Source organism: Halovulum sp. GXIMD14794, assembly GCF_054457455.1.
In genome coordinates this window covers 1-55,112 of record NZ_JBTLNF010000012.1, presented here as the reverse complement: position 1 = coordinate 55,112, position 55,112 = coordinate 1, and the positions used below count along the sequence as shown (strand labels likewise).

Genomic DNA, 55,112 nt, shown 5'->3' with positions numbered 1-55,112 from the left:
CAGAGGACGAGCCGCGGGACATCATCAAGGCCAAGTTCAGCGCCGTTCTCGAAGGCAACTGACCTCTCACACACACGACGTTCGTGACATTGGCTGCCGCGGCATCTGCCGCGGCGGCGCGACTTCGCACGCTCTCACCAAAATGGAAGGGGTAGGCTATTGCGCGATAGCTGGAAAATATTCTCGGTGTTCTGCCTTGTCGGCGCGCTGCTGCTGGTAGTCCTGCCCCAGGTCTGGATCATCCTGTCGGCGTTCAAGCAGGAAGGCGGGGCGTTCACCCTGCGTCTGACCGGCGGCGAGATGCAGGTCGAGACCGCCGACCTGGAGCGTTTCTCGATCGAGGAGGATACTGGCGGGCGAGTCGTCCTGGGACGGGCGGACGGCTTTGGCCTGGTATTCGAGCGCATCGAGCCGGGCCTGACGTTGGTATCCGCAACCGATCCGCTGATCCTGACCGAGACCGCGCAGGGGACCCGGTTCCGCTTCAACGCAGGCCCGGCCGAATTCAGCGTCGAGCAATCGGTGCCGATGAACATCTTCGGCGACCAAAGCCCGCCGGTGTTCGAGACCGAGCAGCGCGGCGATGCCATCGCGCTGCGTCACGAGCCCAGGGGCTTCATGCGGTTTCGCGATCATGTGGAGACGTTCACCTTAGCCAATTTCAAGGAATTCCTGGGCCGCTCGACCTATCTCGAGGCGGTCAAGAACAGCCTGATCGTTACGGTCGTCTCGACCTTCCTGGCCAGCGTGGTCGCGATTCCGCTGGCGTGGCTGGTGTCGCGATACCGGTTCCGGGGCCGCGCTATCGTCGTCGCACTCATCACGATGGCCTCGGTCTCGCCGCCGTTCCTGGGGGCCTATGTCTGGCGGATGCTGTTTGGGTCGACTGGCCTCCTGACCACCGCGCTGGGGCTGGACTGGTCGATCGTCGGCATCCACGGGGTGATCTGGGTGATCATGTGGCTGGTCTATCCGATGATCTTCCTGATGAGCCTCGACAGCTTTACAGGGGTCGATCCGACCCTGCGTGAAAGCGCCATGAGCCTTGGTGCCCCGCCGCGCCGGTCGTTCTGGGGGATCGAGATCCCAACTTGCCTACCGGGCATCGTGACCGGGCTTTACATGGCGTCGATGCAGGCGTTCTCGGACTTCGGGACACCGTTCATCATCTCGCTCGATCTCGTGATCCTGCCCAAGCTGGTCTACTCGGAGTTCCTGAACGAGACCGGCGGCAATGTCTCGATCGCCTCGACCGGCTCGCTGATCATGCTGACGATCGCGATGATGTTCCTGGGCGTGCAGCGGCTGATCCTGGCCGGGAAGAGCTTCGCCTCGGTCACGTCGCGCAAGCAGGTGCTCCAGGTTCCGGGGCGCGGCATGGCCGCCGTGATCTACGGCTTCGCCGCCACGGTCATCGGGATCGCGTTCACCCCCCATGTGGTCATCGTTATCACCTCGTTCCTGGAATGGCGGGTCGGCGCGGTGACGGCGGTTCCGACGCTGCAGAACTATGTCGAGCTGTTCACCAACCAGTTCGGCGCCGTGTTCGTCAGCCTTTCGGCCGCCACCACCGCCACGTTCCTGTGCCTGACGCTGGGCCTGTCGATCGCCTATGTGATCGTCCGCAAGAGCACCCGGTTCGTCACGCCGCTGCTGAACGGCGTGATCATGATCCCCTACATCATTCCGGGCACGGTCTTTGCCATCGGCTTCATTCTGGCCTTCAACCAGCCTCCGATCCTGCTGACCGGTACATGGTTCATTCTGGTGCTGAGCTATTTCACCCGGATGCTGCCGTTTACGGTCAAGACCGGCGAGTCGGCGCTCTACCAGATCCACCCGGCGATGGAGGACGCGGCGCTTTCGCTGGGGGCCAGGCCGACGCAGGCGTTCCGGCATGTCGTCGCGCCGATGATGCTGTCCGGCGCTGTGACGGGGATGACGCTGGTCTTCCTGCGCTCGGTCACGGAACTGAGCTCGACCATCCTGCTCTATCGCCCGCCGTGGACGCCGATGTCGGCGGTCATTTTCCAGAACACGGTCTCGCCGGGGGCCAACTTCGGTTACGCGGCGGCCATGTCGGTACTGATGATGGTGATCCTCTACGTGCCGCTGACCCTCATCACCCTGAAAAGAAAGGCCATGGAACAATGAGCCAGCAGACTGCCATGCGCGGGATCGACGTCGAGACTGATCAGTTGCAGATCAATTTCAGCGACTTCGTGGCGCTGCGACCGACAGACCTGGCCATAAAGCGGGGTGAGCTGTTCACGCTGCTGGGGCCGTCGGGCTGCGGAAAGACCACGCTGCTGCGCTGCCTCGCGGGCTTCCTGAAGCCGAGCAACGGACGGGTCCTGTTCGACGGGCAAGACGTCAGCCGGGTCGATCCGTGGAACCGCGGCATCGGGTTCGTGTTCCAGAACTACGCGCTGTGGCCGACGAAAACCATCGCACGGAACGTCGCCTACGGACTTGAGATGCGCGGGTTCGGCAAGGCCGAGATCGCCCGCAAGGTCGAGGACGCACTGGCGCTGGTCGACCTGACGCGTGCTGCGCAGCAATACCCCGGCGAGCTGTCGGGCGGTATGCAGCAGCGGGCGGCACTGGCCCGTGCGATCATCATCGACCCGCCCCTGCTGTTGTTCGACGAGCCGTTGTCGAACCTCGATGCCAAGCTGCGGGTGAAGCTGCGGCGCGACATTCGGGACCTCGTGACGCGGCTGGGCCTGACGGCGATCTACGTGACCCATGACCAGGAAGAGGCCCTGGATATCTCGGACCGTATCGCGGTCATGCGGCAGGGACGCGTGATGCAGGTTGGCTCGCCGCGCGAGATCTATGCCAGCCCGCAATCCGCCTTCGTCGCCGATTTCGTCGGCAAGGCGAGCTTTCTGGAGGGCCGCGCCAGCGGGCCGGATACGTTCCGCCTGACCGACGGCACCACGATCCGGGGCGTGTTCAAGCCGCACAGCACGCCAGAAAACGGCCGCGTCCTGTTCGCGCGCCCCGAGGATTTCGGCGTCGTGGGCGCCGGGCAGGGGGATGTCGACGGTATCGTCGAGGAAGTCTCCTACCTGGGTCATGTCACGCGCTACCGCGTCGGCATCGCCGGCCAGTCCATCCTCGTCGAAACCCGTGACGCGATCGAGCCGGGCGCAACCGTCGGACTGCGACTGCCGCCGATGCAGATGTTCGACGCGATGCCCGAGACCAAACCTGAGGAAGAAGAGAATTGACCGTAACTGACCACCTGCCGCTGATCGTCGAAACCGCCCGTGAGGCTGGCCGTCTTGCGATGCGCCATTTCCACACCGCCGACACGATGGAGGTTGCGTTCAAGGGGCAGGCCGACCTGCTGTGCGCCGCGGACGAAGAGGTCGAGGCGCTGATCCGCAACCGCCTGCTGGCTGCCGGGGACGATATCGCCTTTCTCGGCGAGGAAACCGGACGCTCGGGTCCAAGCGACGCGGCGCTGCAATGGGTCGTCGATCCGATCGACGGCACCACGAACTTCCTGTCGGGCCTGCCGTTCGCCATTTCCATCGCGCTTGCGCGGGGCACCGATGTGCTGGCCGGTGCGGTCTACTCTCCAGTCAACGACGAGATGTTCACCGCGGCGAAAGGCCGGGGCGCGCATCTGAACGGCGTGCCGATTTCGATCCGAAACCAGCCCGATCCGGCGCGTTTCGTTGTCGGCACCGGACTGCCTCTGGACCAGTACGCACACTCCGCCAACGCCTACGAGCGGCTGCACACCATCCGCGAGCAGGTCGCTGCCATCCGCATCCTGGGCAGTTGCGCGCTCTCGCTGGCCCATGTCGCTTGCGGGCGGCTGGACGGCTATTTCGAAGGGCCCACCGGGTTTCTCGACTGCGCGGCCGGGCTGATCCTGCTGGAAGAGGCTGGCGGCACCGTCACGGATTTCTGGGGTGCACCGGAGCATACCAGCAATGTCACCTTCGTGGCGGGCGCCGCGTCGTGCCAAAGCTTTCTGACAAGCGTGACCCGAACCGCCGAAAGGACCCGGCCATGACGATCAGGCTCGGAATTTCCCCCATCGGCTGGACCAATGACGCAATCGCCGATCTGGGCCAGGACATCGCTCTGGAAACCTGCCTTTCTGACGCCGCGCGTGCGGGGTTCAACGGCGTCGAGATCGGCCGCAAGTTCCCCGAGGACCCGGCAGAGCTGCGCTTGGCGGTATCGGCGCATGGGCTGGCGCCGGTGACGCGGTGGTATTCGGGCTATCTCAGCGAGCGGGATCTGGCCGAGGAATGGCCGGGCGCGAAGGCGGCCGCAGAGGTCCTGATCGGGCTAGGGTGCCGCGTCATCGTTTATGGCGAATGCGGCGCGGGCCCCGAGGGCGGCGCCAGCGCGCCCCTGTCGCGGCGGCCCGGCACCCTGGGCCTGGCCACCTATGCGGACCGGTTGACCGCGCTTGCCGACCGGCTGGCCGGGATCGGGATCACGCTGGTCTACCATCACCACATGATGCAGCCGGTCGAGACCGCGGCGCAGATCGACGCCCTGATGGAGGCGACCGGCCCTTCGGTCCGGTTGCTGCTGGACACCGGCCACCTGGCGCTTGCGGGCGACGACTATGTGCCAGTCATGGCGCGCTGGTGGGACCGGATCGGTCATATCCACCTGAAGGACGTGCGCCGCCCGGTTCTCGATGTGCTGGACCGCACCGCGTCCAGTTTCGACGACGGCGTGCGCCTTGGCATGTTCACCGTCCCCGGCGGCGGTGACCTGGATTTCGCGCCGGTATTCGAGATGGTCGCCGCGCGCGGTTACAGCGGCTGGATCGTGGTCGAGGCCGAGCAGGACCCGGAAATTGCCGCGCCCGCCCTGATGGCCCGCACCGCCTATGACCACGTCGAGGCGCTTGCGCGCCGGAACGACATCCCAGTGGAAAGAAACCCGAACCATGCGCGATAATACGAACCTCAAGATCAGCGTCATCGGCTGTGGAACAATGGGCGCAATCCATGCCCGCAACCTTGCTGCAGACCCGCGTGTCGGGCATGTGGCGCTGTTCGATGCCGACCTGGCGCGCGCCGAAGCGGTCGCCTCCGGGTTCGGGCCGCGCGATGCCGCCAGCTCCGTCGCGCAGGTGGACAGCGTCTTCGACGGCGACACGCCCGATGCCTTCGTCATCTGCAGCCCGGCCGCGCTGCACCTGGACCAGCTGGTGACTGCCTCGCGGACCGGGGCCTATGTCTTTTGCGAGAAGCCGGTGGCCTCGCGCTACGAGCAGATCGCTGCGAAGTTGGACAATCTGCGCCCGTACAACGACCGTATCCAGGTCGGCTTCAACCGGCGTTTCGATCCGCATATGGCCGACTTAAAGGCCCGCCTTGCCGCGCCCGAGACCGGCAAGATCGAGCAGTTGCAGGTCATCAGCCGGGATCACACCCCGCCCACGCTGGACCAGTTGCCGAACTCTGCCGGGCTGATCGCCGAGACGATGATCCACGATTTCGATACGGTCCGCTGGCTGCTGAGCGACGAGATCCGCGCCGTGTTCTGTAGCGGTGCGGCCCTGGTGAACCCGGCCTATGCCGATCTTGGGCATGTCGATACGACGACGACGATCCTGACCGGGCGAGGCGGCCAGCAGGTTGTCGTCCAGAACAGCTGGCGCGCGCCCAACGGCTATGACCAGCGGGTCGAGGCGCTGTGCGAGCATACCCGCCTGAACGTGGGCAATCCCCGCGCCAGCGCGGTCACGGCCGAGGACCGGTCGGGCGAGCTGTCGCAGCCGATCAAGGACGACTGGTCGACACGGTATGTCGACGCCTACCGGTCCGAGATGTCGCATTTTGTGGAGACGGTAGCCCGGCGGGCGGTGACCGGCCCGAACCTGCTGGACGGAATTGCCGCGTCCTACCTGGCCGAGCAGTGCGCCGCATCGCTGGCATCGGGCAAACAGGTCGAGTGCGAACCGCCGGCGTTGTGACCTAGGGCGAGATCTGGGCCGTGTCGATCTGATCGATCAACGTGCCCAGGCCCTGCCGGGAGGAGCGGCGTTATCCGGCCGTCCAAGTCGACGATGGAATACTCCGTAGCTTCGTTATCTCAGATCGCCCGCCATTCCGCGCCCACCGTGGTCGCCGCTTCCACTGCCATCAGCTTCGCGGCTAGGCCCATGCAGCGGAAGCCGATCCGCTAGGTCTCGTGCCTCGGGAGCGCGGTTCTCGTGGTGCCAGATTTATTCTTGCGGTCAGCTCCGCCCTCTCGCGCGAACCATTTGATGCGGGGGCAGAGCAGGTTCTTCAAAATGTCGCTTTGACATTGCGCGAGATCGACAGCGAACATTGCCCCGTCGTCGGCAGGCAAGTCTCTTTGCAAATTCGAAGTCTTCCAAGAGCCGTTGAAGACCGGCTCGCGGTGACCTGCGACTGAGCTTTCATCCAGTCGCGACTTGAGCCCGGTTGGCGTTTACGATCGCCGGCGCGGGTTGCGCAATCGCCCAACGCGCGGAGCTTTCATCTCGCGCAGCGGCGCGGGCCATTGCGATGGTCAGTGTCCGCGTGTGAGCCGAAGTTCCGGTACACGGTCTCGTTGAGCAGTTCATCCCGCACCCGACCGTTGAAACTCTCCACGAAGCCGTTCTTCACCGGCTTCCCCGGCGCGATGTAGTTCAATTCGATCTGGTGCTCGGAACATCACCCTAGGATAACGTTACTGGCCTGTTCGGTCCCATTGTCGCTGACAATCATGCCGGGTTGTTCGCGGCGCTCGATCAGGGCCGTCAGTTCACGCGCGACGCGTCGCCCTGATGTCGAGGTATCTGGGATCGCAGCCAACATGGCGTTCGGCATCCGCCTTCGGCTCCTTCGACAGCGCAGGGCCTCCGGAGGCGTGACCTCGGCAGTCTGGGCGCGGTAGTGCACCATGCGATGCTGTGCAACTCTTCGGGCCGATGGCCGGCGTGCCTGATGAAACGCTAGAACACCTAGGTGCGTAGAGCACGGCTCGCCCTAGATCGCACCACGTGCGAAGGTGATCAGCGCCCAGACGAGAACAACAACGCCGACCGCCCCTACGATCTCCGGCCACCAGCCGAACTCGTAAACCTCGTGATCTTCGTTATTCGTATCCATGGTGGCGTCCTTTCTATAGTCCGGGCAACCAAAGTGCGATCGCAGGGAAGGCCATCACAAGCGTCAAGCCGATGATCTGAAGGCCGATGAAGGGCAGCACAGCCAGGAAGATTTCCTGAAGTGTCACGTCCTTGGGGGCCACGCTCTTGAGGTAGAAACAGGCCGGCCCAAAGGGGGGCGAGAGCATGTAGATCTGGATATTCATGGCGAAGAGGATGCCAAACCAGACCGGATCATACCCAAGCTGCACAACCACGGGCGCAAATACTGGCACGGTGATGAAGACGATGGCAATCCACTCGAGGAAGGTTCCGAGGAAAAAGATGATCAGCATCATTACGACGATGACAATGATCGGCGGCATGTCGAGCCCGGTGAGAATGCCGCTGAGAAATCGGGTGCCGCCCAAGAGGTTGTAGATCCCCACGAGGCTGACGGCCCCGATGATCAGCCACAGGATGGAGCCGGTGGTCAGCGTCGTTGCCCAGAGCGCCTCACGCACCCCTTTCGTGGTCAACTCGCGCCTGGCCGCCGCCACGATGAGTGACCCAACTGCGCCGATGGCTGCGGATTCCGTGACTGTAGCGATGCCGGCGTAGATCGAGCCGAGAACGCCGAAGATCAGCAGGAAGGGCAGGATCAAGCCCTTTAGATAAGAGATCCGCTGGAAGAGCGGCAATTGGGCTTCGGGCGCGTCATAGGCGGGGCCGATCGCCGGGTTCATCTTTACGCGGAGCAGAACGTAGGCGATGTAGAGCGAAGCCAGAAGCACGCCGGGGCCAATGCCGGCGGTGAATAGGTCGCGTACCGATACGCCTGCCTCGGCGCCGTAGACGATAAGCACCACGCTGGGCGGGATAAGCGTGGCCAGCGAGCCAGAGGCACAGAGCACGCCGATCGAGAGCTTGCGGTCGTACCCAAGCCGGAACATCTGGGGCAGGGCGATCAGGCCCAACAGGACGATCTCGCCGCCTACGATGCCAGACATTGCCGCCAGCACCACGGCTACGAGGCAGGTCTGCACTGCAACGCCGCCGCGCATGCGTCCGCCCAGGACCGCCATCGAATTGAACAGCTCCTTAGCCACCCCTGATCGTTCCATGATATTCGCCATGAAGACGAAGAACGGCACCGCCACGAGGGTCTGCTTGTCCATCACCTTGGTGACGGCAGAGCTGACGAGAATGAAGCCGTTGCTTCCAAAGGCAAGGTAAGCGGTGGCGACGGAAATCAGCAGAGTTGAAGCGCCCAGTGGAACGCCGATCGCCATCAGGCCGAACAGCGCCGATACGATGCAGAGCGTGATCAGTTCGATGCCCATCATTCGACTCCCGTTTCGGCCGAGGCCGGCCGATTTGCCGAGGGCGTCAAAAGGTTGGCCAGAAGCTGAAGGAAGTAGAGCACCACCGAGACGACGAGCATGGTTTTCACATAGGTGGGGGTGTAGGGGTCAAAGGCGCTTCCGGTCGTCTGAGGGGCCTTGAGCACCTTTACCATTGGCCCCCAAATCATGACGAGCAGTCCGCCCACGCCGATCATCGACAGCACGATCGCGATTTTCTTCATCCGGTTCCAGAGTGCCTCGCCCACCAGAAGCTCCATGGTGGTGACGGTGATGTGACGGCGCTGCTGGGTGACTGCACCGACACAAAGCATCCACGCGGTAGCGACCAGGACCATGATCGTCTCGGATGTCCACGAGGTGGGCGCGCCGAAGACGTAGCGCATGAAGACTTCGTAAAGCGAGAGACCCACCGCAGCGAGGTAGAAGACCCCGCAGACCTTTCCGAGGAAGACAGAGATCTTCCCCATGATTTCAACATATGCCTTCACCGGCCCCTCCAGTTCGTGGGCAGGGGCAGCACGATGACTGCCCCTGCCGTTCTTGGTGTTATTCCAGCAGCCCGATCTGCTTCATGAAGGCGTAGTGAGCGTCGAGCGCCTTGCGGGCCTCGGGCGATTTCGCAGCGGTCTCCTCCCACGCCTCGGTGGCCAGAACGCGGAACTTGTCCCGCTCTTCCTGGCTCCAGTCGACCACGGTGATATCGCCGGCGGCCTTGTCTTCCTGAACCTGTTGCTTGTCCTGCAGGTCGAGTTGACGGCGCAAATCGTCATAGGCGGCGTAGAACCAGGTTTCGACTGCCAGCTGCTGATCTTCTGTCAGGCCGTCCCAGATGCCCTTGTTGATGACGAATTGGCGCATCGCCATCGAGTGGATGCCCGGATACAGGGGAAACTTCGCCACCTGGTGGAAGCCGCTTGTCGAGTTGTTGATGTAGGCTGAGGCATCGGCGGCATCGATCACGCCCTTTTCCAGCGAGGTGAAGACGTCGCTGATCGACATGGATACCGGCGCGGCACCTGCCTTCTGGAACACGGTAGCCGCGAGTCCCGAGGGCGAGCGGATCTTGACGCCTTCCAGGTCTTCGACCCCCCGGATTTCGACCTTGGACACCAGCGCTTCTTTCGAGACGGCACCGCAACCGACGACGTGCATGGCGCCCGGCAGCACAGACTCCCAAAGCTCCTGAAGCGCGTCGCGCCCGCCGCCATGGCGGCAGAAGGTCTGCACCTGCTCGGGCGAGTCGTAGCCGGCGATCAGGTCGCCCATAATGGCAAACGCCGGGTTGCGACCGGTGAAATAAGCTACTGAGTTCAGATCGCCACTTAGCACTCCGGCCATAACCGCTTCCGGGGTCTCGTTCCGATCGACGATCGCGTTGATTGGAAAGAACTCGACCGTAACCTCGCCGCCTGTCATGGCCGCAAGGCGCTTGCCCCATTCGTCCTCGAGGTAGCTGTATTCATAGGCACCGCTTTGCGCCGACGACTGGATCTTAAGAACTGTTTCGGAACTGGCCACCGTGGCAGCGACTGAAAATGCCGCCGCTGTCATGATCATCCGTTTCATCTTTCCTCCTCGCACCCACGGCTGGGCACTTTTCTGGGCCGGTTTATCGGCGTGTTCGCGCACTAAGGCACTTAGCTACGCATTGGTCAATGCGTACATTAAATTATTTGACGATGCACACATCAAGTGCAATTGTCGCCAGAATCGAGAAGGTTCAGACCGGATGGCAGAGGCCGCCAAGTCAACACGTGTGGAAACTGCCTACGCGCGGTTAAAGGACGAGATCCGGACAAACCGGATGCCGCCCGGCTTTCTTGCGCCTGAGCCCGAGATCGCGTTGCGGCTGGGTATGAGCCGGACACCGGTGCGCGAGGCCCTCATCCGTCTGGAGGCGGAGAGGCTGGTCGAGCTGATCCCCCGCCGTGGCGTACGGGTCTTGCCGATTCAGCCCGAGGACATGCGCGAAATCTACCAGATCCTCACCTCGTTGGAGCCCGACGCAGCCGCCCGCTACGCCGAAACCCGCCCCAGTGAGCGGGAGCTTGTACCACTCAAGCGGGCCACTGCCGATATGGAGGCCGCGTTGGAGAGCGAGGACCTCGACACCTGGGCCGAGGCAGACGATCGCTTTCACCATATCCTGCTCGATTTGCAGGGGAACCGACGGCTCGAGGACTTTGTCCGCTCGCTCTACGTCCAGGCGCATCGGGCGCGGGTTGTGACCATGCGGATGCGCGGCCCTCCCCATCAATCCACTCAGGAGCACCGCGAAATTCTGAATTTCCTGCGGGCAGGCGACGGAGACTCCGTGCGGCGGCTGTTCAAACAGCATCGCACGAGGTCCGCCGAAGAACTGCTGGCCATTCTGGAAAAATACAAGCTGGGCCAGCTTTAGGACAGAAGGGACTATCATGTCAGAGAGGTTGAGTATCGCCCTCATTCGGGGCGATGGAATAGGTGTAGACGTAGCAAATGCGGCGGTCACGGTGATCGATGCTGCGGTGGCAAAGGCGGGGCTGCCTGCGCTGACCTATAGGGAAATCACGGCCGGTGCCGGCTACTACAAGGAAACCGGGCGAGATATCGAGCCCGGGGGAGAGGCTCGCGCCGGGGAACTCGATGCGATCTTTCTTGGAGCCATCGGCCTGCCCTCGGTGCGCCACGATGACGGTACCGAAATTGCCCCGCACCTCCGCCTTCGCGACCGATATGGGCTCTACGCAGGTGTCCGCCCTGTCAAGGCCTATCCGAATGCCCCGCAGCGGCTGGCCGACCCACGCGCGGCAGGGATTGATATGGTCATCCTGCGGGAATCCACCGAAGGGTTGTTCTTCTCCGCCGCCACCCACGGCCGGCCAAACTTCTCCAGCGATGACGAAGTTCGCGACACGCTACGCATCACCCGCCCGACCACCGAGAAGCTGTTTCACTTCGGCTTTCGCTTGGCTGAAAAGCGCAAGGCCCGTGGCCGCCCAGGCAAGGTCACTTGCGTCGACAAGGCGAACGTCTTCAACTCCATGGCCTTCTTCCGAAAAATTTTCGATGAGGTCTCCCCAAAATACCCGGGCGTCGAGGCCACGCACAACTACGTCGACGCTCAGGCTTTGGATCTTATCCGCAAGCCTTGGGAGTTCGACGTGATGGTGATGGAGAACATGTTCGGTGACATCCTCTCCGATCTGGGCGGCGGCCTTGTCGGCGGGATGGGCATGGCGGCCTGTGCCGAGATAGGCGACGAGCAGGGGCTTTTCCAACCCGCACACGGTTCCGCGCCAGACATAATGGGTCAGGACAAAGCCAATCCACTAGCGGCCGTGCTCTCTGGCGCCCTGATGCTCGACTACCTCGCGGAACGCACCGGCATTCAACGCTGGGCAGAAGCTGCCGAGTTCGTTGAAGAGGCGGTTCAGAGCGGCTTCGAGGAAAACCGCCTCAGGCCGATGGAATTCGGTGGTGACATGGGTACCGTCGCGGTCACGAAGGAGTTGTTGGAACTTCTGGATTAGGGCGCGATCTTTGCGATCGGAACCGTATCCGACTACCTTACCAACGTGACCGATCTGTCCTGTACCTTCTCGAGCAGGGCTTATCGGTTGCTCGTGTGATGGCGACTGTCTGTGCCGAGCCACCCCCTGGAGCGGGGATAACCTGCTCCAATCCCCACCGCAATTTCCCAACGCCGCCTAGTAGGAGAGCGAATGTATGTCGTCACAGTGACCTTCGAGCCCCATGCTGGTCAGATGGAAGCGTTCTTGCCGCACATGTTGGAAAACGCCCGCCGATCTCTGGAAGATGAACCAGGGTGCCACAGATTTGACGTCTGCCTCTCCGAAGACCGCAATAGTGTATTCCTCTACGAGCTTTACACCGATCTCGCCGCCTTCATGGCGCACGTCGAGACCGCGCACTTCAAGTCCTTTGACGTCGCGGTAGCAGATTTGGTCCGGCACAAGACCGTCAGGATCTATGAGTTGGTTTAGGCTGGGAGTGGGATCCAACTATTCCAGTCGCGGAGAAATTCTCACTGCGGGCGAGCAAGGCGAGGACAGGTCACGTCCGGCGCACCGCTGCCCGGGCGTTTGCCTCTGGAGCGAGGAGCGTCCGGAGCCGACGCCGACGGGCGAACTTGTCGGTTGTGCCGCGACCTTCGGCGAACCCGGGGAGATACCGGATCCCCTCGAGACTCTACCGCCTGCTTGCCTCGGGTGTTCCGACAGAGCCTCTGGCTTCCCGGATCGCACTGGCGGCGGCAGCTCTTGGCCGAGGCTAGCGGGGAGCTCTGCTTCGCGGCGAGGCTTGTCGACGCGCGTGTCGAGATCTTCCTGACCTAAGTTCCCGCGGAGCCTTCGGGGGCAATGGTGGTGCCGCCGCACGGCCCAAGGCCCGCGGCCATACGCTCGGCCGCCTAGGCGATCCTTGCCCATGTACCCCCGGAGCTGCTCGCGGGCGCGCGAACCGCGTCCATCGGGCTGTTCCCGACAGGGCAGAGTGTGACAATTCTACTTTGCTGACGTGGGACACGCTCACCCTGATTGCCTGGCCCTCGAATGCAAGCCGGCCGGCAATCTGTTCGGGAGCCAGCCTTCCTTCAATTGCGCGATCACCGCCTCGCGCAAGTCGGACAGCCGCTCGAGCTTCCTGCGCCTGAGCCTCCGGTTCGAGGCCGCTTTCTGGGCGACTATTCCAAAATAGCCGTTCAGATATGGCAGCTCGTCGTCAATGAACCCATTGCGCTTGATCTCCCGGTAGATGCTCGACCGGTGCCGGCCAAGCTCTGCGGCGATCCGACAGATCGGCATCTTTGCGGCCAGCATGTCCTCAATCGCGCGCCGCTCACGCAAATCCAACTCGGTGTGGGCCATTTTTCTTCTCCTTGCTTTCCAGCAGGATAGGGGAACTGTCGCAACCCAGTTTAGAATGTGCCCCCGCGTACAGCGACACGCCGATAATAATGTTTATGTTAAAATAACCCTAGTATCCACGAGGCGTCGAACAGATCTACGCACTGGTTCCGCGCCGTTGGAATCCCCATAGCATCGGCGTGATTCCAGCATCCCCACTGAATACCACTGCGTAGTCAATCGAGGCAGACAGGTCCATCGCATCCATTGCCACCTTCGCGTACAGACAGCTCAGCGGTTTTCGGAACACCGAACCCGCCTCGAGGTCATTGTATTCTAGTTCGCGAACGACAAATCCATTGTAGCTCAGTAAATCGGCCCGGCGGCGCATGCTGTTGAAATCCGCCGACCGAGCAATTGGCACGAAGTATGTCGAATGCACCAGCCGCCCTCTCCCTGGAGAACTCGCTCAGCAACTTCCAGAAATCAACCTGCTGGTCGAGAGACCGCGCCGCACTCGACAGGCTGCGCCCGTCAATGAACATCGCGAGAGTTTCGTCCTTGTAAAACAACGTGATCTCCTGCTGAGGCGCGGCTGACATAATCCGGATCTAGAGCTGCCAGCCCCTGAATAAGGAGCTTCCCGAAAACTCCTTGCCTTCTCGGAAGGCATGCGCCTTTTGCAAATCAAGTAAATAGACGCGCACAAAATATATACTTACAATTCAGCTTCGAATACTAAATATATGAAAAAGTCATTGCGCAGAAAAATGATCCGCGCAATGACTATTGGGGTTAATTCTTATTATTCGACGGAATCCTCTTCCTCATCGAGATCCGCCTTGGCTTCTTCCCGCGCTTCCAACAAGGCTTCCTTCGCCTCCATGTGGAGCGTCCACCCCTCCTTGTTTGCTTCGGCCTCATAAGTATCGAGCAGAGCCTCGATCTCCGCGTCCGTGGTGTTCGCCGCCACGTCTTCCCGCGCCGCTGCATAGAGCCAATCGAAGGTCTCTTCGCGTCCCATGAGGTCGAACTGCCCTTCCTTGTAGACCTCCACGGTATCGTCGTTCCAGTCGATCCCTTCAGCGATGGCATCTTTCTCATTTTTCCAGACGCGGGCAGGTCCGAACCGGTTCAGGAGAGCCTTCCTTGCTGATTTCAGGGTTTTGTACTCTCCGTACGCAGTGACCGACCAGTCGTGCGAGGTTCCGCACCACCCGTCGACACAGATTTCATCGCTCATATTCGTCCGTGCCGGCATCTTCCGGATCTCTACGACATCAGCATCGCAATATGGCGCCTCGGAGTAGTCCGGGCCCGCGTAGGTGGTCTTCACGATGTAGTACACGTTGGTACCCTTTCTTTTTCTGCTCTGCTCGCTCGAGGCTTCACTGGCGTAGAGCGGCAAATTGGGGTGGGGCAAAGATCTAGCGCGTGCCCCGCCCGATCGTTTCTCTCAGTGATTACGCTGCCACTTCGTAGTCGGTCATCGCGTAGATCCTGATTGCCTCTGCCTGTCTTTCGCTGACCGCAATCACCCAGTTCTCGCCCTTGTCGGCGCGCTTGCGGAAGCGCTTGGCAGACACGAGGAACCAGTCGCGCGACCCGCGGACCATGACCACCTCGGTCGTGTTGATGGAGAATGCGTGCCGATAGTACGCTTTGCCGGGCCCTGAGGACGAATACGTCACGCGCGCGCGGGACCGCAGAGCTTTCGGCAAGCGCGAGCGCTTGAGCTGCTCTTCAGCAGACTCTGCCAAGCTGGCGAGTTCGCTGAAACAGGAGAGCGTGTAGGTGCTTGCCTTTCCGTTGATCTCCGCGAGCTTGGCCTCAAGCGCCGTGGCGTTCTCCGGTGCAATCTTGATCTTCATAGGGCCTCTTCTTTCCTTTCTAGCGTGTTGTTTCACGCTGTCCCTTTGTGGGTTCATTATGAGATTCCGTCGACGTCAATGCAAGCACAAAAATCGCCTAAACCATTGTTTTTATTGTAATAGTTTTTCATTTCCTTCGCCGGGAGCGCATGCGCACTTTTTGTGTGAACCGATCCTGCCGGACGGCCTGCCGTCGTCTGAAAAGTCACGACTTGGCCCGCGGCAACGGGTCAGATCAGAACATGGTTCTCTGGTAGCTCGCCGGACACCGACACTTGGTAGGCGTCCGGGGGTATCCCCGCGCATGCGGGAGAGGAGAAACCTTTCGGTCGCTCGCTGGTGCAGACCATGTCTCAGATCGAACGGGGCTCACCGCCCTCTCGATCAGAATGTCTGGTCCGGGTCATTCCCGCTGATGCGGGACGGGCACGCGGTAACCTGCCCTTGGCAGCTACAATACAGTGTCCGCGCCCGCTGGTTGAGTGCGGAAATGAACGCATCGGCACCTGTAGCTTTTCCGCGGCACTCACTATCCCGGCAAAATTATTCGAGGGATTTTGCTGAGACGCTTGGAAGTGGCGCCTTGCCCGCATCAGGCTCCGACCTGGATCGCGAGCATCCAGATACCCATCCCGAGCATCACCAGGTTCTCGGTCAGGGAGACAAAGCCGAGTGGCACGCTGGACCCACCCCCGACACAGGCGCAGGTCAGTTTCCGCTTGTCGACGTAGACCGCCTTGATGACGCTGACCGCGCCGACGGTGCCGATGAAGATGCTGACCGGAGCGATCAGCCAGATCAGCGCGCTCCCGCTGCCGATCAGGGCCATCATCCCGACGCCCGCATAAAGCTCGGCGAATGGATAGGCATAGCCATATGGGACGTACCGCCGGGCCAGCAGGTCATAGCCCAGAAAACCGTTCACGAACCCCTCTACATCCTGGAGCTTCTGAATGGCGAGCGCGACCATCGACGCGGAGAAGAACCATTTCAGCCACTCCAGCAGGGGCACAGGGAACCCGTCGTGGAGGTTCACCGTGATCGCCAGCGCCATCAATGCGGTCGAGGCGAAGATCGCCATCACGGGCGTGTAGCTTGTCTCACCCTCTTCCGGCACCTTGTAGCCGAAGTGCTTCTTGAGGTCGGAGTAGCCACCGATCCGCTCGCCATCGATGAAGCTCTGCGGCGTGGTGTCGACCCTGTTGGCCTCCATGAAATCGTCGACCTCCTCACGTGAGCGCAGGAGATTGTCGTCGACCTCGTAACCCTTGCGCTTCAGAAGCGAGAGCGACTTCAGCCCGAACGGACACAGGTGTCCGGGCATTGCCATTCGATAGAGCGATGCTGTCTTTGCGCTGCTCTTCTCGCGAGCGGCGGCAGGGCCATCGGCAATGCTTGCCATAACGAAATCACTCCAGAACGGTGGACCGCGCGATCACCGCGCGCCTCGAGATTGCGGATCGGCTCACCCGCAAAACGCGCCCACCGGCTCTCGCGTTCCAGGGCGACCGCTGCGGACGATCCCTCCAGAAAGCGAAAGGGCGCGCCTCATCGGCGCGCCCTCCTGTGCCTTGCTGGTGCCGTTAGGCCGCCAGGTCGAAGCCCGCGACCTTCGGCCAGGCCCGCGCGCGCACGTCCTCGAAGGTCTGAAGCTTCAGGATCTCGCCATCACGGAAGACTTCCTCGAGCGCATCTGCGCCCGGGGGGATCTCCTCGAGCCGGGCCGCCACGAGCCGCCCGTCCTTCATCATGGCGCCCTGCCGGCCGCGCTTGGACTTCTTGCTCCCGCCGGCGGTCTTGGGATCCTTGAACACGTCGAGCCATTCGCCGTTCAGGCGGATCGCAGAGGCCTTCATCGCATAGCCCAGCGTGTCCCGGTTCAGCTTCTGGAGCAGGCCGCCGCCCATGCCGAAGGCGATGTTCCCGAGCGCCAGGCCCCGGTCCATCATCGCGTCCATGATCTCGACGATCGAGTCCTTGTCGACGCCATCACCCTGGATGACGCGGACCTTCTCGCTAAGGAGCCGGTAGCCGGTGGGCGTCTCGGTGTAACCGAAGCACTCCATGAGGGCCTCGATGACGGCAGGCACGATCTCCACCGGATCGCCCGAGTCCGGCCGGACCACGAGCACGCCATCCCGCGCGAGCACCATGTCCCGCAGCTCGCCGCCCCAGTAGTCCCTGATCGCCCGGAACAGGTCATAGCTGTCCGAGACGCAGGAGATCAGCCCGGTCGGGTTGTCGGCCAGGAACTTGCGCATCTGTTCGAGCTCGCCCGCCTCGCCGAGCGCGGTCATCGTGCTGTGCTCGGTCGCGGGGATCGAGAAGCCGGCCATGTCCGCGCCGTAGAAGGTGCGGGCATAGGTGATGCCGGCTACCGTGTCGGTGCCGAAGCTGTTTACGAGGTGAGCCGCCCCGCCGAGGCCCGCGGCCACGGCGCTGGTCGCACCGCGCGCCCCGAAGTCGTGGAGCTTGAACTCGGCGCCGGCCTCGGTGCCGTCGGTGATGGCCAGCCGCTTGCGGATCTCGCCCATCACGTGGTGCGACAGCGCACCGACCGTCGCGGGGTACCAGACCGCCCGCAGCAGCCGCGTCTCGAGATAGGACGGCAGCCACCAGCAGGCGGGATCGGTGTTCTCGATCCGAACCTGGGGAACCGAGACCGGGGCGAGCGTACCCTCGGGCAGCGCGCTGATGGTCACCGGCAGGCGTCCGCCGTGCACGTCGATGATGTGCTGCCAGCCCTTCACGTGGATCCCGAAGCCGTGCGCCTTGAGAAACTGTGCGGCCTCGTCGAGCATCTCCTGGGTGACGAACACACCCGCGAGCTGCGCGAGTTCGACCTGCAGGCCGAAGAACAGCGCGTAGTCGATGTCACCCCAGGGCTTGCGCGCCTCGATGTAGGACGAGACGATCTCGGTGCCTTCGGGGTACTGGCTGAAGTGGGAGAGCTTGTAGCTGTCGGTGTCGAAGATCGGGTTGTCGAGAGCGACGGCGTTCGCGAAGAGCGCGGCGGGTTTCGTCATTTCCATGTCCTGTTCCTCCTCGGATGGACGGTTGTCGGAGCCGGACCTCCCGGTCTCCGGATGCTGCGGCTGTCTGACCGCCCCTTTTTCGGGGAAGGCCGGGGCGCCGCGCCCCCTCTTGCGTCAGCTGCGGTAGCCGAAGCCGTGTGCGCCGGCGACGCGGCGCTCGGCCCTGAACTCCGCGATCGCGGCTTCCGCAGTCTCGCAGGCGGCCGGGACGCCGGCGGTGCGCGCGAGGGTCGCGAGGGCCGCTTTGACCGTCTCGGCCGCGGCCTGTGCCTCGAGGGTGCGGGCGGTCATTTCAGATCCCCCGCATGCGCCATCAGAATGCTCGAGTAGCTCGTCGCCACGTCGGGCACGAAGTGCTGGATGATGTCGAAGTGGTCCTCGAACATCTCGCCCGGCATGACTTCCGAGAGCGGGACCCAGAACGCCTTCTCGGCGTCGTCGGACCCCTTCACCTTCGCCAGGTCCTCGCGGTCCTGGAGCTCGAAGCAGAAGGCTTCGGTCCGCACCCAGCCGCGCTCGGAGCGCTCCGGATGGTCGAACACATGGCGGCCCCTCAGGCGCCCCTGCAGCGCGCCTCGGGGCGTGTCGAGGCGCGTCTCCTCGTAGAGCTCACGCACGGCAGCCTCCTCGGCCGTCTCCCCGCGGTCGATGTGACCGCCGGGCAGCGCAAGGGTGCCCTTGCCGGGCTGGACGCCGCGGCGGACAAGAAGGATGTGCCCGGACTGGATCACGACCGCATCCACCGTGTTGATCGGGATCGGGTAGCCGAAGATCTCCTCGGCGGCCGCGGTGTTCGCGCGGTAGCGCCGGATGTAGGCGCCTTCGTCCCGGATCGCCGCGACGGCGTGCGCGCTCTGCTCCATCCAGGCGCTGACCTGGGCGATGTGGCGCGCGCCGAAGCGGCTGGCGATCTCGGACGGATCGCGCTCGGGGAAGAACATCTCCTCGCGCAGGTCGGTCGCGTTGATCACGTTGCCCTCGTGGGCCTTGGGATCTGCCGGGAGCATTTCCCATTCCGGGAACCAGCGCAGGTAGCGAGACGAGGCGTCCTTGTCGAAGCCCGTCAGCACGATCTCGGTCTCTCGCTCGGCGAGACCTCGGGCCCGCATGTAGAGCTTGACGGCGGTGCGTACGTTCGAGGCCCAGGAACGGTCGTTATAGAGCGTATCCATCAGCGGCAGGACGTCCACGGGGAGATCGATCCCCTCGACGCCGGCCTCGATGAAGCCCTTGCGTTCCGCGTAGGTGAAGGGGTTCTTCCAGCTGCGTGGCCGATAGGCGCTGCCGACGAGCACCAGAGCGCCGTCAGCCTTTCCGGAGAGGCTCTCCAGAACGCCGCGATGACCGATGTGGAAGGGTTGGAACCTGCCGATGAACACGGCGAGGGTGTGGCGTGTGTCGCCCATCCGGTGCGTCCTCCGCACTGTATAACCGGAACAGGACCTCCCTGCTCCTGAGAGGAGAATAGCGCCCGGACCCAGCATAGGGAAGTGGTATTTTTCGCAAAACGCGGGAAGTGCTCGCGCGGCTCCGCGACGATCTTAGCCCGGGCGCCGGTTTCTGCCTTGAGCTCCTTTTTCCAGTACGGATGCAGCGCGTAGATGGTCACATCGGGGCTCTGGAGGAGCCAGCTGCGCTTTGCCTGCCGTCACCCTCGGTGGAAGGAGCCCGACGGGTCCGGCGTGAACTGCGCTGACAGCGGTGCGGCAATCACCGCCAGGGTAACGCCAGGGATCAATCGCGCTTTCATCTGGAATATTTTCTTTTTCTCAAAGCGAGAGCTGCAGGGAGGTAGCCTGCAGCACCCGGCGCGGACGGGGCCTCAAGCGGGATCGGGAACACGCTCCCCAGTGTCGTCTCGCGCCAATTCACTTCTCGAAGCAAGCAGTGTGCACCCGTCGCCAGGGCGCCACGGGAGGCTCCAGATGCACTCCGCCGCCGCTTCGCAATACTCGACGAGCTCGCAGTCGGCCAACTGTCCGTCACATTGATCGACTCGATCGGTCGGCCCTCGTCGGTGGAAGGGTGCCTGGAGCTGCAGGAGACCTCGTCGTGACCGTCCCGGGTCAGGATGATGCGGATCTCGACCCCTGGCACCTCGGGCGCCCGGTAGATGTCGATCTCGCCGCCCTCGGTGACGCGCGTCGCCACGCGGTCGACCGTGCCGCGCCTGAGGGCCTCTTCCTCGAGTCTCATCAAAAATCTCCCGTTCGGTCGTCTTTTGCGAAAAATACGGGATCGGTTCTGTTTTGGCAATAGCCTGATCGAGAGAGTCCGTGCCTGGGGCTGTTACAGCCGTTACGCGCTTGTAACACGGTTTGTAACAGCGCAAGTCCCTGAGAAATAGGAGTATTTATATATCTGTTACAGTGTTACAAAGATAAAGAGATATATGTATATAGAGACTCACACATTCTCTCATTCTCCCCCACTCTCCCCTATACACATTCATGGGGTGTAACAGCCGTAACATTGTAACACGGCCTGAAATATTATTGTAATCAATTACTTAGCTGTTACAAGCCGTGTAACGAGGATGCCGGATTCACGTAACGCGGGGCCGACTGAGGAACCCAGTGATGCAGTCACGCCTCACATGCTATCCGAAGACAGTTCTTGGTGGCGTCGGCTTGCGAAAATTAAAACTCTCATTTCGAGTCCTCTGGCGTCTCGCTTTCCGCCGCCTGAAAGTACCGCCCGCGCCGGGGTGCCAGGCGCTCCATCCGATCCGGATCGAGTTCGCGCAGCGCATTCCAGCTCAGCAACGGGGAGGCCGTGGCCTCGCCGCTGTAGCATTTGTATCTCGGATACCCCTACCCAGCTCGTCACCTACGACGGCGGCTTTCACGCAGACGAGGTCCTTTCGACGACCGTGCTCCGTGATCTTTTCCCCGACGCGGAGATCCTGCGAAAAGGGGGCGCCTGAGCTCACGGCGCCCCGGCCGGGCCGCATCGTCTACGACGTCGGCTGGCGTTCGACCCTGTGCTGAGGCTCTCCGACCACCACCATCCCGGTGCTGAAAAGCGCTTGGACGGCGGAACGTAGAGCTCGTTCGGGCTGATCTGGCGCGCCTACGGCCGCGGATGGCTCGAGACGCGCATGCCTGTCGAGATGGCCGCCGAGATCCATGCCGCTCTCGACGAGGAGCTCGTCCGGCCGGTGGACCTCATGGACAATGGCGAGATGCCGGACCGGGAGGGAACCGGCTTCAAGGGGCTCTCGATCTTCTCGGTCATCGGGGATTTCGCGCCGCACTGGGCCGAGGACAGCCGCGAGACGCGCGATATCGCGTTCATCGAGGCCGTGAACTTCGCCGCAACCTTCCTCGAGGGCCGGACCCGCAAGGTCCGGGCGCGGCTCGAGGCGCGCAACATCGTGCGGGACGCCGCGGCGGAGGCCGGCGAGGAAGCGGTCATGACCCTGCCCAGAGGCATGCCCTGGCACGAGGCTCTCATCGGCGAAGGCGGCTTCGAGCACATCCGTTTCGTGATCCATCTCCGCGATGACGGCACCTGGGTGGTGAGCACCGTGCCGGTGGAGCCCGGAAGCTTCGAGACGCGGCTGGACCTGCCCGAAGCCTGGGCGGGGCTCGAGGGAGAGGCGCTGCAGCGCGAAAGCGGCATCGAGACGGCCGTCTTCTGCCACGCCAAGCGTTTCATTGCCGTGACCGGAACGGGCGCGGATGCGGAGAGGATGGCCCGGAAGGCGTTCGAGCTGGCGCCGGAGGCGCTTCTCCAGCCGGAAGCTTGAGAGCGCCGCATCAGGGAAATTGAATGCATACAATTACATCACGCGCCCAAATCGTCGGTCTTAAATCGGCCTGGGCGCGTCGAATGACCGCAAGTATTCCCCATTCAAGTCAGATCGACCCGCAATTATCTACGGCTCGTTTTCAGCCAGATGAGGAATTGTGAGATGAGCGATCTCGGTGTCGAGGGCAGGTCGGCAAAAGTGGCCGTGTGGAACGGGCTGCGGGAGAAGTGCCCGTCATGCGGAAAGGGGCCGCTGTTCAATCGCTACCTGAAGGTAGTCGACACGTGCGGGCACTGCGGTACGGAGCTGCACCACCACCGCGCCGACGACGGTCCGGCCTACCTGACGATCCTCGTGGTCGGGCACATCTTCGGTTTCGCGCTGCCGGTGGTGTTCGAGTACATGCGGGACGATCCGGTGACGGTCGCGGTCCTGCTTTGCGCAGTGGCGACCGCGCTGTCGCTCTGGCTCCTGCCCCGCCTCAAGGGCCTCGTGGTCGGCTACCAGTGGGCAAAACGCATGCACGGCTTCGACGGGGCGCCCGCTCCGGTGCCGGCGCCCCTGGACTAGGCTTCAGTCCGCCTGCGGTCCGAAGAGATCGACGATCTCGATGTCATCTCCGCTTACGGGTGTCCGGCTCAGCACGAGATGTCCATGCGTCTCCCCATGCGTGTCGGCCGCCGACATGAGCGCAACGGCGCGCCGGATGATCGTGGCACGGTCGACGCCTGCCTTGCGCGCAAGGCGGTCGATGAGCCGATCGAAGTCCTCGGTGACGGTGTTTACGACGACTGGCATGGGTCTTCCTCCATGTTTCGGATGACGAGGGGCCCGCGGGGCGCTTTCGCCCGGGCCTCAAGGGCCTTCGCGTTCTCCCGGCGCAGGTCGTCGCGCGCGAGAGCGCCCTGCCCCCTCTCCGTAAGCCACCAGTGATCGTCCTGCAGCTTTCGGCGCCGGGCTGGTTCGGCGCGGCCCAGTCACCCGTCTTGACGAGCGCTAGGAGCGAGGCGGAGAGCCGAGCCTCGACGCAGATCCCCTCCTTCCCGCGCAGCCAGCGCAGGAAGTCGAGCTGCTTTCCGGTAGGCTCGGCGACCATCAGTCGGAGCCCCCGGGCCAGCCGCCCATGCGGCTCTCGCGAACCCAGGTGATCGCGGTGACCATTCGGTGATGGCCCCGTCACGAAGGAGCTCGGCCACCTGATCTGCTACATTGCGATCCTCGCGATCGTGGCGGCCTGGCTGCCGCTGCGCGCGGGGCGCTTCGCAACGCGGATCGGCGACATCTCCGCACTGGCGCCCCATGTCGCGAACGGGGTCGACGGCGCCGGGATCTCGGACCTGCGCGATGCGGCATTGCCACTCGCGGCCGCCGCGGCGGAATTCGCCGGCGGAGCGCTGGCGATCTTCCTCCTCGCCGCGATCATCGCCGGCGGCGGCCAAGGACCCCTGGTCTTCGCTCTTGAGCGCATCCGCCCGACGGCCTCCAAGCTCAGCCCGATCAAGGGGCTCGGCCGGCTGTTCGTAGCGCAGAACCTCGTCGAGTTCACCAAGCTCTTGATCCTCATCGCGCTTGCCGGCTGGATCGGTTTCCGGCTGCCCGACTGGCTTCTACCCGGCGGCAAGGTGATCCCCGAGGACATCCCGGTGATGATCGCGTCCCAGACCGAACTGCTACTTGTGCTGATCTGCGCGCTGATGATCCCGATCGCGATCGGCGACTTCATCTGGAAGCAGCTCAGCCACCATCGCAAGCAGATGAGGAGCATGAAGGAGGTGAAGGACGAGCACAAGGAAAGCGAGGGCGATCCGCACATCCGCGGCAAGCGGGAGCAGCTGCGCCGCAAGCTCTCCCAGTCCCGCATCGCCGAAAGGCGCGCCGCCGCCGAGGATTGCTCCGACGGGGGCAGGATCGTGGCGCGAGGCCGGCATCGCCGAGGAACGGGCCAAGCACAGAGCCCTGACCTGGTTGTGCAAGTCGGGTAAATGCCGGGGGAAAACCTCGTAGACCGGCGGCGTGGGCCAGGGAACCAATCCCCGGACTGCGCGCCGACTAGGGTTGCCGGTCTCGCCTCGCGATCCAGGATTTGCGAAATATCCTGGACCTTTTCATTCGCCTCGTGACAGCCGACACAGGGGAATCTAGTGTCGGACTGAATTCTCCAAGGTGGATTATCGTTGATACGCGCATTTCTCTGGATCGTCCTTTCCGCACTTCTACTCAGCCTGGCCTGGGAATTACTACCTCACCGCGTGATTGATGTGGTCATTGTCGATGGCGAGCGCCTCGAGGCAGGTAGCGAAAAGCTGGAGCGGGTCTCGCCGCATATCATTGGCCTGAATCGCTCAGGCCCGCTGTGTCATCTCGGGGATATCGTTGCGGGGAAAGCGAGCGAAGCCTGCCAGGACCACTGGAATTTCGACCGGACGGCCTGGAGAAATGCCAACACATCCCCTCGGACGTGCGACCTCAGGGAGGGGCGGACCTATCTGGATTTCGAGATCTCCTATCGCGGGTACGTGACGCTGCATGCGGTACGTCTCGGACTCGACTGCGAGACGGTCCCGTTCGCTCAGGCGACGCTCTATGAACAGGTGAAATTACAAAGAGTCAGGACCGGCCTTCTCACGCAGGAGGACCGCGCCCATCATGTGGAGGTTAACGCGGAGCTCCACTTCCTGCCCCCGCTCGAATGGAACAGGAAGGCAGGCGGTCGCTACCTCGCCGTCAAGACATCAGCCGACGAGGGGCTCAAGCGGGTGTTCTGGGGATCCGACCTAACCCGGATCGAGAGGCCCAAGCCGCAAACGGCAGCCGGAGGGTCCGGGAGGTCGACGTCGAGTAACTCGGGTTGGAGCCTCTTCAGGTCCTCCCCGTCGCTTCCGACCTCCGATCCGCGCTGGAGTGCCGCTGCGATCGCCCTCGGCAGGGCGAACGCAAGAGGGTGCGGGGAATTCACCGTGACTGCCTCCGGCAGGGCTCACTGCGTCGACTCCGGTGAAACGTGGACCATCGACTTTCGAAATAAAAGAGCTTGGCGCTAGACGCCTGATAGGGTCCGGCCCGGGTTTGAGAATCCCGGACTCGCCTGATATTCTTACCCGCCGAAGATGTCAGGATACGGGATGGAGGCTCTCGAAGTCCTTCGAACCGGTGGCGCTGATCTCCTGGCCTGGCGATACGAGGTCTCCGGACCGGTAACCGGACGCAAGCCTCGACACATCTGTTTAACGCTTAACTATCCGCCCTGCGGCGGACATGCCGGAGTAGCTCAGCGGTAGAGCAGCGCTTTCGTAAAGCGACGGTCGGGGGTTCAACTCCCTCCTCCGGCACCAATTGCCTCCAAGTCTCTCCCGGCGCTGTAAGCATGCCTACTCACCCCGCGATATCGACTTCGGCTCGACGGCGAACCTCTTCCAGCCGCTTACCCTTCAGGTGCGCTCGCCACCAGCCCCGTTTGTTGATGAGCTCGGCCCGGTGCTTCGCAACACGTAGCCGTAGTGCCCGTCCACCCTTCAGGTGGATCGCGTAGCATCGGGATCCGGGCTTGTCCCAGGAAGCGGAGGGATACATGATGCCGATGGCGCGAACCTGATCCAATGGGATCCGCGCGCGCTCGAGGAGCGCGACCGCGATTGGCGCCGGCGTCAATTCGACGGTGGATGCACGTGCATCTGCAATCTCCTCATCGCTTGCCTTCAGCGGGGTCATCAGGAAGGCTCTCATCTTCTCGAGGCCGACGATATGGCCCGAAGGCTGCTCAGGATGAAGCACGGCGAAGCCCGGCACCCGGCAACCCCAAAGCGACTGCCCACCGGCAAGGGTCAGCGACCAGGCGGTGACATCCTGGCCGAGGTAGAGAAAGTCCTGCCCGGCATGGATCTGGTAAACGGTATGCTGCAGCCCATTGGAGCGCGCGGCGAGATTGAATCCTATACGATTTTCATCGAGGAGCTGACGATGCCAAACACTCGTAACCCGGCGATTGACCCGCTGGTTGCGGTCCGCATCGCGCTTCAAAAGCCGCTTCATGCAGGCAGTGTACGCGCGGTCACTTAGAGGCGTGACGAGCGGCCGTATCCAAGCATGAATGGCCTCAGGATACTCGTCACTCTCAGAGAAAAAGGCGTCATCCAGCGCCTTCATGTCCGGTACCGGGCCCGCATCGGATTGTGATTTCAGTGTCTCAAGACACGTGGCGAGCATGTGCAACCCGCCGCCCTTCAATCCGGCAATCGCACGCTCGATGAGCGCCGGGTCCAAGCGGCTGTTGTGCGCGAACTGCGCGTGCCCCCCATTGTTGACTTCCCCGACGTAGACGTCCGCGGCGCTGATCTGGAGAGCCTCCGGCAACAAGTCCTCAGGGAGGTAACCTCCCTCGCCAATCATGCGCTCAACGAACTCGATCGCCGCTTTCGGCAAGTCGGCGACCTCGGCGCCTGCTGCGACAGTTCGGTCCGGGACCGGGATGGATTTCGAGGTGAGTTTCAATCTGCCAAACATCAATCCGACTTCCGATAGCTTCAATGATTTGCTTCTCGGTGGACGGTATCGCACACAACCTTTTCGAGAAAGCCGCGCAAACCACACCCACCCAACATCATGCATCGAGCGGGGTCTAGCGTGCGGCTCCCCTTCATTCTTGCCGGCATAGCTCAGCAAGGTAGAGCGCCTGCCTCGTAAGCAGGATGCCGGAGGTTCGATCCCTCCTGCCGGCACCAAAACCGCCCCCGTGGCGAAATGGCAGACGCGCCAGCTTCAAATCCCGGTGCCGAAAGATGTGCCGGTTCGAGTCCGGCCGGGGGCACCAGTTCGATCACCAAAACGCTTCGAATTTTCGCCGCATTCTTGCGCATATTGGCCACGGATTCCAAGGAAAGGCATAAAAATGGCGCTCGGGATGTTCAAGGTTATCGCAGGTGATTTCGCCACAAAGGGCGACCACCAGTACGCAAACGGCATCTTCCACCTGAAATCAGATGGCAAGTTCTTCCGCGAGAATATCCCGGAATCCGACATCGAGGTGATTGAGGAAACTTCCGAGGAGCAGATCCGGACCGCGGGCGGATCCATAGGCTGGGGGATTGCAGGCGCAGTTGTCGCGGGCCCGCTTGGCGCGGTCGCCGCAGGTCTGATCGGTGGGAAGAAGGATGCCGTCACCTTCATCTGCAAGTTCAAGGATGGGCGAAAGTTCATCGGTGTGATTCCGAGACGCGATTTCGAGAAGATTATGGCTCCACGACGCCTTGCGGAGATCTGAGGGTGCGCGCGCGGCGAAGTTCGACCATTCTCAGTGGTAACAAGCACCGAAACCATAGCGGAATTTTTTCTCCACGGTGCCAAGATGGCCCTGATGGCACCAAATGAAGCTTAACGCATTGCCCCTGCGGAAGCTCGCACCTTAACAGATTTTTGGCGGCTTAGCTCAGAAGGGAGAGCGCCTCGCTTGTACCGAGGATGTCGGCGCTTCGAACCCGTCAGCCGCTACCAGAACTCCCGCGATCGGCTCTGTCGAACGTGGGAACCGTCCGTAGGCCCTTGGCGGTATAGCAAGTCCCGCTCAACTCTCGCGTCCGTGGGGGTGCGCGCCAATCGCGCGGGGATCATATGGCGCGGGGTCCAACCTGCGCCGGCTAGCGGGCTGCCAAAATTTCACTCACCCAATCCGAAAGGCTACATGATGGGGTATTCTGACGCCCCCCGTGCTCCATTGCCCGATCGTCTAGCGGTAGGACAGCAGATTTTGGCTCAGGCGGCTGTGGTTCGAATCCACATCGGGCATCCATATTTCGAAAAGTCGGTCTCAGCCGGAAAGGAGAGCCGTGATGGCGCCCGGGCGCTATCAGCCTGACCGGAGGATCTGGGGTCAGTCAGCCCTGCTCGGCCATAGCGCGAGCACCGCCAGCGCCGCGAGCCCGGCGGGAGGGGCGAGCGCCACAGCGCCGCCCAGAGCCAGCGGCCCGATGACCCCCGGCAAGCCCATGTCCCGTGCCCGCTGCATTGCAATGATGAACTGCACCGGGAAGAACCAGCCCATCACGCCGACAAGCACCAGGAACGAGAGCGTCGACGGCTCCGCATCGAACGCGGCCGCGGCGGCTCCGCCAGCTGCCTCAGGAGCGACCGCCAGGACACTGGCGACGAAAATGGCACCGGTCAGTGCGACGGCAGCAGCGTAGCTGCCCCTGCCCCTTCGCATCCTCGGCGAAAGGTAGCCTCGCCAGAACTCGGCGCGCGCCGCTGGCTCTTCCCTCACGACTGGAGCAGCATCATCGGCCTGCAAGGGAGCGGGCTCGGCCGACGGCCGGGCTTCCCGCTCAGGTCTTGCCGGCGACTTGGAGCGCAGCCGCTTCAATTCTCGATCCGCTTCGGCGCGGATGCCTTCGAGGGCCGCGATGCGCTCGGCATCCTCCATCGGCAGCTCTTCGGCAGTACGCACCTCCACAGGTGCCTTGGCGGCGGACTTGCGCCGGGTGACGGTCTTGGGCTTTGGCGCCGGCTTGTCCAGCCGCTCGCGCATCGAGAGGCCTGTGCCGGGGATCCCGGCAGTGCCGTAGACGCCACGCTTGCCGAAGTTGACGCTTGCACCTCGCACCCCGACCGTGGTGCTCACACCGCTGCCGGAGAAGTTCAGTCGAACTCCCGGCATTACTTTCACCGATTTCCGGAATCGCAGGCCCATCGAAATCTCCCCAATAAATGATGCCGGGTTAACCCGGGCTTGGGGCGAAATCGTGGCTGGCCCGCCTTGTCCATTACGACTTGCAGCCTTGGCGCAGCGGTAGCGCGCCCCGCCGACACCGGGGAGGACGCTGGTTCGATCCCAGCAGGCTGCACCATCCCTTCTGCTGCGGTAGCTCAGTGGTAGAGCACCTTCCTGGTATGGAGGATGTCGCGCGTTCGATCTGCGCTCGCAGCTCCAGAACGAGAGAGCCCCCGCCATTTTTAGCGGGGGCTTTTTTGTTGCTCAAGCCGGGATCGGATCCGTGGCCATACGGGCCGCGTCCGCATCGCGGATGCGATCAAGCTGGCCCGGCCGCTGGAAGAGAATGCTCGTCGAGCGCCCCTCGATCTCCGCGTGCTTCACGAGGAGTCCCATGTCCGCACGGCAGACGATATCGCCCAACTGGAGATCTTCCTCCATGAGACCGAAGACCTCGGAAACGAGGCTGGTCGGTCCCCAGTCGGATCCCATGTGATCATCAAGAAAATCGTCCGCTTGCACAGGGCTCAAGTTCGCGTCGTCCCACTCCGAGAGGGAATGACGCGGCCCATCTGAACGGATGAAGCATGGCCGCATGGCCTGCGTCCCAGGCCTGTAAGCTCCCCCGAGTCCAAGGACCGCCGGCCGCCGGCTCCCCTCGACAGTGAAATAGTCCGCGCCATGATCCGCCATCAGCCCGAAGAATCTGTCGAGGGTGCCGTGCAGGGACGAGCCGGGCTCGATCCTGCCGCGCATGTCCCGGATCCTGGTCGCCCGGCAAGCGATCTCGTAGAGATCGACCTCGAGGCCCCTGACCAGCTCCCTGACTGGCCGCTGCGAGAGATCGGACAGACGGCTCCAGAACCGGCCGCTGCTCAGCTCGACACACAGCGGACCGCGAGACTGCGCGAGCGCCGCACAGATTGCCGCGTGGGTCTTGAAGCCGAGCCCGTGGGCGAGAGCTTCTGAGATGTGGGAGGATTTTGCCGCCTTCGGCGTCCGCCGCAGGCTGACCAGTTCACGCTGGATGGCCTTGCGGTCGAAGGCAGAGATCTGGATGGTGAGCATGAGGTGCCCTTTCGGAAAAGCGCGCCGCTCCATTGCCGTTTAACGAGATGCGCAATCCAAAGAGTGCACTTCGAGAGATGTCGTGATCGACTGACGTATTAAGTCGGCAAGAACTTCGGACGTGCTCCGGATTGGCAATCTGGCAATGCCCGCCTCGGCTGTCAAGGGACACATCGCCATTCACCGCGCCTTCCCCGCGCATGCGGGTTTGCCAGGAGCAGAAAGCCTCGCCGCAGATCTCGATCGGCTCATCCCCGCACATGCGGGGCACACCAGCGGGCCTGTTATTCTTGTTCTCGTTCTTGTTCTTCGTGAGCTGAGAGATGGAGGTCCGTCTTCCGCGGCTGCCCCTCCGAGAGATACTCTATTTGGTTTTTCGCAACCCATCAAGCGTGAATGACACCCTTGCCAGGCCGCCATCGGGCGGCCGATAACTCCTGCGGGGATCACGGGTGGCAGAGCGCATGGAAACCAGCTGGATAAAGGCACGCCTTTCGGAAACGGGACGCACGCAGGCGGAGCTGGCCGCGCACCTGCGCGTCAGCGAGGCAACCATGTCCAAGATCCTCTCGGGGCACCGGCGCCTCCTGGCCGACGATGTCGTCAGGATCCGGTCTTTCTTCGGCGAGGCGGCGGTTGCTGCGAGCGCTTCGGCACCGCCCCTGCGGATTGCCGAGCTGCGCGCCGAGCGCGGGATGACACAAGGCGATCTTGCTGCAAGGGTGGGCCTCGAGCAGGCCACGATCTCGAGGATCGAGACCGGGCGCCGCGACACGAGCGGCTCGGTCCTGGCCTCGATCGCCGCCGCCCTGGCCGTGCCGGTGGCCGCCCTCTTCGACCCGGATGCTCCCGTTCCGCCGGGCCGGTCGGAGAGCGATGTCGAGGAGGCCTACCGGGCGCTCGGTCAGGTCATCTCCCGACTTGCGGGATCCGAAACCGACCGCTCCTCCGAGATCGCGGCACTCGCCTCGGCGCGGAGGATCCTCTGGGAGCTCGGACAGCAAGGCAGCGGCTGACGGTCGCGGTAGCGATTTGCGAATTTACCAAGGTTTTCTCTTTACTCACAGATCGCCTTTTCCTATCCTGCAACTCCCGGCGGCAATGATAGCGGTTCCTTTTCCTTTATGTGAAAAAGATACCGCAGCCGATCCTTAAGCATTTCGCGGGCGATGATCGCCCGATGGACGCCCATGTAGTCTACAAGAACTTCCCCCGCGAGGTTCTCCAGATGTCCGAGGCCTCCTATTGGATCCGGCAGATCTGCATCTATCTCGGCGCTCCCTACGAGACGATCGCGCAAGAACTGGAACCCCGCCCGAACCTCTCCGAGAGCGTCGAGCTGAAGGTTGTAGCGCCCGCCCCGGACGGGGCACTCGAAGCTCTGGCGCACACGCCGATCAGTCGCTCGGTTTCCTGACGCTTGCTCAAGAAGGTCGTTTACCTGGAGTGCCTACGCCAACTTGACGGCCTCCGGCTGGATGCCGGCACCTTCGGCTACCGCTCAAATGGAAGCTGGGCGGCATCGGCCGCGATCTTTGCCGGCCTGCCCGCGCAGTTCGATACGACCTCGGCCACGGACATCCTCCGGGGCGGCGCGACGGGCTCCACGAGATCGATGTCAAGTTGAGGATCCCTGCCCATTTGGAGAAATTCTCGCGCCCCGAACGGCGCCTCCTGGTCGAGGCACTGGAGCGCTGCAAGGACCTGGAGGGCGATTTCGGCCGCCGGCGGGAGCCATTCAAGCGACTGCTTTCCAGGCTTCACCCGGCTGACTTTCGCGCGTCGCTTGTCATTGCCGCCTATGGCGACCTGATCGCCGGATCGAAGGGCGGCTGGGCGGGCCTTGGATCAGGCCGTGACTGAGAGGCAGTGGGCCTCTATTGGCAGATTTCTGAAACAAATCGTCATTGGGAATACCTTCTATTCCAGAGCCCAATATTTAGGCCGCAATCAATCAATTCGCCACTCACCGAAATGTCGGGCGGAACGTAGATGATCTCAACGCTTCGCTCATCACTTCGACAAGTATACAATCCTCCTTCAATCTCCACGTCCCTCAATAGAACGTATTTGGGCTCTCGGTAATAGTCGTACCATTGCGATCTGGCATTACAGAAATCAGGATGCACCATTGGTTGCGCCCCCTGGCGCATCACCCCGATGAACTCCTGCGCACACAGGAAGTCAGCCACATCCAACGGCGCGTCAACAAGGGCGCCATCAAAGTACAGTTGCTCCAGAAACTCATCGAGATCGTCAGTCTTGGATAGCTTCGCGGCCTCATGGGCATTTGGCGGATAGCCCAAGTCCGGGAATTCAGCGAACCTCTGAACTGTTTCGCCAAGCCAGCGCCAGCCCTCAGATATCCTTACCGACTCTCGCCCTATGCCCACCCGATCCTCGCCACGCATCAGCCGACTCACGGACGCGAGACCTCCGGATCCCAGTTCCTCGAGAGAGGAGTTCACCCGGGCCAGGATCGGCCCCTCTTCAAATACTCTTATAGGGCCCGTGTAAAAGCTGACCTCGTGCATGATTGAGTTTGCGACTTCCTCCTCCGCCCAGCATCGAGAGAAAGGCCGCCGCTCACCCGAGGGCGCATGCGAAAGGCTGAACAGCATCGTGTCGATCGGGAGGCCCGCCACCAACGCGGGCTGTTCTCCAACCAGTATGACGAAGTCCAGATCGGCTTCGGGTTCAACGGTGAACTGCCAGATCGTGGGCGTCGCGCTCGATACCAGTATCAGCCCTGTTGGAGCGCGGGACTCCTCCACATAGACTCGCTTGATATCGTGTCCCGGAAAGTCGGGGTTTTCGAACCTGCTGTCCCCGTAGGACGTCACGAGATGAACCTCGACATCGGCCAGCATCACGAGGTCCGGGAAGCAGGGATAACCGGCCGCCTCCGCTCCCGAAAGCCGCGTCTCGAGTTCGACTTTCAGTGTCTCGATACCTTTCAGCGTCTCGATACTTCGCCGGGCAGGATTCGCTGCTGGTGTGTCGACATTGGCAAATGCCACCCCCAAAGCGCCCCCTGTCAGGTAGAGGAGCGCCGACAGGAGCAGCGGCAACCCTGACTTTCTTTTCAACTTGCCCTCACTTTCGGTAGATCACTAACCACGTTCAGTGCTGCGTCCTCGCCTTGGCAGCCCCCCTTGAAATCAGGAGACCCACCAGGAGCAATGTGTGGAGCCTGGGCCCACGTCCCAGCCTCTACTTCTTCCGTTACATCGAGCACGCATCGGACAAAGGATTCGGCCTTCCTTGCGATTGCGGCCAAGTTGTTCAGGGGCTGATCCGGGCGCCTGTAAACCCGCATCCGAAGGCGAATATGCTCATCTGGCGGATAGGCACTGATGACCGTGCAACCATTGACCATCAAGGAGTCTTCAGTGGTACCGCAAATTGCATAGTAGTCGTCGGCGCCGACTGGGGCCAAGATATAGTGCGTGTCTGTATAGCGGTGCACCCGGTATCCCGGCACCTTCAGCACCTCCGGTATCGACCTGCCGGCCTCGGTCAAGTCAGGCTTGCTTGGGTGCCAGACGTACTCCGCCCCTGAAGCCGCTGTCTGGATATGCACCACCGTCGGGGACAGATCAGCGTCATCCCAAAGAGCCTCTTGTATCCAGGGGACACGATTGATGGGGATGAAACGATCACTCCTCCTGATCCTGCTGGCATCTGCCCCCATATCAAAAACCCGGGATCCCAGCGCGATAAGGGACGTGTTCTCTGGAAGCTCAGCCGCGTGAGCAAGGCTGGAAGGAGTCCAGATGAGCGGCGGCAGGGAAAGAATCACAACCCTCAACAACCTCTGGAAAGCATCCCCACCCCTCATCAAGCCTCACCTCCCCAGTTTGCAGCCCTTCACGCTTGCAGTGTCAAACTCTTGTGAAAAGGTGGCGTCGAGCCTTTCGAGTACGCAGCCTATGATAGCTTCGTCGCTCCAATTCACTTTCGGAAAGTGACGGGCAACACTGTGGGTAGCCGAATAGTAGAGCTCCATCGCCATGCGATCACCGGTAGAACTCAGCGTGGCGATAGCCGCGTGCTGCCTTATGGCATAGATGAGCTGCGAGAGCAGATCCGCATTGCAGAAGTCGGAAAGGACGAGTGCGCGCTCTGCAAGATCAAGATTGACGAATGCCTTCTCCGGCTCTCCTTCCTGTAGAGAAAGAAAAGCAAGACGGATCTGGCTGACACCATCGACCCAGGCATCCGGGTCCATGGTTCGCCGCAGCCACTCTTGGTCGAAGTCTGCGCCTCGCAGTTCAGTCATAAGGCGCTCCGATGCCTCGAAATGCTCCGGCTGGAGGTCGTTGCAAGCCATTCCCACCCCAGGGGCCAGAATTCCAGAGGCCAACGCGAGAACTCGCAATGAAGCGCGCATTGGCATACTTGACCTCTTTCTCTCGTCGGTCTCACCTAACGGCTTGTCGAGCATCACCTTTGGTGACCCACCTGCCAAATACAATACCCCCCGATCCCCTTCGTCCAGCATTTCCCAAAGCGTAGCTATCTCTGAATCCGCAGTCATCAGATCGCTATTCGAAACATCAATGCTTGACACCAATACAACTCCACCGCCTTATGAGCATCACATGTACCCACTAATATCAATTAATCTAGCAATCACTTGAAAAGGATAAAGATTCATCAATAAGACCACGAACGCCCGCGACTATTCTGCGCCAGGATTTCTTCGAGTTCCCGTTTGTTGAGATGATGGCCATGAAGGCGACGGGTCCCACCATGTCATGCATTGTCATCGAACATCGATCCGGCATGGCTACCGGGCAGAAGACCACGACGTTGTCCGGTGACCCAGGATTTGAGTGAAATGCATCCTGATGAACCCCCGAATTGCACGACCCGGCGGTGTCGATCAGCTTTCTGAAACCGCTCTCGGCGGCAGCAAAGCTGCAATGACCGGAGTACGTACCATCACCGAGACCACTGGATAGTCGGAACCCCATGAGGCCGAGGGATACAGGCTCTGTGACCGTCTCATCAGCAAGATCCAGCGTGAATGAGGTCGCTCGCCGATCATGGCGTTGGTACTCCTTTGCAGCAGTCAGGACCGGGGCTTGCAAATCAACTGACAAGCAGATCCCATCTTGGGATACGATATGGCCGCTAAGGTTATCCAACTCAGATGCGTGCGCACTTGGTGTCATAACGAACAAGCTGCCCACTGCAACAAGGATTGCCTTCTGGGTTCTACTCTTCGCATCTCCACCAAACCAGAGGTCCTGAATGAGTATGCACGACACGCACCGCATTCGGCTTGAAATGTCCTGAACTCGGTCTCGTGCCGTGGCTAATAGGGTCCACGAACCACGTCCCCGAACCCTAATCGAGACGAGGCAGGGCCGGCCATTTGAGGATACCGGGGCCATGAAAAACGGATCGCACTTCCAAATTTGCAGACTGTCGAATGCGCACCCCGGTTGAGCGACAATGAATCAATATTATTAATTGGGTAAAGGACGGGTAGCGGACCTGTCAACGCTCACGTAGGGACAAAGAGCTGTGCTAAGCAGGGAACGAAACATCGAAAAAGTAAGTATGCCGCGCCCATGCTTCGCCAATCTGCCTACGGAACATGCGTCCTTCTGATCCTTTCCGGGTTCGCGCTCGCCGAACCGACCGATCGTGACCTTGAATGACATGCCGAAAACGTTTTCCCCCGAGTATGAGGCGGGCCTCTATAACTGAAAGAGCGGCCGGGGCTCCATCCACAGCTTCAGGATTGCCACTTCAGGTTGCTAAGTTTTCAAAGCTATCTTGATTTACCCACCATTCGGGCGACTAACCTGCCCGGCCCCATCCTGCAGTAGTGAAGAGATCATCTTCACGGGAAGAAAAGCTGGACGTTTGCGGAAAACTGGGGTTTTTGATCCTGTATGGCAATGCGAAAAATTCACTTGCACGCGCGTCTGGCGTGTCACTCCCGGACCGAGAGAGTGGTTCAGAACCAGCGTTTCGGAGAATTTTTTGAGGATTGCCGCCCTCGTACCGTCAAGCAAGCGGCCTTGCCGGGTCGCGCAAGAGGACTCGGAAATGAGCACGAGTAAGAAGGCCACTCCCGCGCCGAAGTCGCAGGCAAAGTCAAAGCAGGAGCCTCGTCTGCCGTACAACGCCGACAGGGACAACGTTCGCGAGACCATCACGCCCGAAATCGCGCAAGAGCTGCTGGATACCGCGGTCGGCGCGCACGAAGACAAGCGCGCAATCGAGACCTACGCGCAGGCGATGAGCGCCGACAGCTGGGTGATCAACGGTCAGCCGCTCATCATCGACGAGGAAGGCCGCCTGATCGACGGCGTCCAGCGCCTGCATGCCTGCATCCGCTCGGGCAAGCCGTTCGACACCTTCGTTGCTCGCAGCGTCCCCGCCGACATCCTCCACACGATTGATCAGCATCGCCGCCGGAATTACCAGGGCGTGCTCGAGGCGCGCGGCGTCGAGGATGCCGGCACGGTCGTTCGCCTCATGTCCAAGCTCATACGGATCGAGAACGGCGTTCTGGGCCGCGACAGCCAGGTCAGCATCAGCTGGTCGCGCTTCGACCAGGTCCTCGCCGCGAACCCCGAACTGCACGACGCCGTCAAGATCGCGAACCGTTTTTCCAGCGCGTCCCTGCACTCGACCTCCCGGCCCACGCTCTGCTTCATGGCGATCCTCGCCGGAAAGCGGGACGAGCTCGAGAGCTTCCTGCAGCAGCTGACCTTCAACCACACCGAAGGTCTTGAGAGCCCGGCGCGCATGTTCGGTATCCAGCTCGGGATGTGGCACAACGCGGCCAAGGAAGCGCGCCGCATGGGCCGCACCAACAACCAGCCCGTAGATACCATCCTCGCGCACGCGATCCTGCACTTCAACGCGTACTGCCGCGGCGAGAAGCTTTCCGCACCGCTGACCTGGTCGCCGGACTATGGCACCCGCGAAGTGGTCCGGACGGTCAACGGCAAGGAGAAGGCCGAGAAGGTCCCCGCGACCGAGTCCGACTTCAACAAGAAGACCGCCCCGCCGAACCTGGGCATGCCGATGATGGACGGGTATCCGGGGCTTCGCGAGGGCCGGTTCGATCCGTCGAGCAACACCGATGAGCTGGCCGGCGAGCTGGCCGAGATCGTGCATACCGGTGCGGAGCGCAAGGCCGACGAGGTCTATGTCACGCGGATCACTGTGACGCCCGACATGGCCTCCAAGTGGCTCTCCCCGAAGATCAACCGGAAGAACCGCCGGACGCAGAAGAACCACGTCGCGGCGATCGCGCGGGACATCAGGAACGGCAACTGGATGATGAACGCCCAGCCGATCTGCTTCACCAAGGATCCGCTGAAGGAGTATCCCGCCGGCGAGGAGCCGCGCCTGCTGAATGGCCAGCACCGGCTGCTCGGTATCCGGGACGCGGACATGCCGGTAGAGTTGCCAATCGCGGTCAACATTCCGGAAGAAGCCTTCGCGACCTTCGACACCCATGCCAAACGGACCGTCCGCAAGGCTGGGCCCAAGACGGATGACCGGGTTCTCGTGGCCGCCGCGCGCTTCCAGTACAAGGAAGACAACCAGATCCCGTTATCGAGCAGCGATACACTAACGCTGACTTCGAGCGAACTGCTCAAGGTGATCGAGAAGCATCCGGGCATGGCGGACAACTTCGCCCTGGCCCGCAAGGCCGGCATGAAGCAGCTCGGCTCGGCCGGGGTGATGACCTACTTCCTCTACCGGGTGAAACGTGAACACCCCGAGCTTGCGGAAGAGTTCCTGAGCAAGATCGAGACCGGCCTGAACATCACCGATCCGCAGGACCCCGCTACCAAGCTGCGGCGTGAACTGGCGAAGACCACGCCCGGCTCGCGCGGCCGCACCCGGAAGGAGCAGATCGAGGCGCTGATCTCACACTGGAACGCCTATGTCCGCTGGGCGACATCCAAGTAGGAGAATGTAGCCCAGGCCAAGAAGACCGAAGCCCCCGCCGAGGAGGTGCAGGACAACCTGTTCTGAGCACGTCGCCAGCGAACGCGACCTCTCAAGGGGTGGGCCGGGTGGAAACACCCGGCCCATTTCGCTTTCGGACGGTTGACCGCCGCGGCATTGCCGTGTTCAATTCCGAAGCCATTTAAGTTCAGGATTTCAATACCATGAAGCGTCTCCCCGTCAGCGACCTCACTCCTTGGGACCGATCCCTGCTGGCGCGCTACCTGGACTTCTACGAGGATCTGGCCTCCGGGCGCAGGACGCCCTCGAATGCTGCCCAGGCCCGGTTCGTCGAGGTCGCCGCGGGTCGGGCGCAGCCCCGGTCGCAGCACGAACTCGCCTATTCCCGCTACATGGAACACTGTCGGAAAGAAGCCCTTCCAAGCGGCCTCCCGGCGCCGGCCGAGATCGTCGAGGCCATCGACGAGATCGAGGGGGCCGAGCTTCATCCCGGCCTTTCGCACCGCGTGGGCCTTGGCATTGGAAAACTGCAGAGCGGCTTGCGAAACAGGGCGGCTCGCTTCAAGGATCAGGGCAGCCAGGCTGCGATGTGGGTCGCTGCGATCACGGCAGACTCCGAATGGGCGAGGCAGGTGGAGCGCTGGTCGGCCGAACAATTCAACACGCTCTCGAATGCCTACACCCAAGCAATGGACGCCGAGTTCCTTCAGAATGCTGTCGGCACGCCGATCACGCACAGGATCCTCGATGGCGGCCACTCGCTTGCCGGCTCCTGGGATGCGGCGCGACAGGCGCTCGCGGACGACAGTTTCTGGGCCGAGCTCCGGGGCTGGGCAGGCGCTTATGCCTCCGACCTCGCCTCCGTCGTCGGCATGCCCGTCACCACGCTTTCGAGCGAGAGCCTTGCCTGGCTTGAAGAGACCGTTGCGGTTCTCGGCATCAACCAGGCCGAACTGGTCGACGCGCTTTCGCTCAACGCGGTCGAACTTGCTGCCACTGCGATCCCCGCCCTGGCAGCGCTACTCAACTGGTCCGAGCCTGAGAGGCAGGCGTTCGCGCGCTTCATCGGCTCCAGCGGCATCGCGGCGCTCGCGTCCGCCAACCCCCTGCTCTTCCTGGTCTCCCTCGTCTGCGCCGCGCGTGCCTTCCATCAACAGAGGAAGAAACCCCAGGGATTGCGCCAACTGGCAGCTGACGTCGCGAGCGGCGGGGCCCTCAGCGGCGTCGTTCTCGCGACCAGCGCCGTGGTCGCCGGCCCCGTTTGGGTGGGCATGGTCGCAGGCATCCTCGCGGCCATGCTCCTCCAGAAGGCGGGGAAGTCGATAGATGCCGCCGCGCTCATGGCGGCGATCGGCCGGATGATCTCGCGAGCACCGCGTCGGGCCGGCGGCATCCAGCCCGCCAGCGCGTGAGGGAGAAAAACCTGCTTGTGCCGGATTTGCGAAAAACGTATTGTTGCTCCATTAGCGAGTGACAGACGTCCTTGAGGCAGGCGACGTCGAGCGACCGACCTGGCCCGCTCCGAGACAGCACGATACGCGGCAGGAGATCGCGGTGCGTCCCGGCGCGGGCCTCTTCTTTTGTGCACGATATCTCGGTTTTCGTGTCGCACGCTCTTCTGGGCTTCCTGCGCGCGTCGATACCGCGGACGAAATTGGTGACACGACATGCCTACAGCCCTACAATGCAATTTGATCGACGAAACTCTGGCCGGACCCTTCGGAAAGCTTCCACTCGCGAAATATCTGCACGAAAATGGCCAGCGTTGGGAGGGCAGTCATCTGCCTCACGGTATAAAAAAAATGTCCCGTCGTCAGTGCTTTCGAAACGCTTGGGAACTGAGCCTGCGTCACGGATTTCCATACTGTGAGGGTTACGGTTGGGACGTCACGCTGGGTGCTATGCCATTCGGCCATGCTTGGAACCTCTGTCCCCAATCCGGGCGCGTCATTGATGCCACGTGGGCTATCGGCGAGAAGGCGCTCTATCTGGGCGTCGAACTATCACCAAACCAACTGATGCGGATCGTCGATTTTACTGGCTGCCTCGAGGTTCTGCAAAGCGGCCGGCGCGCTGCCCTCGAATTAGTCAGCCAGGTTCGTGATCAGTATCCTGTATCGCTCGACTAAGCCGGTCTGTCGGCCCCGCCGTCGAACGGGTCAATCCCGGCTTCGATCGCGAGCCTGCCGATGTGCGGCTCCTTGTTCGATCCACGGTAGCCTTTGCGCCCGACCGACGGGCCGTCTGGCTGGACCGGCATGGCATAGCCTACCTCGAGGAGTTCATTCAGCGCGGATCGGGCACGGTTCGTGATCCCCATCCGGGCATCCTCGCCTCCGAAGCTGAGCCGTGCCTTCGGGCCGTTCAGGTAGGACATGTCGAAGATCAGCGCGTCGTGGGGAAGGGACATGGGGAGGGCCTCCTTCGATTTTCCGGTGCGGAAGCTTCGCGTCGCCCGCATCCTGAATAAGAATATGCGGTCGAAGTACCCGCACGGCAATGCGAAAATCGAAATCATGTTTCGCTTCAAAGGAGAGCCGCAGTGGTTCTGTTCAGGTTCGACTCGAAGCTCCAGAACGACATCGCCGGCCTCTGGTGGACGCGCGACAGCCAGGCGATCCAGGTCGGTCTGGCCTGGTGGGCACTGCTGCTCGCACTGTTTATCGGTCCCTGACGTTCACGCCTGACTCCTGGCCGCGCACGCTCCGCGCGGCCGCCGCCAACTGGCCTCGCGGCCATTTTACCGGCCCCGGAGAACGCGCACGCCGCCCCTGGATCGAGATTTTACCCATCCAAGCGATCCGGTCTTTGACTCGCTTCGAGTGGCCCAGGCGCTTCTTGCCTCGGTAAAATTTTTACCATTCGATTACATATACTTGACTTGCGGATCTCAAGAACGCTGATGGCGCCGCCAAGCCCGATCCGGGGTCGTTTCGAGCGGATTCAGGACCCAGGGTTACCCTGCGCGATAATATGGGACGAGGGAGGCTTGGTTTGTTTATCGAGCATCCCGAGCCGGCCGAACGAGGGCCTGCTTATCCCCGACGGCGCACGCAAACCCATTCCCGTCAAGCTTGCCTTCGACGTGGACCAGGATGCCCTGCCCCGCTCGAGCTACGCCAAGGCCATCGGCGCACCCGTGGATGGAGCCTTCCTCATCGCCGAGATCGCCATGAAGGCGCTGGCGCCGGGCGCCGAGAGGCAGCCGCAGGGCCAGCAGCCCGCCTGAGACGGATCTGACGAAACAAGGCATCGAGCCGGCCCGTGGGCCGGCTCTTTTCGTTCAGGGGCGTGGCGCACTGGTGCATCCTCCAGCACGCCATGGCCCCGAGGCTCCGGGATCGCGACCCCGAAGAAGGTCACGCGGCCTTGTTGAGGCGCTTCTCGGCAACCTTCGTGAGCTTCTTGTCGGCGGCCTTCTCCTCTTTGAGTGTCTCCTCGAAGAGCTTGACGGCCTTGTCGTGTCCGAGCTGCTTGCCCCAGGAGATCAGCGTGCCGTAACGGGTGATCTCGTAGTGCTCGACAGCCTGCGCCGCGGCGGCGAGGGCGGCATCGAGAACCTCGTCATCGCCGATCTCGCCGGCGACCTCGTTGGCCTCCTTGATGATCCCGTCGATCGCGGGGCAGGTCGTCCCCTTCGGCTTCTCGCCGATCAGCTTGAATGCCTCCTCGAGCCGCTCGACGTGAGTCTCGGTCTCCTGCAGATGGTCCTCGAAGTCCTTGCGCAGCGACTTGTCCTTCGCCTTCTCGATCATGTCAGGCAAAGCTTTCTCGATCTGCTGCTCGGCGTAGTAGATGTCCTGCAGCATATGGCTGAACAGGTCGTCCATCGACGTGATGTCTTTCGAGAATTTGGCCATTCGATTTTCCTCCGAACGCGGGGCGCCGAAATTGGCAGCCCACCTGAGGAGAGGCCGGAAACGCCCGGCGGGTTCCCTTGGCGCGCCGCGAGGGAGCGGTCCGAGCCCGCCATCGGCCAGTCCTTGCCGATCGGCCCACCAGCAAGTGCCACTTGAAATCCGCGCGCCGGGTCGGGCAGGTTTCTCCTGTCGCTGCAGCATGGGGGTGCGCATGACCTGGTACAACATAGCCATTCTGGTTCCGCTCATGGCCGGCCTCGCGGCCCTTCCCAGCTCCAGCGTCCTGCTGGTCGTCACCCAGTCCACCGTTCGCGGAATCCGCAACGGGCTCGCGACAGCCGCCGGCGTTGTCTGCGGCGACCTGATCTTCATGATGATCGCCATACTCGGGATGTCCGCCCTGGCCGCTCAGATGGGCGGGTTCTTCGTTGCGGTGAAGTATATCGCTGCTGCCTACCTCATCTGGTTCGGTATCGGGCTGCTGGGGAGCCGGCCTTCAGGAGATCGGGGCACGGAGGCGACCGGAGGCCGGGTTTCCAGCGGCGGCCTGATCGCGAGCTTCGCATCCGGGCTCCTGCTCACCCTCGGCGATATCAAGGCGATCTTCTTCTACGCGAGCCTCCTGCCAACGTTCGTCGATCTGGAAGGGCTGTCAGGGGCCGACATCGCCATCATTTCGGCAGTCACCGTCCTCTCGGTCGGTGGCGTCAAATGCGCCTATGCCGTTGGGGCCGAGCACGTGGCGCGCAAGGCGAGTGGTTTCAAGCATGCCTCTGCGGTCAGGCGGGGCACTGGCGGCCTCATGGTTGGCCTCGGTGGATACCTACTCGTGAAGGATTGACCGAAGCGCGGCGGCCGCCTCGTAGGCGCCGCTTCGATATTGCTCAGGCGCAATATTTCGGCAAGCTCTGCACCGCTGGCAGCCAAATATGGCGCGCAGGCAATATTCTCCTTGAAACTGGCCCTCGAACCCTGACTTATTGTTCCCAAGCAATAAACGAGGGCCCGATGCGCACCTATCCGATCACGTCCCATGCCGATCTCGGCAAGGTCATCCGCGATCGCCGCCAGGCGCTGAGCATCTCGCAGGAGGAGCTCTCCTCGCTCACGGGCGTCAACCAGTCCAACCTCTCCCGCATCGAGAAGGGCATCGTTCCCGCGAAGATCGACACCTACATGCGGCTTCTCTCCGCGCTTGGGATCGACCTCACTGCGGAGCCCCGCACATGAGGCTCGACGTCTGGATGGAGGGCCTCGAGGAGCCGGTCGGCAGTCTCGAGCGCCGGGACGACAACGCGATGCGGTTTACCTATGCCGAGCCCGACCTGCCGCTGCGCGGCAGGATCTCCATGTCCATGCCCATCCGCAAAGAGGCATATGGCGACGCGCCCTGCCGCGCCTTCTTCGGCAACCTGCTCTTCGAGGGGCGGGAGCTGGAGCGCGTCATGAGCCTGCACGGGATCGATCGGGACGATATCGCGGGCCTTCTCGCGCACCTGGGTGCGGACTGCCCTGGCGCGATCTCGATCACGCCCGAAGGACAGGGGCCCGGCAAGCGGCCCGGCGTTTTCCCCGACGACTACGAGGAGATCGACGAGGAGCGGCTGGAAGGCATCGTACGGACACTGCACGAGATCGGACAGCTCCCTGAAACCCAGCGCGATCCGTCGCCGGTCGCCGGCGTGCAACCGAAGATCGCCCTCGTGGCGTTCGATGGCCGTTATTACCTGCCGCTTGCCGGGAGCGGCGCGCCGACCACCCATATCCTCAAGGTCTCGCCGCGCTCGGATGCCCACCTGACCCGCCGCGAGCACGCTCTCCTGGAACTTGCGCGGGATCTCGGCCTGGCGGTCATCCAGACTGAGTATATCGAGACCCCGGCAGCCGGTGACGGACACCCCATCGGGGCGATCCTAACCGTGCGGTTCGACAGGTCGATCGACGGCGGTCGCATCCGCCGTATCCATTCCGAGGACTTCGCCCAGGCGCTCGGAATCCCGCGCCAGCTCAAGTATGAGCGCGACGCCGATGGCGAAACTGCGCGGGAGGGCTTCTCGTTGCGCGCGATCGACCGGATCGCATCGCAAGTTGCGGTCCCGGCCCGCTTCCGGCTCGAGTTTCTCCGCCAGACCCTCTTCAACCTCGCGGTCGGGAATACCGACAACCACGCAAAGAACGGCTCGATCCTCTACCGGGGAGAGCGGGGCGAGCTTGCACCGCTCTACGATGTCGTTCCCGTCACGATGGACGATACCGTCACCCACGAGTTCGCCTTTCGACTGGGCGGCGCGGCATTTGCCGAGGATCTCATGCCTGGGGCGCTTGCAGACGCCAAGTCCGATCTCGGGTTCAGGGCATCTCCCCTCACCAGGAGTGAGAGGGCCGTTCTTCATGGCGTCGCCGCGCAGCTCGATATGCTGGAGGAGCGGAGCGACAAGCTCCTGGCGGATGCCGTCGCAACGCAGCTGAGTGTCGTGAACGACGCGCTGGACCTGAAGCTCATTATCCCCGAGCGCGATCTCTTCCCCCGGAAGATCAGGGATGCGAGAGCTGCTGTGGGCGGCTGGGGACTGCCGAGCTGAAGCCCGGAGCGCGCGCCCTGCCCTAGCCAGAGAACCTGTTGCTGCAGTTGACCTCGGTGTTGTCGCCGATCCTCGTGTACCCGGTCTCGGTGGCCTCGTTCAGACACCGGCCTACCCAGACTAGCCGGATTTCGCACCGCCGTTGACACAGACAGCGTCCGGCAAGCGAATCCACCCATCAGTCGATTGCAACTAGTAGGGTGATTCCCCTAGGAGGGGGATCCGTCCACCGAGGCACGGTGGGCGGGAAGCTGCCGTTCGTTGCGCCGTGGACGAACGACCGCAAAGCGCAAAAGCAGCCTCAAGACACTCGAAACAATCGTTGGGCTGCTTTGGCTCCGAAAACGTTGGAGCATGCTCTCTAATCCCCTATGAGGTGTACGGGCAGATTAAACCGCCCACCCGCCCAGCTCCGCTGCGACGGCGATAAAATAGCTTGGGAACTGATCGAGCGCGGGCCGAATAACATCCTCCTGCTGGCAGAGGGCGCGCACGGCGCCGCGATCAATTGCAAACGGCCAGAGCGTCCCGAGGTATTTGGCGACATGACGGTCCGCGAATCCCGCCTCATGGAAGGCCAGCGCGGCACGCGCCGTTAGCCCCGTCTTGACCTGGCGCTGAAGCAAAGAGGCAGCACTATAAAGGCCTTCGTCTACCTCCTCGGCGAGATCGGCAATTGAAGCGACGATCATCGCCACGTCGTAGCCGAAGCCACCTTCGCAAAGCGCCACGGCGTCTTCGACCTTGGGTCTGCGCTGTTGCCCACCGACCCGCGTATCAAAAACCTCAAGGGTCGCGAGGATGTGCGCATAGCTGTCCCCGGCAACCCATTCACGGAGCGAGCGGGGGATCACGTCCTGATTAGTGAAAGCCGTGATCTTACGCGAGGAAGCGTAGCGAATCGCGATGGGGGCAATTTCGTCAAGAAGCCGGTCTTCGGCAGCGGCTACCTGAAGCGCTGGCAGGTTTTCGGCGAGCCAAGTTCGTAGCTCGGCGACGGCGGCGGGCGGTAATGGCGAGCGCCGGATGACGGCCCGCTGATCACCATCTGTATTGGCGGCGATGGATGCGGCGATTGCCCGGAACACCTCAATGAGACGGGGTTTCGTGTCTTCCCCGGCAAGATGATAGGCGAGCGTATTCGCAGCCAGTTCCGCGACCCGCTCAGCGGCGTCCTCGCCTTCGGCGAATGTCATGTTTGCGACGAGGAAGGCCGCGATATTCTGGACGGCCCGAGCCCTTCCTTCGATAAACCTGCGGAAATCCGCACGGCTAATTCTCGGCTCGATCGCGAGTGCGGCATCCACTACTTCCTCGATCGTCTCCTCATTGGCGAATGCAAGATCCAGCCATTCTGGTTGGATTTCCTGCACAATTGCGGTGCCACGCTGAGTGTAAGGCTGGAACAATGCCAAGATGGAGCTACTCGACGGTTCCGAGTTGGCAGCATCGAGCAATCTCACAGTATCATGCCAGTTGCGCTGGCCTCGACCGAATTGCTGGCGTTGGTCATAGATGGTCGGCGTCGAGAATATGACGCTGCCTTCGGTGTGCATACCCGCTCGTCCGGCACGCCCCATCAGGTTATGGAAGTCGCGAACAAGGATGCTCTCGCCCCCCTGTTGGGTTGTCGTGACGATTAAATATTTCAAGGGGAAATTAACGCCTTGGGCGAGTGTGGATGTGCATACTACGAACTTCGCACGGTCGAATTTCATGGCGTGTTCGATCGCATGGCGAATGCCATGGGGCGTATCGGCACTGTGTGCGAACACGCCGAGGCGCGCAGCCTGCGTAGCCGGAGCGTCAGCGCCAAGCTGGAGTTGAGATAAGGACCGGATGGCTTCCACCTCTTGGGGGTCGGAGAATGCAACGGGCCACTCGGTCTCGAAGTTGCGCCCAGCCAAATCGACCGCTCGCTTACAGACGGTGGTCACGCTGTCCTTGCGCCCGCAGAAGACGGCGACACTGCCATTTCCGACGACGTGAAGGCCAAGGAAAAGGCCCACGTCGCTGCCCGATTTCTCAGGAAAACGCCGCTCCGCCCGCTCTCGCGGGCGAAGCTGAAGTGGGGTGTCCACTATGATGCGCGGTACAAAGAATTCGCGATCGTCGGGGTCTTCGGGGTCCACATATTCAAGGCGCCCGCGCTGGTCCTGCCAACTCGAGAACGCGATGCTTTTGGTCGTCGGCATGAGACCAACGCCATCGAGAACGGCTTCGCGGTCGCCGATCAGCCATCCCGCCACATCATCAGCATTGCCTATGACTGCAGAAATCAGAATGACCTGCGTCTCGGGAGGTAGCGCCATGCGGAGCGACGTGAGCAAAAGCTCGTAGGTCGGCCCGCGCGCCATCCCGTCGAATTGGTGGCCTTCATCGTAGATCATCAGGCCGATCCGCTCCGCCAGGTCGGGCGCGCGTCGGAGCATGTAGAGCAACTTCTCTGGCGTGACGATCAAGACTGTGTCGGCGGCGAAGAGAACATCAAGTGTAATGTCAAACTGATAGGAGTCCGAGGCCTCATCCAGCCGGATATCCTCGCCATTGAAGGCGGTGACGAGATCGCCCCGAATATCGTGGCAGAGCGAACGATACGGGGCGACAATCACCGCCAAGTTTGCCCGCTGGGAGAGGAAGGCCGATCGGATTATTAGCTCGGTAGCGCGCGTTTTCCCGGCACTGGTTGGCATCTGGATGATGGCAGACCTCCCACTAAGTACTTCGGCATCGGCGATCCGCTTCTGGGCGGGCCAAAGCTCTATCGGGAATCGCGGCTTCGCGAGCGCCGGTCGCCACAACTCCGCATCGAGGTCCGATGCGAGCGGGAGAATCGTACGAGCCGCATTTCGCAGCTTAAGGGCACAGACTGCGCCGATAACATCGGCGTAAAGCAATTCGCGCGGTGAGCCGTGTTCGCGAAAGTAATGCCTGAGTTCTTTGGCAAGGGCGGCTACCTGCTCAGCATCTCCCTCAAGCCGGAAGAAACTCGACAATGCGTTGAGAAGTGAGTTCGACCTTTCCTGATGGGCATTCAACGCGCCGAGTGCATCGAACTCGTTCCGAAGGATAGCGTATAGAAGAAGGCCCAGTCCTCCAGCAATATCTACGCCTGGCTGATCCATGTGGCGAACGATTACAGCGGCGCTGCCGACGCTGCCCGCGATGTAGTATGTCGCGGCGCACAGTAGCGACAGCTCAGGCGTAAGGTCGGCATCCAGTTCTGCATTGATATAGGCGTCGAAAAAAATCGACGCGAAGCGGAGCGAGGCTTGTGGATCGGCTGTATCGTCCTCCCAGCTAGTCGGCATCGGGAAGGCTCCCGGAGCACCCGCCAGTTCACCTCCAATCTGATCCGAAACGATGGAAGCGACATCGCCGAGGATACCAATTGCCAGCCCAAAGAGGATGGCGGGATCACGGGGAAGCTGGTTGAAGTCTCCCTCGGCGACGCGAAACTCCCGCATCTTCGCCCGGGCTCGGGTGGTCGAGAGGACGTTTTGGGCACTTGCTTCAGGCTTCATCCGCCGCCCTCTCGTAGATGGCGTGGATCAACTGCATCAGAGATGGCCCCTTGATTACGATGAGTCGAATGTCCGCCGCATTGTGATGCGCCGATGCGTCGGCAGTGGTTAGATCGGTTGCCTCAAGCACAACTTGGTCGAGAATTGCGGCTGCGCCATTGATCCGCCGAAATGGCCTGTCGGCCATATTCTGAAAACGCTTGACGCGATTGGCATTATCCATCGCACCGCGCGTGACAAACTTCTGTTTGATGGCATTGAGACTCATCGCCTCACGAAGTCTGTCCTTGTCGCTGTCTGTGATCGCATCCTGCAATCGGTTCCTGGCGGATACCGACATACCGGATTTTGCCTCAAAGATGAAAAGTTCATCTTCAGCACTGACCTGGCCGTCAGTGGAGAACTTAAAGCCGATTACATCGCACCCCTTGGTCGAGTCATTTCGGTTCCAGCGCTCCTGATACCGCAGCTCGCGCGGGCACCAGTAACCGAGAACGTATTCGATATAATCAGCGACCAGTATCTCCCCGAAGTCACCTGATCTTAGGCTTGGGCCGGGGACTTCAGTTCGATCGGGCAAAAGGGTCTGACGCAAGTATTCCGCATTGGTCAGGCCGGTACCGTCTACCATGATCGGCAGGTCTTCGTCTGCAATGTAGTGATGGCGGAAGTGGGCAGCCCACTCCGATAGAACGGCTTCGTCCTCCTGAGGGGTGAGCTCCCAAATCTCGATCTCGCGTCCACAAGCGGTGGCCGGGCGCTCGCCGGAATCAACCAACCAAGCCAAGTGTCGGGGCATTGGCACCGGCATTCTCCTTGAATTCTCTGCTTCGGAAGCTGGCACAACCTGCGGCCAAGTTACAGTATCCAATGAAGTTTCCTGGCTTGTGTATCATTTGCAGAGACTGGTGAGAATCGGAGCGCTACCCATTTGCCTACTTGATCAAAGAAGATAGGGAGCCAAACTCTCTGAACAGATCCTATGCTGTGCAATAGGCTGGCCGCCAGAGCACAGCTGTGTCGCTGGCCTATGTCGGCAGTGACCGAATTTCCAGTTTGTGCTCGGGTCGGGAATTCGCCGCCGCAGGCATGAATGTCATGATATGGGCCGAACACATCAATAGGACCGATCTTTGCTCCCGCCTCGACGAAGCTTGTTTCTTCGGAAGGCGCTTGCAGATGCTGCCTTTTGTAGCTCGGCCGGTAACCGTGCTGCGATCGATCGATCGATTGATCGCAGCGCGGCAGCGCTGGCAAGTCCATGAGTAGGAAATGTGAGAAATCGCTTGCCCAGACTTCAGTATGAGCTGTCGCTATGGCAGGGTCAGCCGATCGGGTCGATATTCAAAGTTCGTTTTAGAGATAGAGTATGAATTGGTTTAAGCGAAGCAAGAAGGTGACAGCGAGCACGGCGCGGAGGATTACCGGGATCAGTACGCCGCTGGGCGGTATGCAATGGGCGGACCCCGGGCCGTCGGAGGCGAAAGTCGTGCATGAGTTCCTTATATTCTTAGAGGACCGTCGCGTCCTTTACAACGCGATGCAGTTGGAAGTGCCCTCGCAGGTGGAGCACTCAATCCACGAGATACGCGAGGAATGCACGCGCACCTTGCAGCGGCTCGGGGCCAACGCCTTTGCCGTGCCACCCCTCCGCACCATTAGGGAGGCGAGCCGCCGCTACCATGACGACTGTAATGAGCAGTTCCACAACATGGTGCATGACTGGGACGACGATCGGTATGACCGACACCGCTTCGGTCCGGGGTTCTTCACCGCCCTCGGGGCATACCGCGCGACGGTCGGGTATCAGGTGGCTTTGCTGGCCGCACACTACGACATCGACGTGGAGGGAGACTTGGCGACCGTGATACCGGGCACCGTGGCGGAACAGCTACCGGAAGAGTGAGGCGAGACGACCGATGGCGATTACCGACCCCGAAACAGACCAGCGCGTCCCCTTGGACCGCGACCTTGCTGAGCGATACGCGAGGGAGGTGAACGCGCTGAGCGCGACCGACTGCAAACACGAGCGCACCGAGCTTCGGCGGGGCTTCAACAAGGGCGGTGGACCAATCGTCAAGAAGCAGTGCCTTGACTGCGGGTTGCTGGTGGGCAACCCGGTGAAGCGCACCTCCGAGAGTGACCTATTGCCCGAGATAGATGAGGCGCAACACCCGGCCTATGAGGCGAAGCGGAAGGGTGAGTGGGACTCGGTGCGCCGCCGCTACGTCGCCCTCCAAGAGAGCCGATGGCGGGGCAGTGCGGAGGGCAAGTCATACTTTCAGAGGTCTCATGCCGACTACCTTGCTTCGTCTGGGTGGGCAGAGCGACGGTCGCTGGTGATGGACCGTGCCAACGGCCTGTGTGAGGGGTGCCGCAAAGCGCGAGCCAGCGAGGTGCATCACCTGTCCTATCGCAACTGGGGCAGTGAGTTCCTGTTTGAGCTGGTAGCCCTCTGTGGCGACTGCCATGACCGCATCCACCGCTTGGACGAGGACCGCGAGACGGGTTGCACCGACTGCGTGCATGGCGGCGACGATGGCGAGTGGTGCCACCAGTTTGAGATGCCTACTGCCGCTGCGCTGATACCTGGGGGAGCCTGCGGTCCCGTGCGGCAGGGCTTCGTGAATGCCGACGAATATGGGTGAGCGAAGCGCGAGCGCCGCTCATACTTCGCGGTTACCGCCGAATAGAAGCAGCACCGCAGCATTCGCATTCTCGCTCAAGATTTGCTCTATGGCCTGAAGTCGACCTTTTTGCCCCGCAGGCCGAACGTCCGGCACGCAGTCGCTCGGGCCGGATCAGCATATGCTGGAACTACGAAGAATTCCGTCCCACGCGCGGGCTGTTTGGGCTCTGAGCTGCCATTCGTTGAAAGTATCCCCGAGGTCGGCTTTGGGCCGTTCTCACCGATTGCCCCCAACCGGATCGAGGGACTAGTAGTTTCCCCGGCTATAAAGCACGTTCCTGTGGAAAACCCCCGCCCTCTGGTAGCCACGGTCGGCCACATGCCTACAATGAGTGTCCGCACTATTAATCGCAGGACACAACAATGCCCATCACCCCCGCTGCACTCACCGCCCTCCGCAAGGATCTGGCGGACCTGCCGCCCAAGAAGCGCGACACCCTGACCGCCAAGGACGTGGTGCACTCCCTCCACTCTGACCTGGCCGCTGCCCGCGCAAATGGCCACACCCTCGCCGATCTCGCAGGCATCCTCAGCTCGCGCGCCATCTCGATTTCCGCGAGCACGCTCGGGACCTATCTGCGCGCGCTGTCGTCCGATCCGGCTTCCACGCAGCAGGAGCAGTCCCGCCCGCGGGCAAACGCTCGCCCGTAGCCTGGCTCTCCGGCGGGCCGGAGGATCTCCGAGGCAAAGATCGCGTTCCCCTGGCTCCAACGCCCCGCAACAAGCCCATCGAAGACGCCCTGCCCTCTCGGTGGGGCGTCTTTCGTTCTGGTGCTGACGCAATGCGTGGCAACACGGCTCGGACGATCCTCCGGCCCATACCCCGCCGATCGCCTGGGGATCCGGTCCGCGATCGACCCTTCTAGCGGCTCACATACCCCGCTATGCGCGGCTCCGCCCTCAATCGCAGCTGCCAGGATCCGCCAGATTATCTCCGGCCGGGCCTGCCGGTCACCTTCGCCCAGACGCTCGCCCTAAGGTAGATATCGCATAGCGGCACTTCCTCCACTGCCACAGCCGCCGGCTCATATACCTAGGCTAGTCGTCCTCCCTCACACCGAGCACATCAGCGAGAAGCCGGCGCACCATTTCCGGGCGCGTCGGCAAATCTTGTTCCTCGCGCCGCCGGTCGTCGAGCGCGGCGAGCATCTGCTGCGAGACTCTCACGGTCAGCGCCTGGGTATTCTTTTTCGGTGGAGCCATACGACTCTCCTGCATTTTGATGTTGACATCACAATGCAGTAATTGCATGGTATGCGAGCGGAGGCAAGAGTTGGCGCTCTCACCCCCGCTCTGACCACAACCGATCCTACGGAGATCGCTCATGGCTAACATGCCGTCTACCACGCCCACCCGGGCGCCTGAAGCCCCGCGCGCTTCCCGCACCGACACCCGCATCACCGCGCTCTACCTGCGCCTGCTCGATGCGATCGATGTGCACGTCGACGCCGAGCGCGCCATCGTCGACGTCGATATCTGGGACACCGCGTTCCGCACCTGGCTGACCGACGCCGAGCGCACCCACGCCACAGTCACCGGCCTGATCTCGGCGATCCGAGACGCGGACCTCGAGGCCCGGACCGACGTGCATTTCGTGCGCGTTGTCGAGGCAATCGACCTGCTGCTGGGCGCCGAGACGCTGGACGAGGCGCTCGAGGCTGGCGAGGCGATGCTGCGGGTGTGCCCGCGCGATCCGCGCGGGGATGGCGCTGCCACGGGCCGCGTGGCGCGCCTCGTTGCCGCGGGCCGCGCGCGGTTCCGGACGCTGGCGCAGCTCGAGACGTACAGCCCGCCGGGGGTCGATCTCTACCCTGCACTCAACCTCGACGTGATCGCCGCCTGACCCGGCACCGCCGCCGTCGGGTCTGACGGTTCGTCCCGCACGGCGACGGCACCCCCTTCCCTTTCAAGGCCCCTGCTGCCCTGCCGCGCCACCTGCGGCGGGCGCTCCCTCGCGCGCTGCGCGCCGCCTCCGCCGCCCCTGCCGGGCGCGGCCCGGCCGCGCTGTGCCCTCACACTCGGACCACACCCGGAGACCACCCCATGAGCAAATCGAACAAACGCGGCCGCTGGACCGCCCCTCCTGTCGATACAGAGACCGTCTACGCGGGCCCCATCCACGACCACTGGCAGGAGGCTGCGAACCGGCATGGGTTCAGCATCACCCGGCGGATCCGCGACCGATACCACCTCGCTCTCCGATGCCACGGCTGCCGGCGCTCCCACGCCAGCCGAATCTACACGGTGACCACCACCAGGCCACGCTGCCCGCACTGCGTGCGCGATCGGCTGGAGCGCGATGCGGAGGCCGCGGGGCTCGTGCATATCGACCGGGACCCGCAGGACCGCCACTACAGCCGCTATCGCGCGCCCTGCGGGCACGTGATCCACCGCCAGCACGAGATCGTCAAACGGGCGGCGGCCGGGGCGACCGGGCTGCGCTGCGAGGTCTGTCACGCCAGCGTCGAGGCCGAGGAGGCGCGCACCCGCGGCTGGGAACTGGTCGGGCCGGATCCCGAGGGTGACGCGAACTACCGCACCTACCAGCACAGCTGCGGTCACGTGCAGCGCATCGCCCGCGTCAATATGCAGACGGGCCGCTTCCAGTGCGGACAGTGCGGCGAGGGCTGGGTGGTGGCGCCGAGCTACCTCTACCTGCTGCGGTTCACCCTCGCGAACAGCCGCGATGTGATCAAACTCGGATATTCCCGCGATCCCGGGTCGCGGCTGGCGCATCAGCTGGTGATCGACCGCGCCATGCCGGCCGAGCTGCTGCGCACGGTCCGTGTCCGATCGGGTCGCCATGCGCTCCGCACCGAGAGAACGCTGCACGCGCATCTGCGCCACCGCTACCCGGAGGCGCGCGTCGATCCGAGCTGCTGGCAGGGGCAGATCCGCGTGGGATCCGAGATCTACGATATCGCGATCCGGCCGCAGATCGACGCCCTGCTCGACCGGATCGAGACCTGGCAGCGCGCCGCCTGAGGCCCCGCCAGCCCGACCCAGTCAACCACCATCCCGTGCCCACAGCGGCGCCACTCTCCGCCCTTCCGCCGCGCCTGCCGGGCGCGGCCCCTGTCCCGCAGTTCCCCGATCCGGAGGCCACCCATGCCCGACTCCAACCCCACACCGTCCTGGCAGGCCTACGCCGAGCGCGTGCTCGCCCGCCTTGCCGCCCGCGGCGCCACCGACAACCTCGACCGGGAGGACAGCGCACCCGGCACCGGGGCGCGCGACCGCACGTCGGCACGGGGCGAGGACACGTCCGGCAGCGACGCGGCGCGCTCGGAGACCAGCCTCGTTCGTCCCGTATCCCTGCACCAGCGGATCGTCGCGCTGCGGCTCGCCGTGGCGCTCGGGGGCGAGGCCGCGATGGCGCAGCGATGCGCCCCCGGTGCGCTGAGCATCCTCACCGGGCTCGAGGACGAGGAGGCGCGGATCGGCGCGGAACTCCTGCAGCGCGGCCTGTTCGCGCCCGGCCAGCGCGTCGGCGAGAGCGCGCTGGTTCCGGGCCGCGCGGACGAGCTGCTGGTCGTAGCCCCGCGACGGCTCAGCTACGAGTCCCCCCAGCGTGTCGCGGCTTTTTTCCACGAGGACGTCGCACAGGCACTCGAACGCCCCGGCGCCGTGCTGCTGGTGGTGTCGCGGCGCGACCTGCTGCCGCCCGAACTCGAGGAGAGCGGCCCCGCGCCACTGCGCGTGCCACCGCTCGACGGCGCGCAACTGGCGCTGCTGCTCGCGCAGCGATACGAGCGCAGCGCGCAGGCGGATACCGCCCCCATCCGCCCCCGGCTGCCCGGCGATGCGGCGGTCGCCGCGCTGCCGCTCACCGTGCTGCAACTGGCCCTGCGCGCGGCCAGTCTCGAGGCCGCATTGGCCCGGATCGCGCAGGCCACGGCGCCGCGCAGATCCGACGGCCCCGATCTCGATGCGATGGCCGGCAGCAGTCCCGCCCTGATCGCAGCCCGCCGCCTGGTCGCGGACCTGCGGCTGTGGCAGGCGGGCAAGATCGCCTGGTCCGAGCTGAGCCATTCGCTGCTCCTCTACGGGCCGCCGGGAACCGGCAAAACCTGGCTTGCCCGCGCGATGGCGACATCGGCCGGTATCACGACGGTCGAGGGCAGCTTTGCGGAATGGCAGGCGGCCGGGCACCTCGGCAACCTGCTACACGAGATGCGCGGCACGTTCGAGCGCGCCCGGCGCAGCGCGCCCGCCGTGCTGGTGATCGACGAGCTCGACGCCGTCGGATCGCGCACCAGCACCGACAGCCACGGCAGGTCGTATCGAACGCAGGTGATCAACGCATTCCTGGCGGAACTCGACGCGATCGCGCGCGAGCCCGGCGTGATCGTCGTCGGGACGACCAACCACCGCGAGACGATCGATCCCGCGATCCTGCGCCCCGGCCGCCTCGACGTGCACATCGAGATGCCCCTGCCAGACCGCGCCGCCATCCACGGCATCCTCACCCGGCACCTCGGCGATGCGATCCCGCCCGCCGTACTGCACGCCCTCGCCACCGACGCGATCGGGCGCAGCGCGGCCGAGATCGACGCCGCGGTCCGTGCCGCGCGCGCCGACGCACGCCACGCCACTCCCCCGGCGGATCGTCCCGTGGATCCCGCGCGGATCCGCGCCCATCTCGGGATCGCATCGACACCGCACGGCGACGCCATGCGCTGGCGCAGCGCGGTGCATGAATGCGGCCACGCCCTCGCCTGCGCGGCGCTCGGCCTCGGCACGGTGCAGCGCGTGCTGCTGACCCCCGGCGGCGGCGA

General features: G+C 62.7%; 53 protein-coding genes, 7 tRNA genes and 4 pseudogenes (1 of these 64 running past the window's edge). 38 read left to right on the top strand and 26 right to left on the bottom strand.

All coding sequences use genetic code 11. From position 1 onward, the window contains the following. From ACW9UR_RS24030 to ACW9UR_RS24005, 6 genes are all read left to right on the top strand, one after another. Positions 1-62, top strand: partial view of an extracellular solute-binding protein gene (locus ACW9UR_RS24030; RefSeq protein ID WP_458919617.1) — the 3' portion only. The gene continues 895 nt to the left of window position 1, outside the view; only the last 62 of its 957 coding nucleotides appear in the window; its start codon lies beyond the left edge, outside the window; it ends in the stop codon at positions 60-62. A 97-nt stretch (positions 63-159) separates the two neighbouring features. Continuing rightward, complete coding sequence (locus ACW9UR_RS24025; protein ID WP_458919616.1) at positions 160-2,154, top strand: ABC transporter permease; 1,995 nt, start codon at positions 160-162, stop codon at positions 2,152-2,154. Then, entirely contained in the window at positions 2,151-3,236 is a 1,086-nt protein-coding gene (locus tag ACW9UR_RS24020; protein ID WP_458919615.1) for an ABC transporter ATP-binding protein, read from the top strand. Before ACW9UR_RS24025 ends, ACW9UR_RS24020 begins: the two co-directional genes overlap by 4 nt. Beyond that, the gene (locus ACW9UR_RS24015) at positions 3,233-4,033 is read left to right on the top strand and encodes an inositol monophosphatase family protein (RefSeq protein WP_458919614.1); all 801 of its coding nucleotides are present in this window, start codon (positions 3,233-3,235) and stop codon (positions 4,031-4,033) included. Before ACW9UR_RS24020 ends, ACW9UR_RS24015 begins: the two co-directional genes overlap by 4 nt. Further along, a complete protein-coding gene (iolE, locus tag ACW9UR_RS24010) occupies positions 4,030-4,941 on the top strand; it encodes a myo-inosose-2 dehydratase (protein WP_458919613.1) in 912 nt (303 codons plus the stop codon). Before ACW9UR_RS24015 ends, iolE begins: the two co-directional genes overlap by 4 nt. Beyond that, positions 4,931-5,962: a Gfo/Idh/MocA family oxidoreductase gene (locus ACW9UR_RS24005; protein ID WP_458919612.1), complete on the top strand. Its 1,032-nt coding sequence runs from the start codon at positions 4,931-4,933 to the stop codon at positions 5,960-5,962. Before iolE ends, ACW9UR_RS24005 begins: the two co-directional genes overlap by 11 nt. Positions 5,963-6,554: 592 nt before the next feature. Here the strand turns inward: ACW9UR_RS24005 and ACW9UR_RS24000 are convergent. The 5 genes and pseudogenes from ACW9UR_RS24000 to ACW9UR_RS23980 all read right to left on the bottom strand — a co-directional run. Next, positions 6,555-6,812, bottom strand: a pseudogene (locus tag ACW9UR_RS24000) (integrase core domain-containing protein); the annotation flags it as partial. Between the two features lie 174 nt (positions 6,813-6,986). After that, the gene (locus tag ACW9UR_RS23995) at positions 6,987-7,109 is read right to left on the bottom strand and encodes a hypothetical protein (protein WP_458919611.1); all 123 of its coding nucleotides are present in this window, start codon (positions 7,107-7,109) and stop codon (positions 6,987-6,989) included. Positions 7,110-7,122: 13 nt separating this feature from the next. After that, complete coding sequence (locus ACW9UR_RS23990) at positions 7,123-8,430, bottom strand: TRAP transporter large permease (protein WP_458919610.1); 1,308 nt, start codon at positions 8,428-8,430, stop codon at positions 7,123-7,125. Then, complete coding sequence (locus tag ACW9UR_RS23985) at positions 8,430-8,942, bottom strand: TRAP transporter small permease subunit (protein WP_458919609.1); 513 nt, start codon at positions 8,940-8,942, stop codon at positions 8,430-8,432. The genes ACW9UR_RS23990 and ACW9UR_RS23985 overlap by 1 nt, the downstream gene beginning before the upstream one ends. 58 nt (positions 8,943-9,000) lie before the next feature. Further along, complete coding sequence (locus ACW9UR_RS23980; RefSeq protein WP_458919608.1) at positions 9,001-10,020, bottom strand: TRAP transporter substrate-binding protein; 1,020 nt, start codon at positions 10,018-10,020, stop codon at positions 9,001-9,003. A gap of 163 nt (positions 10,021-10,183) precedes the next feature. On the opposite strand from ACW9UR_RS23980, the gene ACW9UR_RS23975 reads away from it, so the two are divergent. The 3 genes from ACW9UR_RS23975 to ACW9UR_RS23965 all read left to right on the top strand — a co-directional run bounded on the left by ACW9UR_RS23975 (position 10,184) and on the right by ACW9UR_RS23965 (position 12,440). Next, entirely contained in the window at positions 10,184-10,855 is a 672-nt protein-coding gene (locus tag ACW9UR_RS23975; protein ID WP_458919607.1) for a GntR family transcriptional regulator, read from the top strand. A gap of 16 nt (positions 10,856-10,871) precedes the next feature. Continuing rightward, the gene (locus ACW9UR_RS23970; RefSeq protein WP_458919606.1) at positions 10,872-11,966 is read left to right on the top strand and encodes an isocitrate/isopropylmalate dehydrogenase family protein; all 1,095 of its coding nucleotides are present in this window, start codon (positions 10,872-10,874) and stop codon (positions 11,964-11,966) included. A gap of 192 nt (positions 11,967-12,158) precedes the next feature. Continuing rightward, on the top strand, positions 12,159-12,440 hold the full coding sequence (locus ACW9UR_RS23965) for a putative quinol monooxygenase (protein ID WP_458919605.1): 282 nt from the start codon (positions 12,159-12,161) through the stop codon (positions 12,438-12,440). Between the two features lie 541 nt (positions 12,441-12,981). Here the strand turns inward: ACW9UR_RS23965 and ACW9UR_RS23960 are convergent. From ACW9UR_RS23960 to ACW9UR_RS23920, 9 genes and pseudogenes are all read right to left on the bottom strand, one after another. Continuing rightward, positions 12,982-13,322, bottom strand: a pseudogene (locus tag ACW9UR_RS23960) (transposase); the annotation flags it as partial. Positions 13,323-13,458: 136 nt separating this feature from the next. Then, the gene (locus ACW9UR_RS23955) at positions 13,459-13,743 is read right to left on the bottom strand and encodes a PIN domain-containing protein (RefSeq protein ID WP_458919604.1); all 285 of its coding nucleotides are present in this window, start codon (positions 13,741-13,743) and stop codon (positions 13,459-13,461) included. Positions 13,744-14,106: 363 nt separating this feature from the next. After that, complete coding sequence (locus ACW9UR_RS23950; RefSeq protein ID WP_458919603.1) at positions 14,107-14,649, bottom strand: hypothetical protein; 543 nt, start codon at positions 14,647-14,649, stop codon at positions 14,107-14,109. Between the two features lie 115 nt (positions 14,650-14,764). Continuing rightward, positions 14,765-15,172, bottom strand: a complete 408-nt coding sequence (locus ACW9UR_RS23945) for a hypothetical protein (RefSeq protein WP_458919602.1) — start codon at positions 15,170-15,172, stop codon at positions 14,765-14,767. A gap of 592 nt (positions 15,173-15,764) precedes the next feature. Continuing rightward, positions 15,765-16,574, bottom strand: coding sequence for a MauE/DoxX family redox-associated membrane protein (locus ACW9UR_RS23940; protein ID WP_458919601.1), 810 nt, complete (start codon positions 16,572-16,574; stop codon positions 15,765-15,767). A gap of 181 nt (positions 16,575-16,755) precedes the next feature. After that, a complete protein-coding gene (locus tag ACW9UR_RS23935) occupies positions 16,756-18,204 on the bottom strand; it encodes a nicotinate phosphoribosyltransferase (protein WP_458919600.1) in 1,449 nt (482 codons plus the stop codon). Positions 18,205-18,321: 117 nt separating this feature from the next. Beyond that, positions 18,322-18,498, bottom strand: coding sequence for a hypothetical protein (locus ACW9UR_RS23930; RefSeq protein ID WP_458919599.1), 177 nt, complete (start codon positions 18,496-18,498; stop codon positions 18,322-18,324). After that, positions 18,495-19,613: an NUDIX domain-containing protein gene (locus ACW9UR_RS23925; protein ID WP_458919598.1), complete on the bottom strand. Its 1,119-nt coding sequence runs from the start codon at positions 19,611-19,613 to the stop codon at positions 18,495-18,497. Before ACW9UR_RS23925 ends, ACW9UR_RS23930 begins: the two co-directional genes overlap by 4 nt. 340 nt (positions 19,614-19,953) lie before the next feature. Then, on the bottom strand, positions 19,954-20,403 hold the full coding sequence (locus ACW9UR_RS23920; RefSeq protein ID WP_458919597.1) for a hypothetical protein: 450 nt from the start codon (positions 20,401-20,403) through the stop codon (positions 19,954-19,956). A gap of 340 nt (positions 20,404-20,743) precedes the next feature. Here ACW9UR_RS23920 and ACW9UR_RS23915 point away from each other — a divergent pair. Next, positions 20,744-21,958: pseudogene (locus tag ACW9UR_RS23915) on the top strand (MYG1 family protein). Positions 21,959-22,123: 165 nt separating this feature from the next. Then, entirely contained in the window at positions 22,124-22,531 is a 408-nt protein-coding gene (locus ACW9UR_RS23910; RefSeq protein ID WP_458919596.1) for a DUF983 domain-containing protein, read from the top strand. Positions 22,532-22,534: 3 nt separating this feature from the next. Here ACW9UR_RS23910 and ACW9UR_RS23905 read toward each other — a convergent pair whose 3' ends face one another. Continuing rightward, the gene (locus tag ACW9UR_RS23905; RefSeq protein ID WP_458919595.1) at positions 22,535-22,759 is read right to left on the bottom strand and encodes a ribbon-helix-helix protein, CopG family; all 225 of its coding nucleotides are present in this window, start codon (positions 22,757-22,759) and stop codon (positions 22,535-22,537) included. Positions 22,760-23,136: 377 nt separating this feature from the next. On the opposite strand from ACW9UR_RS23905, the pseudogene ACW9UR_RS23900 reads away from it, so the two are divergent. The 3 genes and pseudogenes from ACW9UR_RS23900 to ACW9UR_RS23890 all read left to right on the top strand — a co-directional run. Continuing rightward, positions 23,137-23,943, top strand: a pseudogene (locus ACW9UR_RS23900) (EscU/YscU/HrcU family type III secretion system export apparatus switch protein); the annotation flags it as partial. Between the two features lie 192 nt (positions 23,944-24,135). Continuing rightward, a complete protein-coding gene (locus tag ACW9UR_RS23895; protein ID WP_458919594.1) occupies positions 24,136-25,002 on the top strand; it encodes a hypothetical protein in 867 nt (288 codons plus the stop codon). A gap of 216 nt (positions 25,003-25,218) precedes the next feature. After that, positions 25,219-25,293 (top strand) — tRNA-Thr (locus tag ACW9UR_RS23890). 40 nt (positions 25,294-25,333) lie between these two features. On the opposite strand, the gene ACW9UR_RS23885 is transcribed toward ACW9UR_RS23890, so the two are convergent. Continuing rightward, positions 25,334-26,485, bottom strand: coding sequence for a DMP19 family protein (locus ACW9UR_RS23885; protein ID WP_458919593.1), 1,152 nt, complete (start codon positions 26,483-26,485; stop codon positions 25,334-25,336). 117 nt (positions 26,486-26,602) lie between these two features. Here ACW9UR_RS23885 and ACW9UR_RS23880 point away from each other — a divergent pair. The 5 genes from ACW9UR_RS23880 to ACW9UR_RS23860 all read left to right on the top strand — a co-directional run bounded on the left by ACW9UR_RS23880 (position 26,603) and on the right by ACW9UR_RS23860 (position 27,743). Beyond that, positions 26,603-26,679 (top strand) — tRNA-Thr (locus tag ACW9UR_RS23880). A 5-nt stretch (positions 26,680-26,684) separates the two neighbouring features. Continuing rightward, positions 26,685-26,768 (top strand) — tRNA-Leu (locus ACW9UR_RS23875). 78 nt (positions 26,769-26,846) lie between these two features. Further along, the gene (locus ACW9UR_RS23870) at positions 26,847-27,218 is read left to right on the top strand and encodes a hypothetical protein (RefSeq protein WP_458919592.1); all 372 of its coding nucleotides are present in this window, start codon (positions 26,847-26,849) and stop codon (positions 27,216-27,218) included. 154 nt (positions 27,219-27,372) lie between these two features. Next, positions 27,373-27,448: transfer RNA gene (locus ACW9UR_RS23865), tRNA-Thr, on the top strand. Between the two features lie 221 nt (positions 27,449-27,669). After that, a tRNA-Gln gene (locus tag ACW9UR_RS23860) sits at positions 27,670-27,743 on the top strand. 81 nt (positions 27,744-27,824) lie between these two features. On the opposite strand, the gene ACW9UR_RS23855 is transcribed toward ACW9UR_RS23860, so the two are convergent. Further along, the gene (locus tag ACW9UR_RS23855) at positions 27,825-28,640 is read right to left on the bottom strand and encodes a DUF4236 domain-containing protein (protein ID WP_458919591.1); all 816 of its coding nucleotides are present in this window, start codon (positions 28,638-28,640) and stop codon (positions 27,825-27,827) included. 82 nt (positions 28,641-28,722) lie between these two features. Between ACW9UR_RS23855 and ACW9UR_RS23850 the strand changes: the two genes are divergently transcribed. After that, positions 28,723-28,797 (top strand) — tRNA-Val (locus tag ACW9UR_RS23850). Positions 28,798-28,805: 8 nt separating this feature from the next. Next, positions 28,806-28,880, top strand: a tRNA-Thr gene (locus tag ACW9UR_RS23845). Positions 28,881-28,925: 45 nt separating this feature from the next. Here the strand turns inward: ACW9UR_RS23845 and ACW9UR_RS23840 are convergent. Further along, positions 28,926-29,729 carry a hypothetical protein gene (locus tag ACW9UR_RS23840; protein WP_458919590.1) on the bottom strand — a complete coding sequence of 268 codons (804 nt, stop codon included), beginning with the start codon at positions 29,727-29,729 and terminating at the stop codon, positions 28,926-28,928. A 464-nt stretch (positions 29,730-30,193) separates the two neighbouring features. On the opposite strand from ACW9UR_RS23840, the gene ACW9UR_RS23835 reads away from it, so the two are divergent. From ACW9UR_RS23835 to ACW9UR_RS23825, 3 genes are all read left to right on the top strand, one after another. Continuing rightward, positions 30,194-30,745, top strand: a complete 552-nt coding sequence (locus ACW9UR_RS23835; RefSeq protein WP_458919589.1) for a helix-turn-helix domain-containing protein — start codon at positions 30,194-30,196, stop codon at positions 30,743-30,745. Positions 30,746-30,909: 164 nt separating this feature from the next. Further along, positions 30,910-31,146 carry a hypothetical protein gene (locus ACW9UR_RS23830; protein ID WP_458919588.1) on the top strand — a complete coding sequence of 79 codons (237 nt, stop codon included), beginning with the start codon at positions 30,910-30,912 and terminating at the stop codon, positions 31,144-31,146. Positions 31,147-31,370: 224 nt separating this feature from the next. Further along, a complete protein-coding gene (locus tag ACW9UR_RS23825) occupies positions 31,371-31,592 on the top strand; it encodes a hypothetical protein (protein ID WP_458919587.1) in 222 nt (73 codons plus the stop codon). Between the two features lie 41 nt (positions 31,593-31,633). On the opposite strand, the gene ACW9UR_RS23820 is transcribed toward ACW9UR_RS23825, so the two are convergent. From ACW9UR_RS23820 to ACW9UR_RS23810, 3 genes are read right to left on the bottom strand one after another with little or no spacing between them, the layout of a single operon-like run. Further along, entirely contained in the window at positions 31,634-32,800 is a 1,167-nt protein-coding gene (locus ACW9UR_RS23820) for a hypothetical protein (protein WP_458919586.1), read from the bottom strand. A 14-nt stretch (positions 32,801-32,814) separates the two neighbouring features. Next, on the bottom strand, positions 32,815-33,570 hold the full coding sequence (locus tag ACW9UR_RS23815; RefSeq protein WP_458919585.1) for a hypothetical protein: 756 nt from the start codon (positions 33,568-33,570) through the stop codon (positions 32,815-32,817). Between the two features lie 6 nt (positions 33,571-33,576). Further along, positions 33,577-34,302, bottom strand: a complete 726-nt coding sequence (locus ACW9UR_RS23810) for a hypothetical protein (RefSeq protein ID WP_458919584.1) — start codon at positions 34,300-34,302, stop codon at positions 33,577-33,579. A gap of 1,493 nt (positions 34,303-35,795) precedes the next feature. Here ACW9UR_RS23810 and ACW9UR_RS23805 point away from each other — a divergent pair. The 3 genes from ACW9UR_RS23805 (at position 35,796) to ACW9UR_RS23795 (ending at position 39,808) form a co-directional block, all read left to right on the top strand. Beyond that, complete coding sequence (locus ACW9UR_RS23805; RefSeq protein ID WP_458919583.1) at positions 35,796-37,679, top strand: hypothetical protein; 1,884 nt, start codon at positions 35,796-35,798, stop codon at positions 37,677-37,679. 203 nt (positions 37,680-37,882) lie between these two features. Further along, positions 37,883-39,091: a DUF413 domain-containing protein gene (maoP, locus tag ACW9UR_RS23800; RefSeq protein WP_458919582.1), complete on the top strand. Its 1,209-nt coding sequence runs from the start codon at positions 37,883-37,885 to the stop codon at positions 39,089-39,091. Positions 39,092-39,346: 255 nt separating this feature from the next. Further along, a complete protein-coding gene (locus ACW9UR_RS23795) occupies positions 39,347-39,808 on the top strand; it encodes a hypothetical protein (protein WP_458919581.1) in 462 nt (153 codons plus the stop codon). Here ACW9UR_RS23795 and ACW9UR_RS23790 read toward each other — a convergent pair. Beyond that, a complete protein-coding gene (locus ACW9UR_RS23790) occupies positions 39,805-40,089 on the bottom strand; it encodes a hypothetical protein (protein WP_458919580.1) in 285 nt (94 codons plus the stop codon). The genes ACW9UR_RS23795 and ACW9UR_RS23790 overlap by 4 nt on opposite strands. A gap of 132 nt (positions 40,090-40,221) precedes the next feature. On the opposite strand from ACW9UR_RS23790, the gene ACW9UR_RS23785 reads away from it, so the two are divergent. Both ACW9UR_RS23785 and ACW9UR_RS23780 read left to right on the top strand, forming a co-directional pair. Then, positions 40,222-40,353: a hypothetical protein gene (locus ACW9UR_RS23785; RefSeq protein WP_458919579.1), complete on the top strand. Its 132-nt coding sequence runs from the start codon at positions 40,222-40,224 to the stop codon at positions 40,351-40,353. 315 nt (positions 40,354-40,668) lie between these two features. Further along, positions 40,669-40,908, top strand: a complete 240-nt coding sequence (locus tag ACW9UR_RS23780) for a hypothetical protein (RefSeq protein WP_458919578.1) — start codon at positions 40,669-40,671, stop codon at positions 40,906-40,908. 130 nt (positions 40,909-41,038) lie between these two features. Here the strand turns inward: ACW9UR_RS23780 and ACW9UR_RS23775 are convergent, their stop codons facing one another. Next, positions 41,039-41,539, bottom strand: coding sequence for a YciE/YciF ferroxidase family protein (locus ACW9UR_RS23775; protein WP_458919577.1), 501 nt, complete (start codon positions 41,537-41,539; stop codon positions 41,039-41,041). 211 nt (positions 41,540-41,750) lie between these two features. Here ACW9UR_RS23775 and ACW9UR_RS23770 point away from each other — a divergent pair, with 211 nt between their 5' ends. The 3 genes from ACW9UR_RS23770 (at position 41,751) to ACW9UR_RS23760 (ending at position 44,121) form a co-directional block, all read left to right on the top strand. Next, entirely contained in the window at positions 41,751-42,380 is a 630-nt protein-coding gene (locus ACW9UR_RS23770) for a LysE family translocator (RefSeq protein ID WP_458919576.1), read from the top strand. A 167-nt stretch (positions 42,381-42,547) separates the two neighbouring features. Continuing rightward, on the top strand, positions 42,548-42,769 hold the full coding sequence (locus ACW9UR_RS23765; protein WP_458919575.1) for a helix-turn-helix domain-containing protein: 222 nt from the start codon (positions 42,548-42,550) through the stop codon (positions 42,767-42,769). Next, positions 42,766-44,121 carry a HipA domain-containing protein gene (locus tag ACW9UR_RS23760; RefSeq protein ID WP_458919574.1) on the top strand — a complete coding sequence of 452 codons (1,356 nt, stop codon included), beginning with the start codon at positions 42,766-42,768 and terminating at the stop codon, positions 44,119-44,121. Before ACW9UR_RS23765 ends, ACW9UR_RS23760 begins: the two co-directional genes overlap by 4 nt. A gap of 389 nt (positions 44,122-44,510) precedes the next feature. On the opposite strand, the gene ACW9UR_RS23755 is transcribed toward ACW9UR_RS23760, so the two are convergent. Then, positions 44,511-47,645 (bottom strand): DEAD/DEAH box helicase, encoded by a 3,135-nt coding sequence (locus ACW9UR_RS23755; RefSeq protein ID WP_458919573.1) that lies wholly within the window; start codon positions 47,643-47,645, stop codon positions 44,511-44,513. After that, positions 47,635-48,456, bottom strand: coding sequence for a Hachiman antiphage defense system protein HamA (locus ACW9UR_RS23750; protein ID WP_458919572.1), 822 nt, complete (start codon positions 48,454-48,456; stop codon positions 47,635-47,637). Before ACW9UR_RS23750 ends, ACW9UR_RS23755 begins: the two co-directional genes overlap by 11 nt. Before the next feature lie 558 nt (positions 48,457-49,014). On the opposite strand from ACW9UR_RS23750, the gene ACW9UR_RS23745 reads away from it, so the two are divergent. From ACW9UR_RS23745 to ACW9UR_RS23735, 3 genes are all read left to right on the top strand, one after another. Then, the gene (locus tag ACW9UR_RS23745; RefSeq protein ID WP_458919571.1) at positions 49,015-49,551 is read left to right on the top strand and encodes a DUF6650 family protein; all 537 of its coding nucleotides are present in this window, start codon (positions 49,015-49,017) and stop codon (positions 49,549-49,551) included. A gap of 13 nt (positions 49,552-49,564) precedes the next feature. Further along, positions 49,565-50,293, top strand: coding sequence for an HNH endonuclease (locus ACW9UR_RS23740; RefSeq protein ID WP_458919570.1), 729 nt, complete (start codon positions 49,565-49,567; stop codon positions 50,291-50,293). A gap of 404 nt (positions 50,294-50,697) precedes the next feature. Continuing rightward, entirely contained in the window at positions 50,698-50,985 is a 288-nt protein-coding gene (locus ACW9UR_RS23735; protein WP_458919569.1) for a hypothetical protein, read from the top strand. A 387-nt stretch (positions 50,986-51,372) separates the two neighbouring features. Here the strand turns inward: ACW9UR_RS23735 and ACW9UR_RS23730 are convergent, their stop codons facing one another. Next, on the bottom strand, positions 51,373-51,537 hold the full coding sequence (locus ACW9UR_RS23730) for a ribbon-helix-helix protein, CopG family (RefSeq protein ID WP_458919568.1): 165 nt from the start codon (positions 51,535-51,537) through the stop codon (positions 51,373-51,375). Positions 51,538-51,658: 121 nt separating this feature from the next. Here ACW9UR_RS23730 and ACW9UR_RS23725 point away from each other — a divergent pair, with 121 nt between their 5' ends. The 3 genes from ACW9UR_RS23725 to ACW9UR_RS23715 all read left to right on the top strand — a co-directional run. Further along, on the top strand, positions 51,659-52,177 hold the full coding sequence (locus ACW9UR_RS23725; RefSeq protein ID WP_458919567.1) for a hypothetical protein: 519 nt from the start codon (positions 51,659-51,661) through the stop codon (positions 52,175-52,177). A 200-nt stretch (positions 52,178-52,377) separates the two neighbouring features. Beyond that, the gene (locus ACW9UR_RS23720) at positions 52,378-53,319 is read left to right on the top strand and encodes a GIY-YIG nuclease family protein (protein WP_458919566.1); all 942 of its coding nucleotides are present in this window, start codon (positions 52,378-52,380) and stop codon (positions 53,317-53,319) included. Positions 53,320-53,442: 123 nt separating this feature from the next. Beyond that, the coding region (locus ACW9UR_RS23715) for an AAA family ATPase (protein ID WP_458919565.1) at positions 53,443-55,112 on the top strand (1,670 nt) is incomplete at its 3' end.

What these genes read in the sequence shown, in the direction of transcription:
- ACW9UR_RS24020 (WP_458919615.1), top strand. Translation starts at nt 2,151, where the DNA reads ATGAGCCAGCAGACTGCCATGCGCGGGATCGACGTCGAGACTGATCAG.
- iolE (WP_458919613.1), top strand. Translation starts at nt 4,030, where the DNA reads ATGACGATCAGGCTCGGAATTTCCCCCATCGGCTGGACCAATGACGCA.
- ACW9UR_RS24005 (WP_458919612.1), top strand. Translation starts at nt 4,931, where the DNA reads ATGCGCGATAATACGAACCTCAAGATCAGCGTCATCGGCTGTGGAACA.
- ACW9UR_RS23995 (WP_458919611.1), bottom strand. Translation starts at nt 7,109, where the DNA reads ATGGATACGAATAACGAAGATCACGAGGTTTACGAGTTCGGCTGGTGG.
- ACW9UR_RS23990 (WP_458919610.1), bottom strand. Translation starts at nt 8,430, where the DNA reads ATGGGCATCGAACTGATCACGCTCTGCATCGTATCGGCGCTGTTCGGC.
- ACW9UR_RS23980 (WP_458919608.1), bottom strand. Translation starts at nt 10,020, where the DNA reads ATGAAACGGATGATCATGACAGCGGCGGCATTTTCAGTCGCTGCCACG.
- ACW9UR_RS23975 (WP_458919607.1), top strand. Translation starts at nt 10,184, where the DNA reads ATGGCAGAGGCCGCCAAGTCAACACGTGTGGAAACTGCCTACGCGCGG.
- ACW9UR_RS23970 (WP_458919606.1), top strand. Translation starts at nt 10,872, where the DNA reads ATGTCAGAGAGGTTGAGTATCGCCCTCATTCGGGGCGATGGAATAGGT.
- ACW9UR_RS23965 (WP_458919605.1), top strand. Translation starts at nt 12,159, where the DNA reads ATGTATGTCGTCACAGTGACCTTCGAGCCCCATGCTGGTCAGATGGAA.
- ACW9UR_RS23945 (WP_458919602.1), bottom strand. Translation starts at nt 15,172, where the DNA reads ATGAAGATCAAGATTGCACCGGAGAACGCCACGGCGCTTGAGGCCAAG.
- ACW9UR_RS23940 (WP_458919601.1), bottom strand. Translation starts at nt 16,574, where the DNA reads ATGGCAAGCATTGCCGATGGCCCTGCCGCCGCTCGCGAGAAGAGCAGC.
- ACW9UR_RS23935 (WP_458919600.1), bottom strand. Translation starts at nt 18,204, where the DNA reads ATGGAAATGACGAAACCCGCCGCGCTCTTCGCGAACGCCGTCGCTCTC.
- ACW9UR_RS23930 (WP_458919599.1), bottom strand. Translation starts at nt 18,498, where the DNA reads ATGACCGCCCGCACCCTCGAGGCACAGGCCGCGGCCGAGACGGTCAAA.
- ACW9UR_RS23925 (WP_458919598.1), bottom strand. Translation starts at nt 19,613, where the DNA reads ATGGGCGACACACGCCACACCCTCGCCGTGTTCATCGGCAGGTTCCAA.
- ACW9UR_RS23920 (WP_458919597.1), bottom strand. Translation starts at nt 20,403, where the DNA reads ATGAGACTCGAGGAAGAGGCCCTCAGGCGCGGCACGGTCGACCGCGTG.
- ACW9UR_RS23910 (WP_458919596.1), top strand. Translation starts at nt 22,124, where the DNA reads ATGAGCGATCTCGGTGTCGAGGGCAGGTCGGCAAAAGTGGCCGTGTGG.
- ACW9UR_RS23905 (WP_458919595.1), bottom strand. Translation starts at nt 22,759, where the DNA reads ATGCCAGTCGTCGTAAACACCGTCACCGAGGACTTCGATCGGCTCATC.
- ACW9UR_RS23870 (WP_458919592.1), top strand. Translation starts at nt 26,847, where the DNA reads ATGGCGCTCGGGATGTTCAAGGTTATCGCAGGTGATTTCGCCACAAAG.
- ACW9UR_RS23855 (WP_458919591.1), bottom strand. Translation starts at nt 28,640, where the DNA reads ATGGGCCTGCGATTCCGGAAATCGGTGAAAGTAATGCCGGGAGTTCGA.
- ACW9UR_RS23840 (WP_458919590.1), bottom strand. Translation starts at nt 29,729, where the DNA reads ATGCTCACCATCCAGATCTCTGCCTTCGACCGCAAGGCCATCCAGCGT.
- ACW9UR_RS23835 (WP_458919589.1), top strand. Translation starts at nt 30,194, where the DNA reads ATGGAAACCAGCTGGATAAAGGCACGCCTTTCGGAAACGGGACGCACG.
- ACW9UR_RS23830 (WP_458919588.1), top strand. Translation starts at nt 30,910, where the DNA reads ATGGACGCCCATGTAGTCTACAAGAACTTCCCCCGCGAGGTTCTCCAG.
- ACW9UR_RS23815 (WP_458919585.1), bottom strand. Translation starts at nt 33,570, where the DNA reads ATGAGGGGTGGGGATGCTTTCCAGAGGTTGTTGAGGGTTGTGATTCTT.
- ACW9UR_RS23805 (WP_458919583.1), top strand. Translation starts at nt 35,796, where the DNA reads ATGAGCACGAGTAAGAAGGCCACTCCCGCGCCGAAGTCGCAGGCAAAG.
- maoP (WP_458919582.1), top strand. Translation starts at nt 37,883, where the DNA reads ATGAAGCGTCTCCCCGTCAGCGACCTCACTCCTTGGGACCGATCCCTG.
- ACW9UR_RS23795 (WP_458919581.1), top strand. Translation starts at nt 39,347, where the DNA reads ATGCCTACAGCCCTACAATGCAATTTGATCGACGAAACTCTGGCCGGA.
- ACW9UR_RS23790 (WP_458919580.1), bottom strand. Translation starts at nt 40,089, where the DNA reads ATGTCCCTTCCCCACGACGCGCTGATCTTCGACATGTCCTACCTGAAC.
- ACW9UR_RS23775 (WP_458919577.1), bottom strand. Translation starts at nt 41,539, where the DNA reads ATGGCCAAATTCTCGAAAGACATCACGTCGATGGACGACCTGTTCAGC.
- ACW9UR_RS23770 (WP_458919576.1), top strand. Translation starts at nt 41,751, where the DNA reads ATGACCTGGTACAACATAGCCATTCTGGTTCCGCTCATGGCCGGCCTC.
- ACW9UR_RS23765 (WP_458919575.1), top strand. Translation starts at nt 42,548, where the DNA reads ATGCGCACCTATCCGATCACGTCCCATGCCGATCTCGGCAAGGTCATC.
- ACW9UR_RS23760 (WP_458919574.1), top strand. Translation starts at nt 42,766, where the DNA reads ATGAGGCTCGACGTCTGGATGGAGGGCCTCGAGGAGCCGGTCGGCAGT.
- ACW9UR_RS23755 (WP_458919573.1), bottom strand. Translation starts at nt 47,645, where the DNA reads ATGAAGCCTGAAGCAAGTGCCCAAAACGTCCTCTCGACCACCCGAGCC.
- ACW9UR_RS23750 (WP_458919572.1), bottom strand. Translation starts at nt 48,456, where the DNA reads ATGCCGGTGCCAATGCCCCGACACTTGGCTTGGTTGGTTGATTCCGGC.
- ACW9UR_RS23745 (WP_458919571.1), top strand. Translation starts at nt 49,015, where the DNA reads ATGAATTGGTTTAAGCGAAGCAAGAAGGTGACAGCGAGCACGGCGCGG.
- ACW9UR_RS23740 (WP_458919570.1), top strand. Translation starts at nt 49,565, where the DNA reads ATGGCGATTACCGACCCCGAAACAGACCAGCGCGTCCCCTTGGACCGC.
- ACW9UR_RS23735 (WP_458919569.1), top strand. Translation starts at nt 50,698, where the DNA reads ATGCCCATCACCCCCGCTGCACTCACCGCCCTCCGCAAGGATCTGGCG.
- ACW9UR_RS23730 (WP_458919568.1), bottom strand. Translation starts at nt 51,537, where the DNA reads ATGGCTCCACCGAAAAAGAATACCCAGGCGCTGACCGTGAGAGTCTCG.
- ACW9UR_RS23725 (WP_458919567.1), top strand. Translation starts at nt 51,659, where the DNA reads ATGGCTAACATGCCGTCTACCACGCCCACCCGGGCGCCTGAAGCCCCG.
- ACW9UR_RS23720 (WP_458919566.1), top strand. Translation starts at nt 52,378, where the DNA reads ATGAGCAAATCGAACAAACGCGGCCGCTGGACCGCCCCTCCTGTCGAT.